Below are 57671 nucleotides of genomic sequence, written 5' to 3'. Positions count from 1 at the left end.
AAGCACAGGAGTTAAGTCAATCGAAACGTGCTCGTGGCAAAATCGTATTGGAAGTTTCGCTGTAAACACTATCAAGTAGAGAGGATATAAAATGGCCATTAAACAAGCTTTTCGCAATAAGAACCTACTAGATATGAGCAATGCGTTTAGTTGGGGACTGAAACTAAGTGAATTCAGCGAAGTCTTCTTTGTGACAGGGCATGCTGACTGTAACCCGGACTTTATCACTCAACACCCTAAGGATCCTGTTGCTCAAACACGATTAATTTTAGACCAAATGAAGGCATTCTTAGAAGAAGCTGGCTTTAGTGTTAACGACATTGTCAGGACGGATTGGACATTTACCAACGAAGTAAACTCTGCACAATTCGAAGGCATTGCTCATGTTTGGGAAGAGTTTTTAGGTGATGTTGAAGTAAAACCAGCAACAGGCACGTTGCGCTATGTTCAACGTTTAGGGATGCCAGATATGATGGTTGAATATGAGATGATGTTAGCCCGATAACTGCCGAGCTTTCCAATCCTAAGATTCAACCGTCTTACCCAAACGATAAAGGCTTAACCAAATAACAGATAAGTTTGATTATCGACTGAGATACTTTTGACTTCAGTGTTGAACACGGACTCTAGCTGTTCAGGCGTAAGAACTTGTTCTGCACGACCTGATGCTTGAAGTACGCCTTTGTCGAGCAGCAACACTTGGTCGGCGTGTCTTAAGGTGCGGTTCAGATCGTGATTTGCCATGATAACGGCGATGCCCTTCTCTGCCACTCGTTCGATGAGCTTGTATAACAAGGCTTCTTGAGCAATATCCAACGGAGCTGCGGGTTCATCGAGGATCAGCAGCTTTGCGTAAGGATTAAGCGTCGGCCAAATTTGTAGGCACATTCCCGCCAAACGAACGCGTTGCCATTCACCACCAGACAAGGTTTGAATGGAACGATGAAGTTTGTCTGCAATGTCTAGCATCTGGCTGATTTCGTCCAAAGCTGCGTTGATTTCAGCATCAAGGCCATGCGATGAACTTGGCAATGACAACGCAAGGTATTGGAACACTTCCAAGTTGAAGGCTGGCCTTGCGCTTTGGCACAGATAAGCACGGTGTAATGATAAATCTTGTAGCGACAACACTGACAAGTCTTGCCCATCGAGCTTGATATCGCCTTTATAGCTATCACCAATACCAGATATCGCTTCGAGTAAGGTACTTTTACCGCTGCCATTCGGGCCGATAACGTGGGTCACCTGCCCTTGCGTGAGCTCAAATGATATTGGTAATAAACGAGCGCCGACGCTCAGGCTCTTAATTTGAATCATGATTTTTAATTAACATCCAAATGAAGATAGGCGCACCGATACTGGTGGTCATCACACCCAAAGGCAATTCTGCAGAATCGAGTAATGTACGCGCGCAAATATCAGCAAACACCAACAATGCAGCGCCAGCAACGGCAGACAAAGGAAGAAGGTATCGGTTGTCGGTACCAATTGCTAAACGCAACAAGTGGGGCACAACCAAGCCAACAAAGCTGATCACGCCGCCCAATGCCACCGCGCAGCCGACTAAAATAGACACAGCGAAGATTAGACGCCAACGTAATCTCGGAACATTCACGCCTAACTGTGCAGCATGAGTCTCGCCAATCATTAACTTATCTAGCTTACTACCTTGCAGGCACAACCAAATAATCACGGGGATCATCACTAACGTGAGCGAGTGTTGATACCAAGTCACGCCACCCAAGCTGCCCATCAGCCAATACATCAGTAAGCGTAGGCTTAAGTCGTCACTAAAATAGAACGCCCATGTAACCATCGCGCCAGAAAGAATGCCTAATGCGACACCCACCAGCAGTAATTTAGCCGTGGTGAGTCGCATCGTTTTTACCATGCTCACCAGTATCACGGTGAAACAAAGCGAGCCTAAAACGGCGGCAATCATGAACAGTTCAGGTGTGGGAGCAAACGGTAAGAAGAACAGTACGATAACCATCGCCAAACTTGCGCCACCAGAAATGCCGAGCACACCTGGCTCTGCTAATACGTTACCCAATAAGACTTGTAAGCTTGCGCCAGATACAGCTAACCCAGCCCCGATCGCAATCGCTGCTAATAATCGAGGTAAGCGTAAATCAATCAGTAGTTTTTGTTCTAACGTGGACAAGGTGCCCAGAGGGGAAATGAAAAGATCGCCAACCATCAGGTAAATCGCACTCAGCGCGACAAGCAGTACTGCCATCAGATAAATGGCTCGGGTCCATTTGCGCTGTTTTTGGTGAAGAAGTTGTTGGAAATCCATATCAAGCTACTTTGAAATTGTTCGCGTAACCTTACCTGTATCCCTAAATAAACTCAAGGCTCACACCGTAATGTGAACCTTGATATTTCAACCAGTTGAGCGGTTGTTTTCGTCGCTTTAACCCAGCTCGGTATTAATCGTACACAAGCTGACCGTGGTCGAATCGTGTTTCAACTTCGCACACCATTAAGGCCGCTCGTTGACCGATAGCAACGTTACGATTTGGGAATACCACCGCTTCGTTTTCATTCTTCGCCATCAATGGCTTATCGCCATCATGACCAAACACTTCACCGTGCTTGAACGCCGTAAAGTTCTCAACGTCATCAGAGAACATGAAATCAAAGTCATCATGCAAACGAACAATGGTTCGGCTTACGCGATATGTAATGGTTTTCTTTGGTAAATGCTCTGGTTCTATTTCAGCAATCAGATTGCGCATTGCCAAATCGAAAGCCGTTAACCTATCAAGCTGGTTCTCACCAATTCTTGCTACCTGCCCTAGCTCCATTGTCAGTGCTTGGGCTTCGAAGTTTTCAGCGCTGTACCAACTGAAGGTGCTGGTTGGCGCATTCGATAGCAGCACAGCTTCAACGTGAGCGCTGTTGATGAAATCGAACAAAGCTTTACTGCGAACTTCGTGGCGAACCTTAGGGCTTACGGCGAAAGAGTAATGCTTAGACAAACGGATCGCACAGTGCAAATCTAAGTGCCAACGAGTGGCAGGTACCGTTTCCTTGTAAAACTCAGTAACCAAGTACTTAAGGTTCTTCGCGATATCCACTTCTCGATTGCTTTCGTGCTGTTTTTCATCAAACAGACGGTTCATATTCACATCAAGAAAACGAGTATGCGCGTTGGTTGCTTCTGGGTGAGCAATGATGAATAAACATCTTGCTGTCACGACTTGGAAGCCTGTTTCAATGTCCTCAATGAGCTTATCAATCAGCTCCATTGGTGAAGTTTCGTCGCCGTGAACACCTGTTGAAAAGATGATGTTCTTGGTTTCAGAATTATACTCTGCGGGAATCACTTCCAATACACCGCGTTGATGAAGCTTAATTTGAACACCGTTACTAAGTACGGTCTGTCCTGCAACCACTTCTTGCTCAAGATCTAGGCTGTCAAAAAGAAATGATTGGCGAAAGAGGGTCTTCGTCATGCGTTACTCCTTAATTGCACGGCCGTATGTTAATAAATTGTACATAGAAATTGTGTTGCTAGGATCGCACTTATCAATAGAAACTCCGTTATCACTCACAAATACTACCCATATATTTTTATATTACCTGCTGACTTTACTAACCGACTTCTGTTCCAAATAACTTTCTCTATTTAAAGCAACTTTTGGCTGTCTCAGCTTTTCTCAAGTCATGTCAGCAAGATAAGAGCCACGTAAGCTAACACAGCTCTTACCTGCCATGAACAGATTGAGATCAATTAATCTTCCTGATCGAGCAATCTTTCAAATTCATCGATTTGGACTTTGACCATGTCGATGCTTTGTTGCCAAAAGTCAGCTTGAGTCAGGTCCATTCCTAAGTGCTTTTGAACGACTTCTTCCGCCATCATGCTGCCCGTATCACGAAGCAACGACACGTAATCGCCGTAGAATTGCTCACCTTTCGCATCTCGCTGCGCGTACACACCTTTGCTGAACAAGTACCCGAATAGGTATGGGTAGTTGTAGAAGCTCACTTGAGAAATGCTGAAGTGCAGTTTGCTCGCCCAGAAATAAGGGTCGGCTTCTGTCATTGCATCGCCGTACCACTCTTTCCAAGTTGTTTCCATCAAGTCACACAGCTGCTGAGCCGTGAGCTCGCCTTTTTCACGCTGCTCGTAGAAGGCTTTCTCAAACTCAAAACGAACGGGAATGTTCACCATTAATGCCAAAGAAGAAGAAAGCTCTTCCCACAGCATTTCAAGTTTTTCATTGCGTGTTTGTGCTTGTTGTAACAAGTGGTCACGAACGATGTTCTCAGCAAAGATAGAAGCAGTTTCTGCCAGCGTCATGGGGTAGCGTGTCTGACATAATGGCATATCTTTCATCACCCAATTGTGAAAAGCATGGCCGAGTTCATGCGCTAAGGTCATTAGGTTTGAGCGGCTACCACCCCAAGTCATGAAAACGAGCGGCGTACGTGTAGCAGCAAATTTAGTGCAGTAAGCCCCTAAACGCTTGTTGGCAGCAGGTGCTGCATCAATCCAACCATTCTCAACCATCAAACCCACAAACTCAGCCATCTCTGGATTGACTTGATCAAAAGCAGTTTTGATCACTTCGATCGCTTCATCAAATGGGTAAACCTTAGATTCAGCGTCGCCAAGTGGTGGCATTGCTGCTAAATGATTCCAAGGCTTCATTTCATCGAGACCGTGAACTCTTGCCATTAACAGGCCGGCTTTCTGTCCAACGTTACGATTAGCTTTTGCCACCGACATCATGGTGTCTAATGTTTCTGGCACAATGCGGCTGCCGTGTAGGCTTGGATCAAGGAAATGTACGTCGCTAATCTTCGAGCGCTTTTTGTTTTCCGTCAGTCGCCAACCCGCCAATGCATTGAGAATCGAAGCAAAAGACTCTTGATGCGTTTTCATTGCGCCTTGAACCGCGCGCCATGCCGGTTCTTGTTTGTCGAATTCACTGCCATACAGTAAGCTAACCACTTGGGAGAAACCGAGAGCTTCTTCTTCACCTTGAACCTTTAAAGACAACTTCAAAGAACCCGTTAGGTTGTCGTATAAACGCCCCCACGCGTCACGGCCATCAACCTTCATTGCTGCTAATAGCTGCTCTTCAGCCACACTAAGTCTGCTGCTCGATAATTTTCGTGAACTTTCAATCGCAAAACGTTGGCCAGCTACATCCATACTTTCATGCTCTAGAACGGCATCAATAAATTCTGGTTCAGCGTGAATCAATGTGTCTTCATACGGGCTAAACGCTTGAGACATTTCAGAGTTCAACTTCGCGACACGGCCAAGCAATGCTTTGGCTTCTGTATGTGTTGCATCTACCGATGCGTGGCAGTTGGCAAAAGTATTGATGGTGCTCAGTAACGTGCCAGCCGCTTCTGAAGTCTGAATGGCGTTTTGCATCGCTAGAATGACATGGCGAATTTCAACATGCTGATACAACAGCTCAATACACTGTTGAATGAGTTCAATATCCTGTTCGATTTTTGCATCATCTAGATCGCGATAAGCAATACTGAGATCCCAACTTGGTGTGGTCATGACTAAATTCCTTTCACGTAGGTAACGGCTAAAACCACCGTCTTACACTTTTAATATATTTAAAAATTGGTATAACTGTGTATTTTTGAATGCTTACAGAACAGGCAGCCCTATCGCTTTGACGCAGATAAAGCTCTGTGCAAACTGAGTGACTTGAATATGGGTAATTGAGGCATTCTCGATCGATAATTTCGAGTACAAACTTGGATTTTTCCAATTAATATCAAGGCAGTGCGCGAGCAGTACTCGAATCACACCACCATGAGTAACCAATAATAAATTATCACTTGGATCGCTAAAAAGTTGCGCCCAAGCTTGAGTTACTCTGTCGTGGAAGCTCTGTAAGCTTTCTGCGCCTGTTAATCGATGATTAGCAGGGTCTTGCCAAAAGGTTTCTAACATTCCCCACTTGTCTTCAAGCTCATCAAATGGGACACCATCAACTTCACCGAAGTTCATTTCTTGAAAGCCTGATGTCGTCAACAGAGGTACAGACATGCGCTGTGCATACAGGTTTGCTAGATCACTGCATCGTCTTAATGGCGAGGTAACCACACCATCAAAAGAGACATCGTGCTGCACCAAGGCTTCACAAATCTGCTGTTGAAGGTTTGGGTTAACCAATACGTCAGATACACCGTTCAGAGCCGTTTTACCTTCTACCTTTCCATGCCTCAGCAAGTAGATATTTTTGGTTGTTCCATTGTCCATGTGTGTACCTAAACTTAGGAATGAGTCTAATAATTCGACGGTTTCAAGATCAATGGCAACCCTGCGGTGACCAGTGTGACTCGTTCGACAACCCGAGCTAATGCTTGGTTCATTCGCCCCGCATTATCAACAAACAAGCGCGACACTTTTCCTAGCGGAACTACACCAAGTCCAACTTCGTTAGACACGATGATAATTTGCGCCGGACTTTGCTCGACGCTTTGCACTAAAGCCTCAATCACAGTCTCTACTTGTTCATTGGTTGCATCATCGCCCAATTCAAAGATGAGGTTGTTAAGCCATAGTGTTAAGCAATCAATCAGCACCACATCACCTTGATTAAATGCCTGCAGTTTAGTGGCTAATTCAATCGGTACCTCATGTTCAACCCAATGCTGACCTCGACGTTGTTGATGGTGCGCTATTCGTTCTCGCATTTCATCGTCAAGGTAAGTGGCTGTTGCAATGTAATGCAAACGCCTATTTGAACATGCAGCCAGGGCACTTAACGCTTGTTGCTCTGCATAACTCGACTTGCCAGAACGAGCTCCACCCAATACCAAATGGCTGTTTCGCTGACTTGCTTGAATAGTTTGATTCGTATTTTTCATAGGAAACCGTTATAGAAAGCCATTGTAAAATGCAGTTATGAATACAAGGTAATTCAGCAACTCCATTAACTGTTGAGCAGCCCCCAAGCAGTCGCCAGTAAAGCCGCCAATTCGAGCCGTTAACCACTTTTTGAAACCTGTTCTGAACAGATACGCGACGACAGATAAAATCAAAGCGAATTCAAGACCAAACCACAGGCTAGGCAGCACGCCTACAAGCAATAAGAAGACAAGTTCGCCTTTGGTTTGTTTGTTGGCCAAAGGCTTACTTTTACTGGTATCTAAATCGCTCACGTAAGGCATGTCATAAATCAGTGATGCGGCAATCGCTCGGCTAAAGGTGTAACTTGTGACGATCACCATAAACAGCTCGGTCATGCTGACAAGTTCATTCAATAGAACCCACTTTCCAAACAGAGCCATGATGAGAGCAGATGCGCCGTATGTACCAATACGACTGTCTTTCATAATGGTCAATCGACGTTCTAACGTCATGCCGCCGCCAATGCCATCCGCCATATCGGTTAAACCATCTTCATGGAACGCGCCGGTTAACATCAGGCTAAAAACCATCATTAAAAATATAGCGACGCCACTTGGCAGTACAGCATCAAGCAGCACAAATACACCACCACATAACACGCCAAGTAAGATACCGACCGTTGAAAAGTAACGACCAGAACGATTCATACGCTCTTCTGAATAGGGCGTGTTCTTCGGCATAGGTAAACGAGAAAAGAAGCCCATTGCCAAGGAAAACAGTTCCCATTGATAAGCAACGCGATCTTTCAAAGATCTTTCCGGCAAATCACTCATTAAACAGTGACTCCAGCACTCTCGAAGCTCGCCATATTGTTGTAAAACTCCACAGCCGCTCGGATGATTGGCATAGCTAGTGCAGCGCCTGTGCCCTCGCCTAGCCTCAATCCAAGATCGAGCAGTGGTTCAGCGTCTAGTAACTCTAATAAGATTTTGTGGCCGGACTCTTCAGAGCGGTGGGCAAATATCATATAGTCACGGCAGTTCGGTTCAATTAAGGTCGCGACATACGCAGCGGCTGATACGATAAAACCATCAACCAATACTGGCGTTCTATTTTGATAAGCACCAAGGAAACCACCGACCATTTGAACGATTTCGTAGCCACCAACTTGTGCTAGTACCTCTTTGGTATCTTTAAGATCTGTAAGCTCTTTAACTTCTGTAAGCCCTAAACCTTTGCAACGCGCAACACCTTGCTCAACCACAGCCACTTTTCGCGCAAGTTGTTCATTGTTGATACCTGTACCTAATCCAACACATTCAACCGCACTCCGGTTTGCTAGCGCACTTAAAATCGCTGAAGCACTGCTGGTGTTGCCGATACCCATTTCACCAAACATGATGATATTCGAACCGTTCAAAATGGTTTTAGATACAAGCTGGGCGCCGAGTTCTATGCCTCGTTCCACCGTTTCTAAACTCATTGCGGCTTCGTTGGCAAAGTTATTGGTTCGTGTACCCAAACGCTGGGAGATCAGCATAGGGCTCTCAGATTCGACTGGCAACAATATCCCCGTGTCGATTACCGTGATATCGATGTTATTCACCGCACAGAAGCAATTGATCGCCGCTCCACCGCTTAAGAAGTTCAACACCATCTGTTGCGTGACGGCACTTGGAGCAATACTCACGCCTTCATCAGCAATACCATGATCGCCTGCAAAAATGATGATGCTCGGCTTATTCAATTCGATGTGTTCAACCGCAGACTCTTGACCCTGACTTTGAATTAGAGCCAGTTGATGAGCAACCTTTTCCAGTAAACCAAGAGCGCCTAACGGCTTAGTTTTTTGATCAATGCGATGTTGGATGAACTGTGAGTATTTTGTATTTAGCATAAGATTAATGGCACTTAGATTGAGGTACGAGGTTTAGCGAACTTATTCGGCTGAAGCTAAATAGATAACTCTTACTTAGGACGAGCGACAGAGAACACATTGGCTAGCGTGGCGTATTCACCGCCACCCAATCGAGATAAAGGATCAAGTGCGAGCGCATCAATCTTCAAGCGATCGCTCTCGTTATCAATCACATCTTCGGAGATATACACCTGTTCAACTTGGGAAAATATAAGGCTTTGCGGTACTTCACCGACTTCTTTAACTTCATATAATGTACAACCAAAAGCCACGGCGCACTGCTTAACTCTTGGTAAAGAAAAGCCTTCAAATTCAACCAGCTCGATATTATTCGCAGTTACTTCAGAATCACCGTGTTCAAGGGTAGCTGCTGTCGCTGTCATTGTTTCTGCAGAACTTGAAGAAGCAATGTGAATCACAAGCTTACCCGTTTCTAGGGCGTTACGAGTGGTATCTTTGATTTCGCCCGATGGCTTCTTCCCAACCGACAACATCAATAGCGGCGGATTGCTGGAAACAGGCGTGAAATAAGAGAAAGGCGCTAGGTTGTACTCTTGGTCAGAAGATTCCGTCAATACCCATGCAATAGGCCTTGGCACAACAGTTTGTGTCATCAGATGATAAATCTGAGTAGGAGCGAGAGTATCAAGCTTGAGGTTCATAGCACGTCCTTGGTCTATGTGAATTACGACTCAGTTTACGTGTTAAGCAACCCGGTATCTATGGTTATGTAACAGAAACGCAGAGAGTGTTCTTAATTTAAACAGTTCAGCCTCTTTTCTAAACAAAACAATCACAAAACATAAAATTCATACCAACTAACCGCAAATCTCAATCACTTACCTTTGGCACTGTTATGTCTGATACAAACAGCTTGCATGAATCATAATACCTCTATTAATAAGCACTCTATAAATAAGCTCGAAATTAATAAAAGCTCACACCGTAACTCCCAGCAGTTTTTTGGTTTTTTATTTCTAAAATCTGGTTTACTTATTGAGTAACCTTTAAAAACTATCTTTAAATTTTATTCGCTTAAAATTAAAACACTGTTTATATTAAACAAGCACTTGCAAGCAGGTTAAGGATAGCTATGAGCATTTCTGGAGACAAAACATCGGTCGTTGTAGCTGGCGCTACAGGGCTAATCGGCCGTCATGTGATGAGCTTGCTCATCGATGAACCCGCGGTTGACTATATCTATGCCTTATCCCGAAGAGCATTAGATTCACAGTATAACTCCGACAAACTTCACACACTCATTCACCGTGATCTGCAAGTCACGAGTTGGGACGATACCAAAGCAACGCCTAATCTCGGGGTTATCTGCTTAGGTACAACCAAGAAAAAAGCAGGTTCAAAAGAAGCACTACGCAAAGTCGATGTTGAACTTGTCAGCCAAGTAGCCCAATCCATGAAGCTTCTCGGCGTCCAACGAGTTGCAGTGGTGTCAAGTTACGGCGCGTCGCAAGATTCTTATTCACATTATCTTCGCTGCAAAGGGCAAATGGAGCAAAACCTAAAACGTATCGGTTTCAAACAACTTTTTATAGCGCGCCCGGGGCCACTGATTGGTGATAGAGATGAACCAAGGGCCGATGAAAAAATCCTACAAAGTGTCTTTCCTATGCTGTCGCCATTTATGTTTGGCAAATTCAAGAACCTTCGCCCGATTCAATCAAAAGATGTAGCACAAACCATGTTGTTCCGATTATTCGATAATAACTTCCAAAATGTCGAAATTTATTCTTCAAGTGATATGCTCAATTTATTAGCAAAATATCGCTAAAAAGCTCATCTATTAATCACAATGTTGGATATCCATGCTCCTTAATGTGTGGATATTACTTATTGTTCTAATAAATTACTTTTCCTTATTTTACGTTTTGTTACAGAACGTTATCTTACCCTGCAGTATTCGCGCTAATACCTTAGCGCTCTATTAATTTGAAGTTATTCATAAGGAATTTAAATGTCATTCCCAGCTATCGCTGCCCTAGCGATATTCATTGGTATTCTCTTCTTTCTATATGGACAGCAGAAAAAAGAAAACACTCTTTCTCGACTTGTTTTACTCGGCTTAGTTTTTGGTAGTGTATTCGGCCTAGGCCTACAGCTGTTATTTGGTGAAGGTAACCCTATCATCAAAGAGACGTTAGACTGGGTAAATATTGTTGGTCGTGGCTACGTTGGCCTACTAAAAATGGTGATTATGCCGTTAGTGTTGGTATCAATGATTGCCGCTGTTGTGAAGCTTGAAAAAGGCGGTTCACTCGGTAAAATTTCTAGCATCACAATCTCAGTATTGTTAGCAACAACTGCGATTTCTGCAATAGTTGGTATCGCAGTGACTCAAGCATTTGGGCTTTCAGCGGAAGGCTTGACTGAAGGTGCTCGTGAAACAGCACGTATCGCAACACTAGAAAGTCGCATTGGCAGTGTAGCTGATCTGACGATTCCACAAATGCTGGTTAGTTTCATTCCAACAAATCCATTTGCAGACTTAACGGGCGCTCGCTCTACTTCTATTATCGCGGTAGTTATCTTTGGTGTACTAACCGGTATTGCAGCACGTAAAGTGATGGCAGAAAAAGAAGAGCTAGAATCACCAATTCGTACATTTGTTGAAGCTGCTCAGTCTGTCGTTATGCGTTTAGTTAAAATGATCATGGCGCTAACGCCTTACGGTATCGCAGCACTAATGGCTAAGGTTGTTGCAACGTCTAGCGCGTCTGACATTCTAAGCTTACTAGGCTTCATCGTAGCGTCTTACGTAGCGATCCTATTGATGTTCGTGGTTCACGGCGTGCTAGTTTCTTTTGTTGGTGTCAACCCGAAAGAGTACTTCCAAAAAATTTGGCCTGTACTGACTTTTGCTTTCACATCGCGTAGCTCTGCTGCATCAATCCCACTGAACGTAGAAGCTCAAATTACTAAGCTAAACGTACCACCAGCGATTGCAAACCTATCTGCGTCTTTTGGTGCAACGATTGGTCAGAATGGTTGTGCGGGCATCTACCCAGCAATGCTAGCAGTCATGGTTGCGCCAACAGTCGGCATCAACCCAATGGATATCAACTTCATTCTGTCTCTGGTTGCGATTATCACAGTAAGCTCATTCGGTATTGCAGGTGTAGGTGGCGGTGCTACTTTCGCGGCACTTATCGTGCTGCCAGCGATGGGCCTTCCGGTAACTATCGCAGCATTGCTTATCTCTATCGAGCCACTTATCGATATGGCACGTACGGCACTTAACGTTTCAGGCGCAATGACGGCAGGTACCATTACAAGTCGTCTATTGGGTAAGAAAGACAAAAAGCAGGATTTAGAACAAGCGAGCGCTTAATAAATAACTGCCTAATTCTCCACTCTGAAATAAAATAAAGAGACCGATGTTCGTACATCGGTTTTTTTACCCCTACAGCTTAGGAAGCATAATTTCCTACCTGTTCACTAAACAGCCCATCAACGAAAATATCAGACTTACCTTGAAACGAATTACCCTTGAAACGAATTTGCGAACAGTGCTCAAGTGGTTACGAACAACAAAGGTTTCTTCTGGTTGATTAATACCAACAAAAAATGCAGCGACAACCCAAGGTTGTTCGCTGCATTTTACTATACTTTCTTCTTTACTATAGCGGCTCTTGACGAGAGCTATGTAAAAGAACTACCACATTAGATCATCAGGGATAACGAAGTCTTTATACGGGTCATCTTCATCCACTTCATCAGAGCTTGCGGTTTGAGTATCAACAATAGATTCTTCATCACGCATCGCAATCTTGTTCGCTACCGATGTGGGAATCACAACATAACTTTCGCCTTGACGAGCAATACTCAGGATACCTTTACTTAGTTGCTTTTGAGTCAGCTCTTCTACGTATAAGTATTTGACCAAAGTACCGTCAGTGAAATTGTATTTAATATCACCATCTTTTTGTTCGATCTTGTTCATCTCAATCAGTTGCTTTACCTGAGCTTTAATCTCTTTGCTCAGTTGCTGTTCTTTCAACTGTTGGTTTAACTCTTTGTCTTTCGTTTGCTGCGCCAGTTTCGTTTCTTCTGCTGCCGCTTTTGCTTCACGAGCTTGAACGCGAGATTTTTTAGAACCTTTCTTCGCCTTCTTTAATTTTTTCTCATTTACCAAGCCAGCTTTAAGCATCTGTTCTTGGAGTGTTAACTTTGCCATGACTTTCCCAGTTAAGGATTAAAAACGGCACTATCATACCTGTTTTTATGGTTTCTGTTTACTGAACAATAGCAAAATATACGCCTATCACTCACACACTTCTATATCGCAGTCCAAACCGCATTATACACGCTCCGTCTAGATCAAGACCGCCGCTCATTGATCATACAAATATCATACGGTAAGAAACGAACCATAGACACATATCTACATCTGATTACCATACTCAATTTCAATCAATAAAATTAACAAACAGAAGTTTGGCATATCTCTCATATTTGAACAAACGCCTAGAGTTATCACTCCAATGTCATAAGTTTTTACTACGTTATTCTAAACATCAATCAGTAAGGATAACGTAACACATGAAAACTCAATGGACTTGGTTAGCTGCACTAGTGGCATCAACATCAATCGCCTCGACGTCCGCAATGGCAGATACAGATGTGTACCTCACCAACAACACCAATCAAATCATGACCATTCAAGCTCGTCACAGTGGTACAGACTTACTTGAACTCGGTAGCGAGTGGCAGCAGCATGTCGAACAAATAGGGCCTTGGGAGACCAAAAAATTGATCAGTTTCAATCGTTGGACTGGCGTAAAATCTGGGGAAACGTATGAGTTTGACACTGTGGTTTCAAATTCCATTGGAGAAACAGTCACACTGAATCAAACCATGGAGGGGCATTGGTATAACTCATCATTACAACATGGTTTGAGTGCGGCCGACATTGGTTTAGCACTGCACGATGACCGCGACATTCACCGTCGTTCGACCGATGCTTTTTACGAAAACACAGAACTGGCGCTCAAAGCTGACTCAACCGCTCGCTACGATGATATTTACTACACCATCACCCCACAGAAATTGGACGAACAGCCAGAGCCAGACGCCAACACGCTGAAAGTCATGACCTACAATATTTGGGCCCTACCCGCTATCGCTTCTCACATTGGTGACCGTTACGATCTCATCCCTCAATATGTTAAAGGCTACGACGTGTTGGCGCTTCAAGAAGTCTTTGCCAACGGACGAGGCGAGTTTTTGCGTGAACTCACGAAAGAGTATCCTTACCAAACCAAAATGCTCGACAAAGATGGTATCAACATCTACGACGGTGGCGTGATCATCGTTAGCCGCTATCCAATTGTTAATGAAGCACAATACGTTTTCCCGGATTGCACGGGAACGGATTGTTTCGCGGATAAAGGCGTGAATTACGCTGAGATCATTAAGAACGGTCAGGCTTACCATGTGTTCGGCACTCATACTGCTTCGTTCGATACGGACACGGCTCGTGATTACCGACAGCGCCAGTTTAGGCAGATGCGAGAGCTTGCACAGTCACTGGAGATACCAACATCAGAAACGGTGATTTACAGCGGTGATTTCAACGTGAACAAGCTTAAGTTCCCAGGTGACTACCAACAGATGTTCGCTAACCTGCAAGCCGTTGAGCCAGAATATTCAGGTTATACCGCTTCAACCTTTGATCCTCGCATTAATAACTTTGCTGGCGAGCCTATGTCTGGTGGGGAGAATGTTGAATACTTGGATTACGTGGTATTGAGTTCAGAGTACGGACAAAAAGCTCACAACAATAACCGCGTTGATATTCCTCGCTCGACCAGCAGTGAATTATGGAAGCACTACAACCTTTCAGATCACTTCCCTGTTAGTGCTGTCATCAAGTAACGCGGTGAACAGATAATGCATCGAGTTATATTAATCCTAATGCTCGTCGTTGTGACGAGCATTGTTGGCTATTCATGGTCATCAAAATCGACTGAAACGCCGCTCTCTTCTTCCCAACACACAGAAGCAAAACAGCACGTTTCTAAAACGACTGATGACAATCGTCCCATATCCAATACAGCAGGCCGTTCGAACAATTCAGCTTCGCGAGGTACACAAATCCAAGCGAAAAAACCACACGAAAAAGCGGATGCAGAGAACTTAACTGAACTTGAAGGTAAGGCGCTGGTGAATCAACTCGATGAATTTTGGATACTTTGCCAACAAGCAGATAACTGCACTGAACAACTCGCCCAGTTGAAATTTGACTTACCAGAAAAATGGCTGAAGTTATTGAGCGACTACCCACAACTTTCTGCCGACTGGCAAGTAGCAGAAAGCGCGATTCCACTCGAATCCATCGACTCTCTGGAAGAGCGTGTTGAGCTGTTTAAGCAGTCTGCAGAACAGGTTTGGGGAGAGCTAGCCCACCAGATATTTACTGATCAATTTACGCATTTGGACTTTACGCTCAGTGCAAGCACACTTAAGGAAGTTGAAGCGACTGATTTTGTGTTGCACTACCAAGAGCTGATCGCTGAATGGGAGAATGAAACAGAAACATTAAACGTAGAGACTCCGTCTCAAAAATACGAACTTGCGGTCTCCTTGCTACCGAACAGCTACAGCTCTAGCGAGTTAGCGACTATCAAGTCAAAACTTCAAGAGACATATTTGGATGAAGCACAAGCCGACAATATTGCCGTGCGCGAACAGCAAATGACGCAACAACACCAGGCTGTGAGGGCTTATAACGAGCAGCTTGATCAGCTCAAAGCGACCTTAGACTCTCAACGCTCATCAAATTATGCAACTTGGACTCAACAAGAATGGGACAGTTACTATCAACAGCAAGTCACCAATTTCCGGGAGCAGTTTTTTAGCAAGTAACGCTTTAACTTAAGCCGTCACGAAACTGCGTGGGCGTTTTGTGCAGCCAGCCTTTAAACGCCCTTCTGAAGTTTGCAGGATCACTATAACCGAGTCTTTCACCGATATCGTCGATGTTCATGGTTGTACCGAGCAGTAGTTCTTTGGCTAACTCAACTCGGATTTCGGTAAGTAATGCTTGATAGTTGGAATTGTGAGAGACCAGTTCTCGTCTGAGTGTGCGAGAGCTGCAACCAAACTCTACCGCGAGTTGCTCTATAGTCGGGAAGTTACCTGCTGTTTGATAGAAGATCGTTTTGATCTGACTCGTCAGCAAATGCTTTGAATCGAGAGTTTCTACTATCGACTGACAAGAAGCGAGGTAACGTTTGAGCGTTGTGGTATCACGCGTGGCTAATGTTTTTGATAGAACCGAAGCGCCAAAGCGCAGTTCGCAAAAATTGTCTCTAAAAACCACCGGACATTGAAAACGCTCTTCATAAAGCTTGGCGTAACTTGGCTGGTCATAAGGGAAAGAGAGTGTTTGAATGGCTAATTGGTCTCCCGTTAACTCCTTGAACAACGAAACAATAGAACTAAGGAAATACTCGTTACAGAATGGAAGTAACTCTCCTACCTCCAAGGTGTTTTCAATTTGAATTACCGCATATTCAGTATCAACAATCAGCTTAACCGAGAATATAGGCCCATTTAATCGCAGGTATTTAAAGCCAGACTTAATAGCTTCGCCTACGTTGTGACTGGTCGACAATGCATAGCCCAACACACCAAAACGGCTCAAGCTGGCATGTTCTCCCAACCATAAACCCAGACCATCATGTGGAAAGCTTTGGTTAGCCACACTGAAGATGGACAGTTTATCCGCGTAAGTCAGCTTCCCATTTGGGTTTTGCCAATCTAGGCTTTCTAACCCAGCACTAGCAAGCAGCGTGTCAATGTCGGCGCCTCTTTGCGCTAGTGTATTCAGCAACAACGCGACATCCAATGTGCCTAATTGGTGGCGATGCTCCGTTGGCATGTATTCAGCGATAGTTTCCAATTGTCCCTCCTTATAAGAGCGTGCGCATGACTAATGTGCCGTGGCAAAGTCGTGATTCACCGCAATTTTTGTCCGAATTTGACCTCCAAATTCTACGTTACTCGTCGCACAATACTGTTAATTGTTAAATTTATGTGAACCACCGCAATGATAAAAACGAATCCAGCCCCACACAGGTTGATTGATTTTAATGGTCAGCCGACAATTGGACATTTTGATGGTATCCCTAAACAACTGAATATCGATAACTTTGACTACCGAAATACAATGGATGCAAAAGCAACCCCTTGGCAGAAGCACTTCCATTACAAGCAATTTCAATTTGTAAGCATTGTTACCGAGACACACATCATCGGTGTTGCTATTGCAGATATTCGCTACTTGGGCTCGGCATTTTGTTATCTGTACGACATCGAAAATAACCACCTAGAAGAGTGCTCTTGGTTAAGGCCGTTAGGGTTTGATAAACAGGTGGCTACTTCGCCATTTGACGGTACAACGTCCATTGCAAACCAACGCATCACCTTTGATATTGCAGGAGGACAATGGAAAGTTAGCTTGAGTACCAAGCACATCAAGGCCGAGATCACTTTAGAACCTGAGACGAATAGCTTACCCATAGCGATGTGTAGCCCAACGGGTTACTCGGGTTGGACCTACACCCAAAAGCATAACGCGTTAAAAGTAATAGGCAGCCTTGAGATTAACCAACAACCTATTTCCCTAGAGCAAGCTCGTGCTGGCTATGATTTCTCTGCGGGATACATGAGGCGCGAAACCAGTTGGCGGTGGGCCAGCATCAACACACAATCCAATAATGCCGACATCGGCCTCAACCTCGCGGCAGGTGTCAATGAAACTGGGGGATGCGAAAATGTATTGTGGGTGAATGGAACCAGACATCTTCTTAACTCAGTACAGTTTACGTTCAATCGCCAAGATGCGGATTTACCTTGGCAGATAACATCACAAGATGGACGCATTAACCTAACCTTTACACCCCTTAATAACCGCAGCGAAAAGCTCAACTTATGGCTGCTCAAAAGTAACTTCCGTCAGTTTATCGGTCACTTTTCTGGCTCAATTAAAGACAACGACGGTATAGCCCATGAGCTCGACAGTGTAATCGGCCTAACGGAAGATCACTTTGCTCGCTGGTAGAAGCAACACTCCAGCTCTGATTCTCAAACACGAGTATACGAATAGGAACCAGAAATGAATTTCGACGCATTGATCAATCACCCGGAATGGCTACTGTTAGTATTAGCACCTCTATTCGGAATCTGTATGCTGGCCGAGTATTTTATTGGTCAGAAGCAAGGCCAATTACCAGACAATTCAAGTTACAAGCTATCGGAAGTCATGTGTAACTTCACGCTAGCAGGCATGCATCAGCTATCCGATTTATTAACCGGGTTGCTGATCATTCAACTTTATCTTTGGCTATTTGGTTGGCGCTTAATGGATATTGAAATGGGTGTGTCGAGTTTCATTGTATTAATGGTTCTGCAGGACTTTTTTTACTACTGGTTTCACAGAGCAAGCCATCGAGTTCGCTGGATGTGGGCTGCACACGTCGCGCATCACAGTTCAGAACGCATGAATTTCAGTACCGCATTTCGTCAGAGTTTAATGTATCCAATCGCGGGTATGTGGTTATTTTGGGTACCACTAGTCATCATAGGTTTTGCTCCTAAATGGGTGGTGTTTGTGGTGTTGCTTAACCTTGGACTGCAGTTCTTTGTTCATACCCAGTGGATACGAAGCTTAGGCCCAATGGAACACCTCTTCAACACGCCTTCACATCACCGGGTTCATCACGGCAGAAACCCGCAATACATCGATAAGAACTATGCTGGCGTTCTTATTATCTGGGACAAATTATTTGGTACGTTTGAGCCGGAAGTTGAAACGGTTCGTTACGGCGTCACCAAACCGATAGAGAGTTTCAACCCCATAACGGTGACCTTTCAAGAATGGAAAGCCATATTCAAAGATTTGAGGAACCGAGAGTTAACCATGAAACAGAAAGTCAAATTGATACTCTCCCCTCCGTCGGATTAAACGAACAATAGACAGATTGTATTGACTAAGAAACGGTCTCAACGGAATTCAAAAGCATACCCACGCGACTCGATTGAAGAGTAAAGCACCGTTTTCCGGCAATTTATTTGTGATCTGGGTTGCACGCGTACCACATCCTGTCAGATACTGAGTAAAACTAACCTTTAGCCACAGTAAACGGCCCCCGCTTGCTGTTCAGGAAATTCAATGAGTTCAGATAATCAGCCAACCTACTTCTTTTTCGATTACGAGACATGGGGCGTGAGCCCGGCAAAAGACCGTCCAAGTCAGTTTGCGGGGGTTCGTACCGACCAAGATTTCAATGTTATCGGAGAGCCTTTGGTTATCTATTGCCAGCCTCCTGCTGATTATCTGCCTGCACCTGAGGCCGCATTGATCACTGGTATCACGCCACAAAAAGCAATGACTCAAGGCCTACCTGAACCTGAGTTTATCGCTAAGATTCATGCCGAACTTGCTAAGCCAAACACCACAAGCCTTGGCTACAACAGCATCCGATTCGATGACGAAGTAACGAGATACACCTGTTACCGTAACTTCATTGATCCGTATGCATGGAGTTGGCAAAACGGTAACTCACGCTGGGATCTACTCGACGTGATGCGCGCCGTACATGCACTTCGCCCTGAAGGTATTGTTTGGCCAGAGAATGACGAAGGCTTCCCAAGTTTCAAACTGGAACACCTCTCTGTGGCAAATGGCATTGAACACGAAAACGCGCACGATGCGATGGCCGATGTTATCGCGACTATCGAATTAGCGAAAAAGCTAAAAGCCGCACAACCTAAGATGTTTGATTACCTCTACAATATGCGCCACAAGCGTAAATTGAACGAGTTAGTCGACATCGTAAACATGACACCTCTAATGCACGTATCAGGCATGTTCGGCCGTGATTGTAATTACACCAGCTGGATTGTGCCTATGGCTTGGCACCCAACCAACCAAAATGCCGTTATCGTGGTGGATTTAGCAAAAGATCCAACACCTTTACTTGACCTAGATTCAGAAGCTTTACGTGACAGGCTCTATACTAAGCGCACTGAACTTGCTGAAGACGAGTTACCGGTACCAATCAAATTGGTTCATTTAAACAAGTGCCCTATTCTTGCGCCAGCAAAAACGCTGACCGCAGAAAACGCGGAAACTATTGGTATCGACCGTCAGCAATGTTTGAAAAACTTGGCACTGTTACGCGAACATCCAGAAATCCGTGAAAAATTGATTGGTTTGTACTCACACGAGAGAGAGTACGAGAAGAGTGACGATGTCGACACTCACCTTTACGATGGTTTCTTCTCACCAGCCGATAAAACAGCGATGAACATCATTCGTGAAACAGACCCAAACAACTTGGCGGCTTTAGATATTACTTTTAGTGACGAACGAATTAAGCCTTTGTTGTTCCGTTATCGCGCTCGCCACTTTCCATGGACGCTCGACGAATCTGAACAATTGAAATGGGCGAACCATTGTCGTGAGCTCTATGAGAGCCGCTTAGAAGAGTACATGCTGAATCTAGAAAATCTCGCGCACGAACATGAAAGTGACGAGAAGAAAATGGCGATCTTAAAGGCGGTTTATCAGTACGTTGAAAAGTTAGCTAGCTAATTCCATTATCAAGAGACATTACACTTTGAAAGAAAGATTGATCCAACTGGTTTACTGCTTAATCTCCTTCACCTTAATCATTGGTGCTCTCACAGCAGGTAACGCATTACAGCAATTTTTGGAAACCTCCATTCCCGGTAGTATTTTTGGCATGTTGATTCTGTTTTCCGCCATGGTGATTGGTATTGTCCCTCCGCACTGGGTACAGCCCGGTGCCAGCTTGATTATTCGTTTGATGATCTTGTTGTTCGTTCCAATCAGTGTTGGGTTAATGGATCACTTCGAATTGCTTATCGCCAATGCACTGCCAATCATGGCCAGTGCCGTTGGTGGAACGCTCATCGTCTTGGTTTCGTTATCCTGGTTCTTAGACCGCTTACTTTCGAGAGGTAAATAGTCATGTGGATTCTACTGACTATTGTGGTATTTCTGTTTGCTCGTTGGGTAAGCCAAAAAGTGAACTCTCCGCTGTGTAATCCTTTGTTAATCAGCATTGGCATCATTATCCCAGTTCTAATGTTCTTCAAAGTACCCTTTGAAGCCTATTACGCCGACAACACTTGGATTACTTACATGCTTCAACCTGCGGTTGTTGCACTTGCTTACCCTTTGTATGAACAGTTACCTCAAATCAGAGCTAACTGGCGTATTATTACCTTTGCCTGCACATTAGGCAGTGTGATGTCGATGACTACAACCGCATTAATTGCTGTAGCTTTCAAAGCGGATTTGAGCTTGATTGCGAGTTTATTGGGTAAATCAGTCACTACACCTATCGCGATGGAAGTATCGAGCCATTTAGGTGGTGAAGCAGCCATTGCGGCAATTTTGGTCTTGATTGTCGGCCTATTCGGGGCGATTTTTGCTTACCCTATTTACAACCTGATTGGCATTAAGAGCCCAGTTGCCAGAGGTTTAACCATGGGTACGGTTTCTCACGCGTTGGGCACCGCGACTTGTGCAGAAAAGAACCAAGAAGATGCCGCATTCAGTTCATTGGCATTGGTACTTTGCGGGGTTATCACTTCAATCATTGCCCCTAGCGTGTTTTCCGTCGTGGTTTGGCTCTATTCTTAACTAGCCAGATGACAAGATACGAGTAATAAGCCTCCACCAAACAACACTTGCAAGCTCTTTTAATCGCTTACAAGTGTTTTCAAGACCAAATCAGCCCAAGCAGTACTCTGTTTATTTCAGAGTCTGTTTGGGCTTCTTATTTTGGACAATAAATGCGATATCACGTGTTGTTTTCAATCTTGCAATCGATTTCATTTGTGACCTCACTCTAATTATGCAAGGTAATGTAACAATGGAATTGGAATGGTGACAATAGTCACAGAAATATCCTGAACATTGCATAAAATTAAAGTCTAAGGTCAAATAAGGATTCAACATGAACAGTCGTATTACCCTGGCGCTGGAAAGTGCTCCCTCTTCAATTCAAGTACTTTTAAGCGACATCGTATTAGCAGACAACTTTGACGCAACATTCTCTCCAGAACAATTTGCCAGCCTACTACAAGCAAGTGGATTAGCGGATGACGAACTGCGTATTGCGTTGCTTCCTTTTGCTGCAGCCTATGCTTACGTACCGCTCTCGAACTTCTATGTTGGTGCAATCGTGCGTGGTTTGTCTGGTACTTTGTATTTTGGTGCAAACCTTGAAATTGCCGGAGCTCAACTTGGCCAAACCGTACACGCTGAGCAATCTGCGATCAGCCATGCTTGGATGAAAGGTGAAGAAGGTATCTCGGATATCACAATCAACTTCAGCCCTTGTGGACACTGCCGCCAATTCATGAATGAACTGACGACAGCAAAAGAGCTCAAAGTTCAGCTTCCACAACGTGATGAAATGTCACTACAAGAATACCTGCCAGATTCATTCGGCCCAGCAGATCTAGGCATCACAACGGGATTAATGGCTAAACTGAATCATGAATATCAGTCGGATGAAACGACCCCGCTTGTCGTCCGTGCCTTAGAAGCGTTAAACCGCAGCCACGCACCTTACACGAAGAACCTAAGTGGTGTTTCACTACAACTGACAACGGGTGAGATGTTCACCGGTACTTACGCAGAAAACGCGGCATTCAACCCAAGTCTACCGCCGCTACAAGTCGCCTTGGTTCAACTTAAGATGGCTGGCTTCGATTTCGAACAAATTGAAAACGCTGCCTTAGTTGAGATTGCTGATGGTAGCATCAGTCACCTAGCCGATACTCAGTCTACGTTAGAAGCAATTAACCCCGATATTCCAGTGACTTACTTAGCAATCTAAGTACATCTGGTTAACAATATTTTAAATAAGCAGCCCTACTTTTCGGAGCTGCTTTTTTTATGCCTGTAATGAACGGAACAACAAAAGCAAACGTTTGCTTTTATCATGCAAATCAGTATGATCACCCCGTTTTCAATCAATCGTTCATAAGGTCGGAAGGAATTTCTATGTTTGGTACTGCTACTCGTGAAAATGCTACTCGTGTACTTCTATTAGGTTCAGGTGAACTCGGCAAAGAAGTTGCTATCGAGTGCCAACGTTTAGGTTTGGAAGTTATTGCATGTGACCGTTACGCTGATGCACCCGCAATGCAAATTGCACATCGTAGCCATGTATTAGACATGTTAGATGGCGATGCACTGCAAGCAGTCATTGAACTCGAAAAACCAGATTATGTGGTTCCAGAAATAGAAGCTATTGCCACCAGCAAATTGGTAGAGCTTGAAGCACAAGGCTTGAATGTTGTTCCAACGGCTAATGCGACGAAACTGACAATGAACCGAGAAGGTATCCGTCGTCTTGCAGCTGAAGAGCTAAAACTGAGCACTTCACCTTACCGCTTTGCAGACACCTTCGAAGACTTCGCCGCTGCTGTTGAATTCGTGGGTATGCCTTGCGTTGTTAAGCCTGTAATGAGTTCTTCAGGCAAAGGCCAAAGCGTTATCAAAACTGAAGAAGACATCCAGAAATCTTGGGACTACGCACAAGAAGGTGGTCGTACTGGCGCGGGTCGTGTGATTGTTGAAGGCTTCATCGACTTTGATTACGAGATCACTCTGTTAACCGTTCGCGCTGTTGATGGTGTTCACTTCTGTGCGCCTATCGGTCACCGCCAAGAAGACGGTGATTACCGCGAATCATGGCAACCACAAGTGATGTCAGACAATGCCTTGAAAGCGGCACAATACACAGCAGAACAAGTGGTTAACGCACTAGGCGGTCACGGTATCTTCGGTGTTGAACTGTTCGTTAAAGGCGATCACGTTATCTTCAACGAAGTATCCCCTCGCCCACACGATACTGGCTTAGTGACATTAATGTCTCAAGATTCATCTGAATTCGCACTGCACGTACGCGCATTTACTGGTATGCCGATCAAATCAATCACACAATACGGCCCGTGTGCATCAGCGGTTATCCTAGGGCAAGGCACTTCAACCAACATTCGCTTTGAAGGCCTTGTAGAAGCACTAGACGCACCACAAACGCAAGTTCGTTTGTTTGGTAAGCCTGACATTGATGGTCGTCGTCGTCTTGGTGTGGCGTTAACTCGTCGTAACAGCACAGAAGCAGCAATCCAAGATGCCATTGAAAGCGCAGCTAAAGTAAAAGTGATTTATTAACCTGCTATTCAATTCTGAACAATCACGAGTTCAAATCTAAACAATAAAAAAGATGGGCTGGTTTAGCCCATCTTTTTGTTAGTGTTATCTTTTTACTTAACTGAGTAATCTGAGAGCTTAAGCTTCAGACTCAATTAAATACACTTCTTCACAGAAACGCGACAAGCCTTTCTTAGCAATCTTAGGATGTTCATCGTCTGCAATATCTTGATTCAACAATGTGATTTTGTATCCCGCGAACAACTGATCGATTTCTAGTTTAGGTACGCTAAACGGAGGCCCTGCCATCTCGTTTTGATCGTAGTCCAATGTCACCAACAACATCTTGCCACCTGGCTTTAACAGATGCTTCAAACGTTCCACATATTGCACGCGCATCTCAGCAGGCAAAGCCACCAAAGAAGCACGGTCATAAATAATGTCGACAGGCTGAATTGGCGCTGTGAAGTAATCACCCGTGTAAACACTCAGTTCGTCGAACTGGTAGAGCTCATGCTGGCCATTAATTTGAGTCACAGTCGGTGTGTAAAAGTGCTCTGAGAAAAATGCGCGAACCGCAATCTGGCTTAATTCAACCCCTTGAACCTCTTCATGCTTAGACGCTAACCAGATCAGATCTTCGCTTTTACCACAAAGTGGAACAAACACACTCTTCTCGTAATTAGGGTTAGTTTTTTCCCAAAATTCAATCAGAAGTGGATTTACATCTTCAAGGTGGAAACCAATTTGGTTGGCTGCCCATTTATTGTGCCAAAATTCAGGATTATTCATCTTTCGTTCATGTTAAACAGTCATACTGCAAGGGTACAGTATAGAGAAGTAAGAGCAACCTTCGCTTGGTTTAAAATTGCCAGTTAGACTCGCTAAAAATTAAACACTGACTGAGTTCAACATTCTTAAACAAAAGGGGCAAATGCTTGAATTATTTGTCTATATGTTCACATTTTAAAGCAATATTAAACGTTAGAGTTGGTTTCTACCTCAACTAGCCCCATTTAATATATAGTGAGTTTAGTTAGGCTGTTTTCACTCTTATGCGTTACTGGTTACCCCTTTAGACTATCCGTTTTTGTAACCTTGTATTTTGGAGTTTGAATGAGTGTATTTCTCCGTACGACGGCCCTAATGCTTCTAGTATTGAGCCGAGCGCCTGCATTCGCAGCAGCACCTGTTTCAACGAGTTCAACTGATCAATCGCGCACACCTGCGCAAAACCAAGTTTCATCTAACGTATTCCGCCATAGCCTAAGTGGCCTATACGGCATTAAAGCATTCGACTCACGTCCGACTCAGCCTTACACTGACTTCGACATTCTTTACAGCAAAGCTCACCAAGCACAAGCTGAGCTAGAAACGATCTGTAAAAGTACTGCCCTACTTACTAATTCAGAAGCCCTATTCGCAGGCGTTAAATCTCAATCTCGCGCCCAAGAAAAGATTGACCTTGAGCTTGATGGCGATGTAACAAGAATTACCGACCTAGCTCGTGCAACGATCATTGCAAACGACGTAGAGAGTTTGGTTGAAGTGTACGAATCACTAAGCCGTGAAGCGGACGTAGTGAAATTGAAAAACAAGTTTAAGTCTCCTGCTGATTCTGGCTACCGTGACCTTAACCTGTTAGTTCGTTTGCCTAAAACCAACATCATTGCTGAAGTTCAGCTTCACTTAAAAGCAATTGCTGATGTGAAAAGCGGCCCTGAGCATGAACTATATGAAATCATCCAAGGTATTGAGCGTCACGCGATTGCAGAAAAACGCCCGATCAATGACATCGAAGCTGCACAAATCAATAGCTTAAGACGCCAGTCTCTAGAGCTTTACCAACAAGCATGGCAACCGTATATCACAACTCACATCAAAGCGGCATAACGCGTCTACAACTGTAATCGAATAGATACTAATAAGGGCTGAAGTCACAGCCCTTTATTTTTCTTTGTTCTAGATACAAAAAGACCACGCTTGGCGTGGTCTATTGCTTGGCTACTTTTCGATTTTAATATTCTCGACTCGGGCCTTTAGTTTTTGTCCCGGTCTAAAAGTAACAACACGTCGAGCAGAAATTGGAATGTCTTCACCAGTTTTCGGGTTACGACCTGGTCGCTCGTTTTTTTCGCGAAGATCAAAGTTACCAAAACCTGACAGTTTTATCTGTTCGCCATTTTCAAGTGCTTTACGAACTTCCTCGAAAAACACTTCAACCGTTTCCTTGGCATCCCGCTTGCTGTATCCGAGTGTTTCAAACAGGTTCTCAGCCAAATCGGCCTTCGTGAGTGCCATAAAACTTTCCTCAAAGCTATGTTATACATTGCTACCATCACCAGTAGCGCCAAAGCATTTACCCTATTCAATCAAAGAGATAAGGTCATTTACAAGGAAAGTGTATGCCAAGCTTCTGATTTTCGCCAACTTTTTTATTTGAACAATTGGTTTATTCTTTCTAATCAGCAAGATAACCCACTTCGAAACTCACACATATGGCTAAAAATGCTCTCCTCCCGACAATCACAGTAGAACTTAAACCTACCAAAAACAAAAACAACGGAATTTAATACTTTAGTTTTCTAAATGTTAATTTCTGAGACTTTTATCGTATATCTAATTAAATCAGCCACTTGATTTGATATCAAACTCAACAAAGCACAATAAATAACCACCTTTTAATATGAGATTAATATCACCTCAGTATTTTATTCGTTCAACAATCTAGAACTTTACAACCATTGCTTACGTATCAATATTGGTTATTCGATCGAAGGGGAAGTAAAGCATTAATTAGACGACTTAATCGGAATTACCCATCAATGTTCAAACTGAATTTTTGATTTTATGTCCTTTGCTTATGACTATTAAGTCACCAAGTTGTTCATCGCTTTTTGTCATAAAAACACTGACTATTATGCTCATTACAACGAGCGTAGTTCCCCGGGACTGTAAGGAAAAACACTTACCTTAAAACCCTGAAATGCTGAGTTTGCAAGGGGGCGCTAAATTATGCAACTCGGCCAATGACAGCTCATTTATTTTTTCTAAGTATATATCCGTCAGCGCTGGCGTTTTCCTGTATTCGAAGAGAACTTATTATGAGTAATAAATTTGAAAATAAACCATTACCTTCCTTTATCGAAGAACGCTTGAACTTTTATGTTCAAGACCTCATTACCCCAAACAAAAACCAAAGGCACTTGGTATTAGGGAAACGCCCCAAGTCGAACGCCGTGGTTATGCAGAGTAATGACTACCTATCACTATCGCATAACGTGAACATCCAAAAAGCACATAGGGATGCGATCTCAAAGCACGATGATAATGTAGTGATGTCTGCCATATTTTTGCAAGATGAACAATCTAAGCCAGCGTTTGAAACCGAACTCGCAGCCTATGTCGGGATGGAAACCTGTTTGCTGTCCCAATCTGGTTGGGCTGCGAATATTGGGCTGTTGCAAACTATCTGCCCACCTAATACTCCGGTGTATATCGATTTCTTTGCACACATGTCCCTATGGGAAGGAATTCGTGCTGCTGGAGCTCATGCTTACCCGTTTATGCACAACAACATGAATCACCTGCGTAAACAGATCCAACGTAATGGATCAGGCGTGATTGTGGTCGACTCTGTTTATAGCACCATTGGCACTATTGCCCCACTACGCGACATCTACGAAATGGCGCAAGAGTTTGACTGTGCTTTGGTCGTTGATGAGTCGCACTCGTTAGGTACTCATGGTAAAAATGGGGCGGGTTTGGTTCAATCTTTAGGGCTGACCAACAAAGTGGATTTTATTACCGTGAGTTTAGCCAAGACATTCGCTTATCGTGCCGGTGCCATTCTTGGTCCTAAACGGCTGTCAGAGACCCTTCCATTTGTCGCTTACCCCGCGATTTTCAGCTCTACCGTGCTGCCACAAGAAGTCATTCGCTTAGAAAAAACGTTAGAGGTAATCAAAAACTCTGATGATAAGCGAGACACCTTATTCAAACGAGTCAAAACGCTCACAACAGGCCTAAAACAAATAGGCTTTAACATTCGTAGCGAGTCACAAATCGTGGCCTTAGAATGCGGTAGCGAAAGAAACACGGAGCATGTGCGTGACTTTCTCGAAGAGCGGAATGTGTTTGGTGCTGTATTTTGTCGCCCTGCAACTGGAAAAAACAAGAACATCATCCGATTCTCAGTGAATGCTGACATGACTTCGCAAGATATAGACCACGTTCTCAGGGTATGCGATGAAGCATTTCATCACCCTGAGTTAGAGTTCATTTAATAATACCGTTCATGTAATCAATAAAGACGATTGAACGAAACGCACTCTACCATGTCGCAATATAAAAGAGCCCAGCATTTAACTGAGCTCTTTCTTGTCGCTTGTTATGTATGAAAAACAGCAAACACCCTTGTAACGATAAACTAAATCCAATGTGCAATTTTATCAAATAATCGGTTCTTGTCCGCCGGCTTAACAATAAAATCAGACATGCCTGAAAGATCCATCTTCTCCAGAGTGACAGGAGAGCTATCCCCCGTATGCGCAATGATAGGCACAGAGGAGAACGCTTTGTTTGCACTTCGGATACGACGAGAGGCTTCAACACCATCCATAATTGGCATCTCGATGTCCATCAGAATTAAATCGATATGATCAGTATCCAAAGCATCCAGTGCCTGCTGACCATTTTCTTTCTGAATAACATCAAAGCCTTGTTTTTCCAACAGCATAGCGGTAAAACGACGTAAGGATTCATTGTCATCGACGACCATAATTGTACGCTTGTTAGTCGTGTTTAACGGTTTTACAGACGTGGAAGATATCGCATAACTAGACTCAAACAGTAGGCGATCAACTGTCGTTTGGGTATTCAAAAGCCACACTTGAGTTTCAACCCAAATAGGTTCAAAAGATACATTGTGGACACGTTTTAGCGGGGAATACTCATACAAATAGACAATTCGAGATTCCGTGAATGACAGTAAAGATTCCATTCTCTCCAGGCAATTCGCTTTTAAATCTAAGCTCTCTATATCAACAAAAATCAAATCGAACTCAAATTGATACTCTTTTCTGTTGAGTGTTGAGGCAACGTCTAGAACCGTTAATTCAAACCCCATAGTGCGAGCTAATTCCCTAACTTTAGCAGTGAGTATGTTTTGTTCGCTCACCATCAACACATTCTTTAATTTTGTCAGCTCACTCTTAATCTCTTTTACTGCGTTCGAAGTAAGCTGCGGGAAAGTCATTGTAAACTGTGTCCACTCATTTATTTCAGACTGGCATTTTATTTCGCCACCAAATGACTTCATGACCTTTTGGCAAAATGGCAAGCCCAAGCCATAGCTTCCCGATTTACCCGTCGTATAGAAGTCTTGGAATATGCGTCGAATAACATCACTTGAAATACCAGAACCGTTATCGGAAACCACTATTTGATTAGCGATATCATCACTTTTTATAGAAACATGAATATGGAACTCTTCTGGGCTACGGTGATGGAACGCATTTTTTAACAAATTGTACATCACATACTTCAATAAAGTATCACTGCCTAAGAAACTGAACTCCCCCTGTATGTCCAGAGATATTGCTTGTCTATCTGACGCACGTTTATAATTAAAACTATCTATCGCATCACCGACCACCGTTTTCGCCGAATGCTTTTTAAAGGTAGAACGGGATACACGGTTTTCATCAATTGAGGTCAACAACAGATCAATGGTTTCGTTGCCTGAATGAATGATATTCATCGCCTCATCACTCACTTCTCGTAGCTGTCTCACTTCTTCATCGCTCAGAACATATTGCCCCTTGTGATTACCAGCTTTTGGATTCGGCAATATAGACTGCATGACATCAATTGAGGTCAATAGGCCACTAAGAGGATTTCGCATCTCGTGCGCAATACCTGCACCAAACGACTTAGCCAAAGACACCTTCGCTTCATGCTCTAGCTGATTACGGAAATAGAATAAATTACCAAACAAGTAAATGAACAAAAAGATAGGCACGTGCGTCCAGTTCATTGTGAGTTCAAGATAAAAGCCCTGCGCCGCCCATGCACCTATTGTAGCAATGCTGATTCCAGCAAAGGTCTGCGCGAACATAACCCTCGTTACATGCACGAGTAAAATATGAAGGAATATGGCGGACATGAACGACATAACCCAAACATTGGACCAATTATTCATTAACAACATGAAGAAAAAGAAGCACGGTAGACAGAGTGTAATTGCCACTTGATAATAGACCGGAAGATATTTTCTCCACTCACACGGGATGTGATTACGATAAATGATCCCGAAGAACAATACAGAGCATAACAAGCGCAACGTTAAGTTTTCATAAGGTTGGGGGAACAGAAACTCCCAAACAATATAATAGATTGGGAAGCCGACAAAACCCATCCAACCAACGAGGGAAAGGTTTGGTTCTGCATACTGATAAACTTTACGAATAGCGTTCATACGAAATTCTTTGCACTCTGGGCCCTGACATTGACTAGTTGTATGGTTGTTTTTATATGGTTCTTATTGAGTATATTATACATCATTCATGATCAGTGAGGTTTCAATCATATAAGTAATAAAACTTTGTACTCGATTAAGCATATTTGGCTCGCAAATATACATGATTTACCCGTTAGGAACACTCACTGACAAAGAACTTAATATCGTCAATTGACACATATATAGCCCAAACACATACACGCTACGCGTCATGCCAACTCTTATGCAACAACTATTTCATGATTGGCACTATCATCTATAAACTCAACCGTCGTCGCTTCACTTTGATCAAATACAAAACCGCACGCTCAGGAAACAAAAAATGCCCCTAAATAGGAGCACTTATGTTACTTACTGTATCAATAAAATTTATTTTAATGCCACTGCATTTCGCCGCTAAGAACCTTAGCACCAAGCTCAAGATCACCTTCAGTTGTCGAAAACTGCGGGTAGGCCTTCTTCATATAACGACTGATATCACCGGATGTTGGGTTGTTTTTACTTTCCAGTGCCTTTTCAATGTCAGCCACGTAATCAATCGTAAATTGAACACCGTTAACGCCAGATGGCATCTTACCAAGGTAATGACCTGGAATTACAACCTCTGGTTCAAGTACCTTCATTCGTTCTAAAGATTGTGCCCATTGATGACGAATCTCTTTCGACTGCGTGTCTGCCATCCATACATGCACTCCGCTATATACCGAAACCCCACCAAACACCGTTTTCTCCGACGGCACCCATAGGTAAGCTTGATGCGTGTTTATTTCTTTCACTTCGATGGTTTCGCCTTCAATACTAATCGTTGTGTCGTTTAATACTGTCGGAACAATCACTTTAGAGGGGGAGTTTTCACCTAAGATTGGCCCCCAATATTCTAGTTTCGCATCTTTAGTTCGTTTGATATGCGCAACTACCGCCTCACTGGCAACAACATCAACACCTGGGAATGCATCCATCAAAGGCTCTAAACCAAAGTAAAAGTCTGGGTCACCACTGCTGATGTAAATCATCGACAATTCTTTACCCGTTGCTTCGATCTGTTCCACCAACTTCTGTCCATCTGCGACACTAAATTGAGCATCGAACAGAACCACTTCCTTTTCACCAGAGACAAGTACTGAGCTTGCTGGGAATATCGCATTTTCACCAGGGTTATAGTGAGTGATGTTTAAATCAGCAGCAGAAGCAAAACTCGATACTGCCGCTGTTGCTAAAAATAGTGCAGTTGTTGAAAAAACGTTTGATGACTTGTTCATTGCTTTATTCCGTAATTAAGAGCTGAAACTATATAGGCTCGTTGAATATGTAACACATCTTATTTGATTAAATTTAGATTAAATAGATATCAAATTAACTTTCACTGTTGCGATTTTCGGACATATACTATGATTAACTCGCTTTCTTTAGATGGTAAAAACAATGGATAAACTTGAGGCCATGAATGTCTTCGTCACAATAGTGGAGCGTGGCAGCTTAAGCGCGGCCGCAGAGCATCTTGAACTATCTCGAACCAAAGTGACACGCTATCTAGGAGAGCTAGAAGGTTGGATGGACACACGCTTGCTTCACAGAACCACTCGCAGCTTGAGCCTAACCAGCGCAGGAAAAGAGACGCTTGAAGTCGCAAGGGAGTTACTTGCCCTTGAGGCATCGTTAGCAGGTATCAGAAATCAAAACCGCCAGCACTTAAAAGGCCAACTGCGTCTTACCGCAAGTTATTCCATTGTCGATAGCTTCTTGATGGACGTAATCAGCCGCTTCATAGCGAATTGGCCAGAGGTAACAATTGATATTGTCTCTACCGATAAAACAGTCAATCTTGTTGAATCGCGTATCGATTTGGCGATTCGTATCACTAACGAACTTACCCCTAATATTGTTGCTAAACATCTAGGTGAATGTCGCTCGGTGATTTGCGCGTCGCCTCAATATCTAAAAGAGAACGGCACCCCAAAAAGTGCGCAAGATTTAGCGCACCACAACTGTTTGTCATTCAGTTACTTTGGTAAGACCGCATGGACGTTTAATGGCCCCAATGGACTCGAATCGGTGCCGATTAAAGGGAATATTAGTGCGAATACATCTGAGGTTCTGCTTTCTGCGACACGAAAAGGTAACGGTATCTGCTTGCTGCCCTTTCCTTCTGTAGAACACTTGATAAAAAATGGTTTGTTGGTTCCGCTGCTCTCTGAATGGAAACCTAAAACGCTCGGTGTACACGCGGTTTATGGGACGCGTAAACAAGTCACACCACTGCTAAGAGCCTTTATCGACCACCTATCTAACGAGATGGAACAGTCGACAAGCTGGTAGGTAACTGCCTTCATTAATAATACTGATATGGAATAAGTATTATTCATTTTACTTATGACACATTAATTCCTATCGTAGTTCACACCATTCAAACTAAGCAAAGATGATAATCGAAATAATGTTGACTCAAATAGGACAATAAAATATGACTGCCATTACTGATTTAGAGGTTCTGTTGAAATCCATGTCACCAGAATTGATTGAAGGGAACTACGTATTTTGCACTGTAAAAGGGGTGCAATCGGATTACTTTCAACTTAACCCGATAGCGACTTTTCGAGAAAAAGAGGGCTTAACTTTAGTTCTCGAAGAATCCGTAGCCACCAAATTCCAGCTAGATTTCGATGGTGTATTTAGCCTCATCACACTATCCGTACACTCTAGCCTCGAAGCTGTCGGATTAACCGCCGCTTTTGCTACTAAGCTTGGATCATATGGCATTAGCGCCAACGTTATTGCAGGCTACTATCACGACCATATTTTTGTGCAAAAAGATAAAGCTGAAACCGCGATGAAAGCGCTACAAGAATTCTCAGATTAAAAATAACGAAACCGTTAGGGGCTAAGTACAAAAAAAGCGACGTAATCTACGTCGCTTTGGGTTATTGCTCACCGCTCTCTAATTGATCAGGCATCAGCTAGCTAGCCAGTTAAGCAAGTTTAAATGTCGCTACTTTGTCACTTAAGCTAGCGGCTTGATTCTTAAGTTCATTCGACTCAGTTAAGCTATCTTGTGAGCCTACGACCAACTGATCGGTCACATCTTTAATAGACGTAATGTTTTGAGTGATTTCACCCGTCACATGAGTTTGCTCTTCAGCTGCAGTCGCGATTTGCGTCGCCATGTCACTAATTAAAGCGACGGCAGTGTTGATTTCTTCTAACGCATGAGAAGCTCTGTCGGCATCTTCCACAGAATGTAATGCCAGCTTAGAGCTGCTCTCCATAAGCTCAACAGCTTGACCCGTTGTACGCTGTAGAATATCAATCGTTGATTTGATTTCTTCTGTTGAAGAGTGTGTGCGCTGTGATAGAACACGTACTTCATCGGCAACCACCGCGAAACCACGCCCCTGCTCACCAGCACGAGCCGCTTCAATCGCAGCGTTCAAAGCAAGTAAATTCGTTTGCTCTGCAATGCCTTGGATTGTCGCTAATACGGTTGAAATCTCTTGAGCGTGCTTGTTTAGCGCACTAATCACATTACCCGCTTCGTTAACTTCATTTGCTAAATTATTGATTGAACCTTTAGTATCAACCACTAACGCGTGGCCATTATTGGTGCTTGTTGCTGAATCTTGTGCCGCTTTTGCGGTTTGCTCTGCATGCGATGCAATTTCTCGTGTTGCGCTGGCCATTTCGGTTACAGCCGTCGCCACCATAGTGATTTCTTGTTGCTGATGATTAAGCTCGCTCACCGAAAGGTTAGCTCGCTGTGCGCTTTGTTCTGATTGGCTATTCAGTTGTTCTGATTGACCACGAATATGCCCAATTAACTGCTGTAAGCTACCAACAAACGTATTGAAATTCTGTGCTAACTCGCCGACTTCATCTTGGTTCTCTACATGAATACGTTGAGTTAAGTCACCACTACCATTCGCAATTTGTGCCAAAGCGTTAGAAACATGATTAAGTGGACGGAATAGAATGGTACATAACAGGTTAAACAGCACCGTACATACAATCACTACAAATAACGTCACTAAAATTTGGCCAATAACAGCATCAAATAACGGTGCAACCAAAGAGTCATGATTAACAACGCTGACGGTAATCAGGCTCGTCCCGTCAATAGAACGCGCGTAAAGAACATAATCGCTTCCGTTCAACTCTATTGTTGTGTTTTTTCCGCTAGCTAGCGCTTTCTGGACATCAGAAAAATCCAATCCAAGTGAACTGATATTCTTATTCAATAGCTTAGTATCAGCGTGTGTGTAAACCGTGCCCTTATCAGTCGCGATAAACATGTAGCCTTCCCCAGGAAGGATCACTTTCTCTAAACTATTTAAAATATCGGTAATTTCAACATCTGCTCCTAGGACAACCTGATCGCCATGCAATTGCATCGCTTTACCTAACGATACAACGTTTGCACCAGTGGCAGCTGCAACCGTTGGGTTATCCATAAACACTTTGCTTGGATTCGCTACCGCATTGGTGTACCAACCCCATTGGCGAGGGTCATCATTACCTGCAGGAAGTACAACTCCGTTCGCGTTCTTTTGCGAACCATCAGGAAACGCTAAGAAGACATTATCAAAGGAGGCTGAGTCACGAACTTGTTTAAGGTGAGTAACCAAACTTTCTTGTTTGGACTCTTTCGACAGAGACGTCAACGCACGCTCTTTAGATAAAATCCAATCCGATACGTACTGGTTATAAGAAGCCGATGTCCCTTCTAAACGTTGCTCAACCTCAGTATCTAATCGTTGCAATGAAGCCCGGAAAGAAAGAGCTTCGACCAAAATCCCCCCCAGGATAATGGCCATGCTGGCAGAGATAGCCAATTTATTTTTAAGCGAGAGTTTCTTTAACATAGGAAACCTATAATTTGTAAGTAAAAACCGAGGCGAACAAATTCGTTGCCAAGACGGTTGCAAGCTGAATATATTTTACGCTTTAAAATAAATTAAAAAAACTAACCAACCAGCTGTATTACCAAGATCTGTGAGCTAGAAATTAGATCTAGATCAACTCACAAACCAGAACGACACACGCTAAAAATAGATGACAATGTTCAGATGATTAAATGCCAAGCCTTTTGCTTCATTGATAATAATCTACTCAACAAAAAAGGCTTTAAAGTAACGAGGCCTCTGATTAACATCCCCCTCCCTGAAGAATGATTCACATTAACGATATGAGTTGAGGTATCACTTAACAACAGCTATCGACTTTTAGCTAAAGTTTGATTGATAAACAATGCGGACAAAATGACCACCAACGCTAACCACGTTGTTGTTTGAACAGACTCATCCGCAAGTAGTACACCAATCAAAACACCCACTGCAGGTACAAGGTAGTTAGTCATCGAAGTGAATACCGCGCCAGCGTTTTTTATACTCATCATATAAAGATAATAAACAACACCTGCACACAGAACTCCTAGGTAAATCAATGAAAACATTGATGATGCTGACGGCTTAACAGTTGTGATTGGGGCTGTTAAAAATGCGATGAACAGTAGTTGAATACTCGCCATACAAAGTACATTTCGAGCAACAACCAGTGGATGCACATCTCGTACACGATTAAGCAAGAGAAGCGCAATAGCGAAACATACGGCTGCAACGATAATTGCAGCAGAACTCACTAAATTAATAGCGCCAGTATTCGATGACAGCTCTGGGGAAAACAAGATCAATAACCCACTAAACCCAACTATGACACTAACGGTGTTCCCTTTACTTATCGTCTCACCTTTAATAAACACAGGTGAAAGTAGTAAAGCGTAAAAAGGCAGTGTGCCCATCAATATAGCCGCGATTGAACTCGTTAGGTTTTGTTGAGCCCAAGGAACCAGAACAAAAGGAATAGCGGCTTCTAGCAACCCAATCAGAGCAAAAAGGCCCCATTGCTTACTCGCACTTTTAATTCCCATTATTTTGCATATAACAATAAGGGTCAGCGCCCCCAGTATTGCTCGAAGCGTCCCTACCCAAACAGGAGAAAAACCCTCAAGAGAAATTTCCTGAAAAACAAACTGTGAGCCCCAAATAAGTCCTATTGCGATTAACGTTAAGTAGTTTTTTAGCATGTTTATATTGCCTAGAAGATTAAATCTCATTGAAAGTACAAGGTTTAATATAATGAAAATTCAATGTTTTACATGACATTCTGTTGACCTATTGAGTTATGTTTTGAACGTTAGAGAGTGTAAAACTTCAAGCAAACTTTAAGTCAATAGGTATTTTAAAAATCACAACCAAGCAAATAAGTACTTATAAATTAGCAACTAATGATAAAATCAAGCCCTATTCCTAACACGCTAATTCATGAAGCAACGTAGCGTTCACCTTACCAATGCATTAATCTCATAAGCTGTTAAGTACTCAGAGTTTTCCTATGTCCCGAAGTCAACGTCTCTTCGACCTGCTCCAATTATTGCGTTGTCATAAATACCCAGTATCTGCCGATCACCTCGCTAAAGAGCTCAACGTGAGTACTCGCACCATTTATCGCGATATCGTGACACTACAAGCGCAGGGCGCTGAAGTTGATGGTGAAGCCGGAGTTGGTTATCAATTGAAACCCACCTTCACTCTCCCACCTATGATGTTCTCAATGGAAGAGTTGGAAGCGCTGCGGCTTGGCGCTGAATGGGTAGCCAAGCAAGCCAATGGGGAATTCAGTAACTCGGCTAGAAATGCCATCGCCAAGATTTCTGCCGTGCTACCTGCTGACCACCAGGCCAAACGCAGTGATGACATTGTGCGTGTTGCTTCAATCATTGAGGTTGCAGAGTTAGCCATCGAACTTTCAGATATCAAGTTAGCAATTAAGCAGCAGAACAAAGCTGAGATTCATTACATAGACGCAAAAGCTAATGTGAGTTTAAGAATCGTTTGGCCAATGTTGATTGGTTTATTCGAACAGCACTATGTTTTGGTCGCTTGGTGTGAAGCGCGAAATGCGTATCGTAATTTCAGGCTAGATAGAATGGCTGAATGGAAAATGCTTGAAGAAAAATATCAGCGTCCGCGTCATGACTTGATCAAAGATTGGCAGAAAATAGAAGGCATTGCAGATAAAGTGATTCGCTACTGACAAAAACTGTCACTGGTACACGCTATATTTCTCTCAACCCAATCGAACTCGATGCAAATCGAATTGACCAGCCTAGGAGCTATTATGTTTACCATTGATTCATTCGTTCTTTATGTCGCAGACATTCATCGCAGCATGGACTTTTACGCCAAAGCATTTGATTGCGAGCCAAAGCTTCTATCACCGACCTTTGCTGCCCTAGACTTTGCAGACAACGTTAAAATCACACTCAAACAGACTGACTTTCTAACACCAGCAAGTACCGTTAAGGGCGGCGGCACTGAGATCTCTATGCCTCTCGCTGACAAAGAGACATTGGGAAACCTCTATGAAACATGGGCAGAAAAAGGGATCCAGTTTGAGCAAGTGCCAGAAGAGTCCGTTTACGGCATCAACTTCCTTGCGGTTGACCCAGACGGACACCGTATCCGCGTCTTCACTTAAATTAATAGGAGCAAGCTGCACTTAGCCGCTTGCTCATCTCATCTCATCAAAAAAGCTTACTAGCCGAAATCTAACGTCAGCAATAATCGAGTCTCGTCAGATGAAGTAACGGGAGAACGATGCACAAGGCCCCCATTTTCATTGCCACTCCAACTCTCTCCTTTCAATAACGCCACATCACCATTCGCCATTTGCTGAATATCAGGTTCATGAGCGTATAGGCCTGAAGCCGAATCTGGCTGTCCGCAGCTACCACGACCAAGCTTCGAACGATCGACCACGTAATTTGGCAACCATTGAGTCGCGACACCATGATAGGTAGTCACTAAGCGGCAAGGTACTTGGTCAACATGGAAACGGGGGCACATCGCTTTATTCAGAACCGCTAGACGCAGCCCTACTTCTTCAAGATCGAACAAACAACAGAACATATCCACCAACTCCGACATGTTTTCTAACAGCGCTTTAGAAGCCGTTCCGTCGGTCGCGAATTCCAATTTCTCATAAGCGTTGTTGGGTGAAAGGCTAATAGACTTACTAAATTTTGGGTTAGACGCGATAAACTCACCGATGGCACCTGTTAAGTCAGCATCAAGTGTACGCTGCCAAATCGTAATATTAATATCGTTTTGATAGATATCTGCCAGTACCGTTGGCTGCTCAGAAACACTAAAGCATGGCTTGTGACTCTCCTGGTCCTTGATACTCACGGCGGAACTAATGTTAAGTGGCTGATTATTATTGGTCGCCAAAGGCTTCGTTAACACGGCATTCATTACGTCATCTCCTTGATACATGCTTATCGTCTTCCTCTTACCAATACGATCGTTAGTTACAGCAAGAGTTGTTTAAGTTATGTTATAACATAACCTAAAATACACAAGTAACTTAGCCGATCATGGTTCCAATAATATGGCAATACTCTACTTTCCTCAGGTAATTTGGTGGATGCTAAACTAAGCTTTTATCGACCTTTCTTTTCCAAAAGATGTGTTAAAGAAGTTCTTTAAGCGAACAGCTCGATAACGTTAAATCTATAAATTAATCAACATGGTGACAACTTATGAAAAAACGAATACCTACGCTCGGTCTTTTTTGCATTCTCATTTCTGCGCCATCTTTTTCAGAAACGGGCTACACGTTAGATCCGAAGTTATCGAACGTTACATTCGCGACCATTAAGAAGCAGTTTGTTGTCGAGCCCGCATCCATAAAACCTCTATCGGGCGGGCTTACAAAAGATGGTCAGTTTTCCATTTTATTAGATTTGAAGACCGTCAACACCGGAGTCTCGATTCGCGACCAGCGACTGAATGAGCTCTACTTTGAATCGATGACTTTCCCTGAAGTGGAGATTTCAGGAAAGGTTGACCCTTCAATGCTATCTGGCAACCCGAAAAATACGACCATCGAAACTGAAGTCACCTTACACGGCGTAACCAAAACCATCGACTTCCCGGTTATGGTTGTTCCGTCTGAAGGTTTTGTTATGGTCAATTCAACATCAACCATCATCGTCAATGGCGCTGATTTTGGGATATCGACTGAGAACCTAAACAAGCTTTCAGCAACTGTCGGCGGGCTAGCGATTTCTGACAAGGTTCCGCTAAACTTCAATCTACTCTTCGATAGATAATGGAATCGCACCTCCCCCTTTTAATTCACCACCGAATAGCATCCAACGATCTCATTCAGTTGGTCTCAGAAGGGGGGCTTTGGTGTTGCAGATGTTAGTCCGAACTCTAAACATTCACTTCGGTATTTGCTTGGAGTTTTATTGAATACTTTTTTAAAAGCATAGATATAAGTGGAATCAGAGGCGTAGCCCAATTCCATAGCAATATCCTGAATAGTTTTGTTTGTGCTTAACAATTTCAACGATAACACTAGCCTAATATTCTGACGCCACAATGAGAACGACATCGAGAACTCTTTTGAGCACAGTCTAGATAATGTTCGCTCTGATGCCCCTACCTTTTTAGCCCACTCTTTTAGTGTAAATGACAGGTCAGGTTGTTCTGTTAACTGAGTAAAAATAGAGAGAAGCCTTTTATCAGTAGGGATCAACAATGGTATTTCGTAGCTATCTGCTACAGAAACTTGATCCCTTAACACCATCAAAAGGTGCGTAATATTAGATTCTGGTTGTGATTGTTTTTTTGTGTCGAACAACAACAGTATTAACTCTTTTATGAATGAGCTTACGAGGCATGATTTAGGCTCTATTCCAAACTGTACAAACTTATCCGGATTAAGATAGATTGCCAAAAAATGCGTATCTGTTACCGCTACAGATTTATGAATTGTGTTGGCCGGTATGTACAACATTGCATTATGAGGCACTACTGCGCACTTTTCACCAATATTGGATTGCAATAACCCCTTCATTGGAAAAACGATTTGATGCCAAGCATGTAAATGGAGATCATCGATATAACCGGAAGGCATCTGAGTTTTTTTGGCTATGAATTGTTTGGCCGGAAATTGTTGTATCAGTTCATTGGCTTGCATTGTTGGCGACTTATCGACATTTAATGCCATATAGTATAAGACGCGCCAGATTTTTTTGATATAGCATTATATTTCTTTCATTAAACTAGAGAAACAAAGATGCATATACACTTCATTATCCATGAACATTTTGAGGCTCCGGGGGCATACGAGACTTGGGCCCAAACACATGGTTACGCGATTAGTTATTCTCGTGTATACCTCGGTGACTCCCTTCCAACTAGTATTGAGGACATTGACTTGTTAATTGTGATGGGAGGACCACAGAACCCACAAACCAGCCTAAAGCAGTGTCATTATTTCGATGCTGACGCAGAACAAGCTCTGATATCAAAAGCAATTAATGCCCGAAAATCAGTATTAGGGGTTTGCTTAGGCTCTCAATTGATAGGTGAGTCGTTAGGAGCCACGTATCAACAAAGTCCTGAACGTGAAATTGGTAAGTTTCCCATCACGTTGACACAAGAAGGACTAACTCATCCTTTATTCGCTCACTTTGATAAGGAACTCAAGGTTGGTCATTGGCACAACGACATGCCAGGGCTCACGCCTGTCGCTAAAGTTATCGCTTACAGTCAGGGCTGCCCAAGACAGATCGTCGCCTACAGTGATTTAGTGTTTGGTTTTCAATGCCATATGGAGTTAACCAAAGCTCTAGTTACAGATCTCATCGACAATGATGACCTGAGCAACTCCAAAGAGCACCGTTTTGTAGAAGATGCAGAAGTTCTATTAAACCATGACTATGATGAGATGAACCAAAAACTGATGACCTTTCTAGATAAGCTAACAGATTACTATCAGCTAAACCCACCGAGCGTTCAACTTTAGTCTAATGAACCATGACTCTTGGCATGCCTAATTAAAACAGTTGCTGAATACCTCCCCTACTGGTGGGCCGTATCTGAACCTAAGCATTCAAACACATGAGCTATTATGCCTGGCTAATGGACGCTTTAGATTCAGATTGGTATGACTAACAGCGTAATGATATTGATAGGAAATCATGTCAGTATTAAGCGTAATACAAAGCCTAAACTGGAAATCAAAGGCATACCAAAAACCTTAACCCGTTGCTAAAACACCTAACGTTGCCAAAGAGAACTTCTTTTCTATGCTGAATAAAAACATTGTGAATCAAGACAGTTTAGCCGGAATGGGTGCGACCCTGATAGGCAATGGAATCGGTAGGTTCGCATACATAGCCTTAATGCCAGCTTTGATCCAAAGCGGCTGGTTTAGCGAAAGTGATGCGTCTTATCTTGGTGTGGCAACGCTTTTGGGATACATATTAGGGGCTCCTGCTGCCAACATATTATTGCGTTACTTTAGCGCAGGTCAGTTGATTCGTGCAGCCATGTTAGTAAGCAGTTTTAGTTATCTTAGCTGTGCAATGCAGGATGCACCTTTATCATGGTTTTATGCTTGGCGCACTTTAGCTGGTGTAGCCGGTGCTATGTTAATGGTTGTCGCCCCACCGGTTATTGTTCGTAAATTCAGCTCCGATGTAAAAACTAGAGTCAGCGGCGTCATATTTTCGGGCATCGGTATCGGCGCGATGTTATCGGGTACATTAATCCCAATACTGATTTATTTCAGCCTAATATCTGCTTGGATCGGAATGGGAGTCATAGCACTAGTAACGACTATGCTCACTTGGAATGCATGGAAAACCCAGCTTAACTCTTCAAAAGCGCACTATATTGATGCGTCTTTCTCGCAACTTTCGAGACCTAAATTAGTGAGCGTATTGCTTATTCTAATCGCGTATACCTTCGACGCCGTTGGGTACCTTCCTCACACCCTGTTTTGGGTCGATTACATTGTACGAGAACTAAACATGTCGTTTACTAGTGGCGGCTTGTTCTGGGCAACCTTCGGGATAGGCGCAGCCATTGGCCCGCTGATTACCGGTATCCTAGGAGATAAGCTCGGCGTTAAAAACTCGCTCTGCATAGCATTTAGTTTAAAAGCACTAGGCGTAGCACTACCGCTATTAAGCTCCCACCCGGTTACCCTTGCTATTTCTTCATTATTGGTTGGTATTTTCACTCCAGGAACCGTAACACTGATATCGACTTACACATTGGAAACCGTGGGTTATGAACTGCACACAAAAGCATGGGCTGGGATGACCCTATCTTTTGCTATATCACAAGGAGTGATTGGCCTGTTAATGGCGTACTATTTGAACCACGCAGCGTCATACAATTTGCTGTTTGCGATTAGTGCGAGCGCTTTAGCGTTGTCTGTGGTTTGTATTTTGTCGACATCAACTCGCCCTACTTCTAAATCAAGGTTTCAATCGGTCAAGTAACTCATTAAATAAGGGACTATCATGCAACTTTACCTCAACGAAACGTCGCCTTTTTCACGCGTCGTAGTAGCAACGGCACTGCTATCACGCAGCTCACCACTATCATTTGTTTGGGTTGACCCATGGAATTCGCCAGAGAACCTAAAAAGAGTCAACCCGTTTTGTCTAATCCCTGCGTTAGAACTTGAAGACGGCACATCGCTCACCGAAAGTTTGTGTATTTGCCAGTACCTCATTGAAATCTATCAACCTCAAACACTACGCCAAGTGACGTTAAGTGATACCAATGAAATGCAACAGTTGGGAACAGCCAAGACATTAATGGAGATAGCGTTTCGAACCGCAGCGATCACTCGCTATTCAGACAACGATAATCCACTTATACAAAGAGGAAAAGAAGGCATTCTTGGTTCATTAAAGCAACTTGACCAAATGATAGAACAACACGGACTAGACGCTCACCTTACAAATAACCTCTCTACTCTGTACCTCCATGTTGCTCTAGATTATGTGAAATTCCGTCATGCTACATTGTTTGGTGAAGTTGATAGCCGCAACATAATCGATTTCATGCGACAGTCTCCCTTTGGGAGCATATTGTCTCAAATCAATATCGACGCTTTAGCTCAAAAGCCCACCTATGAACGATTACTTGTGGCCTGTAGCCATAAAATAACAGGTATTACTAACGTAGAGAAAAGCACAGTTAGAATGGGTTATACTTAGGCTGACATTAATATATTTCCATTAGTGTCACATGTCGTTACATAGCATGAAGCCTTAGTGCTTTACATCTAGGACTGGGTAAAGAACAATCCCAGAGAATAAATCCATAACATAATGTATTTAGAATTATGAGTAACACAGAAAACAAACAATCGAGCCCTCTATTCGAGATTCTTTTTAACGTATTTCTCCCTTCTTTCATCCTAATGAAGTTCAGTGGAGATGAACACCTTGGAACGGGTTTAGCATTACTTGTCGCGCTAGCCTTCCCTATCGCTTATGGTGGTATGGAGCTCATACGTAACAAAAAATTTAACTTCATCGCGGCCCTTGGCTTTGTTAGCGTACTATTAACGGGCGGCATCGGTTTCTTCGAGCTGGACACTCGTTGGTTAGCGTTAAAAGAAGCCCTGATCCCAGGGCTAATAGGTTTAGCGGTTCTTGGATCGACGTTTACTCGATACCCATTTATCCAAAAAGTCATCTTCACGCCTGCGTTACTAAACACTCCTCTGATTGAAGAGCGCTTAAGGCAGTTCGGCAACCAAGCGCAGTTTTACCGTTGTCTGATGACATCAAATTACCTGTTCGCCAGCACTTTCGCATTCTCTTCTGCGATGAACTATTTTCTAGCAACTTGGATTGTAACAAGCCCAACAGGAACACCAGCCTTTAATGAAGAGCTTGGTAAGTTGACACTTTACAGTTACCCAGCGATTGCCATACCAAGCCTTTTAATGATGCTTGGTATTTTCTATTACATCTGGCGCCAAGTTCGCTCCATGACGTCGCTAGAAACAGAACAAATTTTTGTTACTAAATAGTCTAGACACTATTTTCTCACTGTATGACCCAAAGCCCAGCTTATCGCTGGGCTTTCAGTCTCTGTCGCCTCGTTAGGCTGCGGCTTACGATTGGACTTATGAACCAAACGATAAGTTTGAGGTCACATTTCTCGAATAAACTTAGATAACCAAACTTTAAGCGACTACTAATTAAAGGGTTGCAATTAATCGAACTGAAAAGGGTTTTATCATCAATCTTGTTGATTACTTTACAAAACCCTACTCAAGCGTTAACACCATTTCAGTCCCTATTGCTAAGATAGAACAAGCTCGGTGTAAGAATAAGCACCTGCCGTACTCAATAAGGAATATAGAATATGAACAAATCTCAATTAGTTGAACACATCGCTACTTCTGCTGATATCTCAAAAGAGCAAGCGGGTTCAGCGTTAAGTGCTCTCGTTGAAGGTATCTCTGGTACACTAGCTAAAGGTGATGACGTAGCGATACTAGGATTTGGTAGCTTTAAAGTTAACACCCGTGCCGCCCGTACTGGCCGCAACCCACGCACAGGAGAAGAAATTCAAATATCCGCCTCAAAAGCGCCAGCCTTTAAAGCAGGAAAAGCACTAAAAGAGGCGTGTAACCTTTAACGAAGCAAAAAAACAAGGAAATTTACGATGACTACGCCAAAGGAAAAAGCGAAAACCAGTCGCAGTAAGAAAGCAGGCAAGTCAACCAAAGCACCCGCTGAAACGCCTAAAGTCCGTCAACGCATTGAAGTGCTTCTTGAAGAGCGTGAATTAGCCAAACTGTTAGCGTTATAGTTTATTCTACTTTTAATGCCACTGCAGTCTTGCAGTGGCATTATTCGTTAGGAAACAATGCTTATTAACTGGCTAAATGATGCTTATTAAAATCGGGCTACCCCTTTTCTTAACTCATTCAAACTGAACACACTTTGCTCATATTGCTTTTTACTGTCTTCCATTAGAGTGTGCGAAGCTTCTGCTTTACTGTGAATAGAAAGAATATTCTGGTTAATCTCTTCTGATACATTGACTTGCTCTTCAATAGCTACGGCTATCTGATTATTCCTATCAACCACTCCCTGTACTTTTTCACTCAATGAAGTGAGACTTTCTAGGGTTGATTGAATCGTACTTTGAGTGCGCTTCGCTTTTTCAGTACCATTGTTAACGGCAATGACTGACTGGCCACTTCCCGCACATAACTTTTCAATAACAGCTTGGATCTCTGTTGTTGCTTCTTGCGTTTTTTGAGCAAGTACTCTTACCTCATCCGCCACTACCGAGAACCCTCTTCCTGAATCGCCCGCACGTGCGGCTTCTATCGCGGCATTAAGTGCTAACAGATTGGTTTGGTTTGCAATCGCGTTAATCATCTCTATGACGGAACTAATTTGCTGCGTCTCCCTTTCTACAGAAAGTGATATTGTCGATATGTTATCCAATTCATTAGTGAGGTCGACAAAATTTTCTTCGACTTGGTTTAACTCTTTCTGACAAGATAAAAGCTCTTGCTGCGTACTAAAAGTGGAGTCCAACGTACCTTGCGCATTTTGAGAGATTTCACTTGAAGCCGCCTGCATTTCGTTGATAGCAGTAGCTGCCATATCAATTTCTGTCTTTTGGTTTTCCAGATTGTCAGACACAGTAGCGTTCGATTCTGCCGTTTTATTCGCCTGCTTGAGGGTCATTTCGCATGAGTCACTCACCGAAATCCGTATTCTACCCAGTAATGCTTTTGTATATTGCTTCCGCGCTTTCATTCCCAAAGCAATTTCAGATAAATCATCCACTTTACCGAAATAAATATGCTCCATCAGAGGGTTGTTAAATTCCTCTTTTGCTATTTTACAAATACTTTCTAAACGGCGCGTCAAAATATAAATTGAGATTGCCCCCGCCAAAAATAACATGAAGAAACTTTGCAGTACCGTTATGACTTGATTAAGGTGAAGCGCATAAACACCTCCCATTAACCATATCGAAATGAAAGTTTGACGCTGCCAAAGCCTTGTTTTAGGTAATATAAGCTTAAGCGGTGTTTTTCCCTTATTCAAAGTACTATATGCTTTAGCTGCTCGTGCAACATATTCTCTTTTTGGTTTAAACCGAACAGACTGATACTCAACAATCTCATTGTCTTCTTTTAAAGGAGAAGCAAAAGCATCAACCCAATAATAACCGCCACCTTTTCGTTGGTTTTTTACCATACCCATCCAGTTATTTCCTGACTGAATGTGCCCCCACAAGTCCTTAAATGCGGCTTTAGGCATATCACTGTGGCGAACTACATTGTGATACTCACCTATTAGCTCTCCTTCCTTATAGCCTGCAACTTCATTAAAATGGGGGCTTGCATACTTGATTTTGCTAGAAGGGTCCGTCACTGAAATTAAATTATACGAATCGGGGTAATCATACTCTTGCTCTGCCATAAATATTCCCTATTTAAACGAGATAACAGCCAATTTATTGTGCGACCCGTCCATGTCACACTGTGCTAAAATAGAGCGCGATTCACCACCTCACCCTATCAAAAACCACTAGCCATTGATTTGATATGATTTTTCATTGAGTAAAGTAGATATCAGATCAGCCCAAAGGTTACTCAACAAATCCAAACGGCATACTCACTCATATCAATTCAATCTATTTCATATCAATATGAAATAAGGTTAGCTTATGAAAAATAAAACGGGATTGCTCAACATCACATTTCACAAGGTCATAGCGTATCGCCCCAAATATTTCGCTATCTTCAACTTTTATCACTAAAAACTAACAAGATTGTACAATTAAAGTCTAATATAAACTTGAAATAAAAATATCATCTTAAAATGGCTTAACAGATCCCAAAGGTAACCACTTTACCGAGAATAAAGGCACTGTTTTTATCTCGCTAATAATAAGCAAATATACTGGCGTAAAGGTTTTGGTTCTTTTGGCACTCTTATTTATTTCTTAAGCTAACTCCACCTTGCAGTACAACCCACTTCCAAAAACGAAACTTTAGCTTACTGGTTTTCAACTGATATCGCGTTGACGGTTACGTTTGAGAAGCGCATGCTTTTATTTCCGAGCAGGGCCGTTCTTGGTGGCATTAATAACTTAACCCGCCGATAGCTGGTTCTGTGTAACGCATCTAATGAAATGGCAGGTCACATGAATAAAGTTATTATGTTAGTGATGGGGCTGCTTTTCACCAGTCGATTGTTTGCTAGTATCGTGCCTCACGTTAGCCAACTTGAGCATGATGCGCCGATTCTCCTTCGCTCAGCATTGATTGTGGGTGTTGCCGCTTATGTTGTTTGGACAGCGTTCAAATACTTCAAGAAAAACAAAGCCTCTGGTTCAGACCAGCAGTAACGAAACACCACCAAAAATCCTTGGCGTATGTAGCAGATGTCAATTACTTGTCCGAAAAGTATTCGACTAAGATTTCACGTCACTTCCAAGACTCCCGAATTTGCAGCAGTGCGCGGGTTATCTCTTCTTCATACGGGTTATTTTCTGTGATGATGAAACCGTAGTTGGACTTTTATAGCTGATAAAGCAACACCGCTATACCAAGCTTAAGTTTGATAGCTAGAAACTGACATAAACTGGCTCTGTGCTGACGAACACAGCCTCCCATTCTGAGTGATTTTACTCTCTAAGAAGTGAATGTTGCGTCTGATTTTGACCCAATGTGCGCGAACTTCTAGCTCCTGTCCAATCGCTATTGGGTGATGAAAGCGAGACGCTAAACTCACCGTCATCGCCTTGATATCATTCTGAAATAGACAATGTAGCATCGCGCTGTCATGCAGTGTGGTGACAATGCCGCCCTGCATCATGCCATCGTAGCCCTCAGCTTTATCTGTTGGTACAATCTTGGCCTTGGTTTTATATTTAGCTACTGCCTCATGCTTAGTTAAAGTCTCATGCTCGCTAACAGCTTCAAAGCAAATTGGGCTGTCTGAAAAAAAGTTTTGGCTGCATACTTGGCAACGCCGATGGTTGTGAGGAATGAAAACCTTCATACTTACTCTTATTCCTTTTTACCCTTAGATTCCTAGAGATTGATATGGCTCGACCAAAAAAACATCGCCAGTTATGTACCCGTGCGGCTTACTCTTGTTTCAAGCCCAATGGTGTTCCTATGGATGAGCTTCATAAGGAAGAACTGCTGTTAGAAGAATTGGAAGCCTTGCGCTTAGCGGATCAAGAAGGTCTGAGCCAACTTGAAGCCGCCGAGCAAATGCAAGTGTCTCGCCAAACGTTCGGCAACATCATTAAACGTGCACGAGCGAAAGTCGCCAAATGCATCGTCAACGGCCATGCATTAGTCATTCAAAGCTCATAATCCGAAGCTTTAACTTTGTTTATCTCGAGGCTCTCAAATAATATCAATGTGATGGCTCAGTAATCTGATACAGCTTTCGGCTTGGTCCTTCACACACATCTTTGCAATTGCATTCGCGCTCAATATCTAACTGCGCCAATCCTCCACAACTGCCTTTGATTGGCTTGCGCGAAAAAATGACACCTATCGCCATCAATGTAACGACTCCTACAAATCCCAATAGCGTCAACAAAAAAGTCATTTTCGGAACCCTCGAATAGCGCCTAACTGATTAGGGTGTGCCATTGGAATCGAAGCTTGTTTTTTGTGCCTTTTCTCGCCACACGTTTTATTGCTACACCCGCTATTTCTCGACTCACGACCATAATCGAGATCAGTCACTTCCCGTAGATTGTCGAAATCCAAAGCCCCGACTTCTGCCTTACCTCTCGATGCCAAGACTCGAATATCGTTATTGAACAAGTGCGCCAGCATCTTCTTACCAATATAACGAACCACCACAGATTTCACATCGTAAGAACGGAGAACCGAAATCCATTGCTTCTTTTTATTGCAAGAGGTGTCGGAGTCAATCAAAGGAACAATCTGTTTTATCTGTCGTTGTTCATCGACAATCGCGATCTGTGGGGAACGGGCAAAATGGTTGCCGACATGAAGGTCGCGACAAGGTACTGCGTATAACATAGTAACTTCCTGTTATTGATGATCAGGAGTTCAGCATACGCCCCATTATTAGCATATGCCAATAACTATTGTGTGAAAAATTAGATTGCATACCTAGCGTCGTGTGTTTATCTCAACGAGTAATCCACTACGGTATTATTGATTTACAAAATAGAATCAAAACCGCTAAAGAAAAGCACCGAGAAACGATACAATGCTCGAGTTGCGAGAGCACGGCGTAGAATTCCCATTCACAGAAAGCCCATTCACAAAGAGCACTAAAGTAGCCACACATGTCTAAAGAATCCGGTTTCACCACAGAATACACCCTCGATAAGACGTTTTTCGCAGAGTGTTATGATCAAACTAGCCTTCCAACTCAATTTCCAAAAGCCTATTTAAAGGGAATATTGTTTCTTGTTTTTGGTGTGGTTCTATTAGAGTTTGAGCTACTACCGAACGGTTACGTTGGCTGGTTTTTTATTGTTTTGAGTGTGATTGAAGCGTTCAGTGTGTATTGCAAGAGAACCTGGTGGTTATGGCGACAAAGAATAAGCTCTGGTGCTGGCAGCAAAGTCGTGTTTCAAGGTGATGCTAACGGAGTGAGTTACAAAAACCATAAAACCACGAATACTATCGCGTGGAATCAAATCGACGAACTTCAACAAACTGATTTAGGGTTCATCCTTCATATCGGTAAACAGCGCCAGTATGTCAGCAAGTCTTGTTTAAGCGAAGAAGCAATCGCGTTCATGATTGAGCAGCACGAAGCATCAAAGTAAGCCAGTCTTTTTTGCTTAGCTCCCCTTCTAACGCCCTCTAATTTAGGTTTATCAATATATGTGTAAATCAAGATTTGCTTGACGCTGTAGGTGTTCAATGAATATTGGCACCTTTTTCGCTATGTGTTTTCTAGAAGCATAAAAGGCATACAACACTAAGTCTTCAGGTTTGTATTCAAGTTCCGTAACTTCCAGATAGCCAGCATCTATTTCCTCGCGACAGAATTCGGCAGGGAGTATCGCAAACCCCAATCCAGCCAATGCGCCAGCTTTAGCAAGCTGCCCACTGTTGACCTTAAATGCAGATTGCACCCTTTGCGTGATAAGTTCACCTGTTAAGGATTTGAAAACCCAAGGAGTCCCTTTCAATGCGGTAAAACTGTTAATGCAAGGTATGTGTTTCAAATCGGTAATCTTGAAAGGTCTAAGGGATTTTTTCAGAAGTTTAGGGGCCACTACAACAGCACTTGGCCATCGCTTGATCTCCTTGGCTATCCAATTATTGTCTTCGAGCTTCCCTCGGTGAAAACTCAGAATAACGTCAAAGCCGTCCACAAAGTCTTCTTTAGGGCTGATGTTCGTATCACAACACAATGAAATGGAAGGGTGCTGGGTACAAAAAGAAACGACGGCTTGGGCTAACTCCGGTGAATCTGGCATGAGTACATTGAGCTGCCCCATCACCTCACGAGAATGTTGTGTGACCTCTTCAAGCGCATCATTGAGCTTGTCCAACAATGGCTGAGTTCGCAGGTAGAGGTGGTCTCCTGCTTCTGTTGAAGCAATTCGGCGCGTCGTTCTATCAAAAAGTCGAGCATTTAGCTGCTCTTCTAACAACGCGATATGACGACTGACATTTGAGGTCGGCAAACACAGAAACTCCGCAGCTCTCTTAAAGCTATTATTCTCATAAACACAGTGAAAACTCTTAAGCCATTGTTGGTCAATCTTTTCAAGCATTACATCACCCCCTCCTATCTCTCTAGCCCCATTAATCCCATTAAATTGGATTATAAAGCCAATATTAGACACTTTATTACCAATAACAGGCTAATACAATACTAATCACTAGAGCGATTAGAATAAGGTCTCACCATGAGCTGGTTAGAAAAACTGTTAGATAAAAAGAAGTTAATAAGTACACGTAAGACATCAATTCCCGAAGGGGTATGGACCAAATGCCCATCCTGTGATCAGGTCCTTTACCGCATTGCCCTTAAGGAGAACCTAGAGGTGTGCCCTAAATGTGAGCACCACATGCGAATGACAGCACGTCTTCGTTTGGATACATTTTTAGATAAAGGCGAAAGAACTGAGTTAGGCAAACAACATGAGCCGAAAGATTTACTCAATTTTAAAGACAATAAACGCTACACCGAGCGCCTTGCCTTAACCCAAAAAAGTACAGGCGAAAAAGATGCATTAGTCGCAATGCAAGGAGAGTTGCTCGGAATGCCTGTTGTGGCGTGCGCTTTCGAATTTTCTTTTATGGCTGGATCTATGGGATCGGTTGTCGGTGCTCGATTTGTGGACGCCGTCAATCAAGCAATTGCATCAAACTGTGCACTGGTTTGCTTTTCCGCATGTGGTGGTGCCCGTATGCAGGAGTCGCTCATGGCGTTAATGCAAATGGCAAAAACCAGTGCTGCGTTAAAGCGACTATCAGATGCAAAGCTCCCTTATATATCGGTATTAACCGATCAAACCTTTGGCGGTGTCTCGGCCAGTTTAGCAATGCTTGGTGACATAAATATTGGTGAACCCAAAGCGCGAATCGGGTTTGCAGGACGAAGAGTGATTGAACAAACAGTACGAGAAAAATTACCTGACGATTTTCAACAAAGTGAGTTCTTACTAGAACATGGCGCTTTAGATATGATTGTTGATAGACGTGATATGCGTAAACGTGCCGCCAGACTCATCGCGATGATGACCAACACTCAGATTCAAGTTGATCATTAAAAACCTTCCCCTCTAGCTCCCCCTCAAATGACGAACAACAATCTCTTTAGATTAACGACCGAGGGGGAGAACATTCTTTATCACTGAACAGACCCGTACCCAGTTACATTCCATTGGATTGCTTAATTTGCACTAGCTTCTTATGGTTAAAATGCCTATTGTACAAACCATAAAATTATAAAGACTCGCGGCCTTTGCCACAGAGACTCTCCATTTAAAACGAAAAGACTTACTATGAATTTTGATATCAATACACTGAAACACCACCAACTGGTCGAAGATGGTCAATTAGAAGGGTGTTACATTCATCAGCCAGTGCAAGGCAGTCAACCAGATGACAAAGCCGTTTTAGAAGAGCGCCAAGCGCTGGAAAGCCAAGGATATAAGGTGGTTCAGGTTAAAGCGAAAGGCGGAACAACAACGTTTGCCGAGGCTATGCAAGAGCTTGCGAAAAAGACAGGCCACCAGCCTAAATAGTAAGCGACTTGGTAAACCAATATGGTCCCTAGGTTCTATATCGAGAAAGCACCCTACCGACTATTGAGTCAGCAGGGTGCTTTTTTATTTACGGCCTTTTAACTGACTGATCTTGCAAACTTTCCTTACTGACCTAAGTTACTGAGTAAGCTGACTGAACTTCGGCAAGCTCTTCACAAACCTTTGGTGCACATCCATATAGGTTTGCATATAGATTTCATCGATACTGTCACCACTAGGGAAGCTCGATGAGAAGTCGGCATGCTTACGGTCAATCGACAATTTAGCGGCCTCGACAATATGAGCAATGAACATTCGAGGGTCTTCCAAACCGATAGAGATACGCATTGTGGTCGGTTTGATGCCAGCTTCATTGAGTGCCTCATCGCTGAGTTCTGAGTGCGTAGTCAGTGCCGGACACAGCGCCACGGTATTGGTTTGCCCCAAACTCACTTGCATGCCGATTGCGGGCTCAAGCATGTCGAAGAACTGTTTGAACCCATCTCGATTGATTGGCGCACGATCGCCGTTACCTTCCATATCGATAGTAAACAGCGCAGCTGGTAGCCCCAAGTACATGTTGTTCTGGCAGTGTTCATAGTTATCGCTGTCTGGCAAAGCAGGACATGAGACATTGATATCAGGGTGTGCATCAAAGATCTTCGCGAGAGTCAGGGTGTTGATGGTTTTTTGCACCACACGCATCTCATAAGTCTTCATGCCATTGAGCACTTCAAACGCTTTGTCTGCGTCTAAGAACGCGCCTTTGATGTAATACACATTCCAAAACAGCGTTTCGTTCCATGGGATTTTGGCCTCGTCACCGTTAGGTTTGGTGAAAATCACCTCCTCTCCTTTTGGCACAAACATAGTCTCATTGCGACCAATCACAACCCCAGCAGTTGTGATGCCAGAACCCGCCAGTTCTTTTGTGTAAGAGTGAATGACATAATCGGGCCTTTCCATCACATCATCACGTTTCAGTACTGGATGTAATAAAGGCGTGCCCACTGTCGAGTCAACAATCACATCCCAGCCACGAGAGTGACCAGCTTTGCTGATACTAGCAACATCCAACACGTATCCATGCGGGTTACACGGTGACTCTAGGTAGACGTAGATTTTCTTGCCCGCAGCGAGGCGATCTGCGTATTTATCGGCAAGCTCATCAAGTCGCGTCGCAAACTCATCACCGGAGTAACCATCCACCCACTCTACCGCGACATTCAAATTAGAAGGCTTGCCAAACCAATCTTCCAACAACTGGTAAGAACCGCCGTAGATATTACGTGAAGCCAAGACAATGTCTTCATGCCCGAGCAAGTGGCTCAACAACCCATCAATGGCCGCCATCCCTGAGTTGAAGTTCCAAGCTAGATACTCGTTCGCTCTAGAACCAGCCTCAATATCAACCATATGATTAGCCAGTGAGATCGATGTCGGGTTAAGCAGTCGAGAATAGATATCGTGCAGCGGCTCTTTACCGTTGAAGGCGTCTTCAATCCATTCTGTACACGCAAACAAATAGGTCGCGGTGCGCGTAATAACAGGGCTTGCAGAAAAGATAGCAGCAACATTATCGAAGATAGGATACGCACCTTTAGAGGCAAAATTACCATTGTTGGTGGCAATAGACTGGTAAGTGGCACGCATTGGGTTTTGCAGGTTATCGAGGATCTTCGCGATCTGGAATGACAAGAAACGTTTAGCGTTAAACCAAGCGATTCGGTCACTTTTGTCGAGTTCTGAAAGTCCATCAACAGTCAGCGCCCAAAGGTCGTGTGTCTTGGTATTGGCTTGGTACAGCGTTGTAGCCAGTTCAATCAGCGTGATGCCGTAATCACTGTTTGGGTCGATACCAAAATGCTTGGCTTGCTCAATGGCAAGTGCTTCTGCTTGTTCGTGTTTGGTGGTTTTTCGCAGCGGGCTAAGTTGAGTTGAAGTATTCATAGTTCCTAAGTCATTCCATGCTTGTTATTTCTCCTTTAATTTTAGTTTTGGGCAGATGTTAAAAATTGCTATTTGCGAAGTAAGACATACACTTTGAGCAATAATATTGCCAAATAAAATTCAATATTGATGGGATATGCCAATGGATGAGATCGACAAGAAAATACTGGCTGAACTGCAAAGCAACGCCCGCCTGACTAATCAAGAATTGGCCGATCGCGTGGCACTGTCGCCCTCTCCTTGTTTGCGTCGAGTTCGAGCATTAGAGAAACAAGGGATTATTCGCGGCTATCACGCCAGTGTCGACCAAGAAGCGTGCGGGTTGCCTGTGAATGTGTTTGTGTTGGTGAAGCTTGAAAAGCCGACAGAAGAAAACATGCGAGACTTTGAACAGCACATTGAAGTGATTGATGAAGTATTAGAGTGCTTTTTAATGACAGGCAATCACGACTACCTATTGCATGTGGTCAGTGAATCGCTCAAAAGCTACGAGCAGTTCATCCGTAAGCAATTAACTCGCCTGCCTAATATTGCGTCTATTGAATCCAGCTTCGCCTTTGGTCAGGTAAAAACAAAGACCAAGTTGCCAGTGAGGTAAATTCCGCTAGGGCTGAGCATTGTGTAAAGCTATTTTATGAAATACGATAGATATGTAGCGTATCTTGGAATTTCATATCGTGGCTAATACTGTTCGTGACATCAATCAGCAATTTTGGAGTAGCAAACGTGTTCCACACCTGACAATTCGAACCACATATAACAGTACTCAAGGTTACAAAGCCCATAGCCACTCGGAGTTATCAGTTGGGATCATTAAGTCAGGATCGACTTGTTTATCTATGAATGGGGAACATGTCATCCTCAATGAAGATGATATCATTCTGATTGAACCGAGTAAGGTTCACGCTTGCAATCCAGTTGACGGCAAGCCTCGTAGTTACCACATGCTTTATGTCGATAAAGCATGGTGTTGTGAAATGCTTTCAACTTTATATGGATATGAGGTCACTCAATTTATTTGTGACCAAAACCTGTTTACATACAGTGGAACAGAGAAGAGTCTGACAGACTTAATTTGCGAACTGCTAGAGCAGGAATCTCAAGAACTTGTTTTGGAAGTCAATCGTGAAGTGTTAAATCTACTGAGTTTTTTTTGCTCACCATTGACCGTTCGAGAAAATGATGACGAGTTTGCCTATAAGGTAAGAAATTTACTGTTAGAGAATATAGCTAACCCACCATCACTAAATGTTATTTCTCAACAGCTTAAACGACCTAAAGAGTCATTAATCAGAAGTTTCAAACGTCGCTTTGGTATAACTCCCAAATCATTTTTAAATAATACCCGCGTTGAAAAAGCCAAGCTCTTATTGAAATGCGGCATGAATATAGTTGATGTCGCCACAGAAGTTGGTTACTCAGATCAAAGTCAATTACATCGTGCTTTTGTTAACTATACTGCTTCTACACCACGGCAATACCAGCGGGTAACGTCAATTTTCGACAATAATTCCTAGACGAAAAAATCTATAGTTCGATAATAATTTAACTATAGGTAATTATTAATGTTGTTTACTACCCTTTTCCCTGTGGCATTTCCTGCTTTGGCAATAGCCCATTTCGTCGCACTATTAAGCCCTGGTCAAGATTTTTTCCTGATCGTAGCTCATTCAATCCGACATAAACTGCAAGGAAGCCAGTTTATTTGTCTTGGAGTTGCGATGGGAAATGCAGTCTATATCATGATAGCAATACTTGGATGGACGAGTATTCGTGATAATCCAGTGATCTTTTCGGTGGTTGAAGTTTTAGGTGCTATTTACCTACTGTGGATTGGTACAAGGCTACTTAAAAGTAAAAGAAATGAGACTCTCCTTGAAGCAGAGCAAGAAAAAGTCCCTTCTGCAATAAAACAACTATTACTCGGCCTAAATTCAGCACTACTTAACCCTAAGAACGCTTTATTCTATATGAGTCTCATGACGGTCATTCTAGGAAGTGAAGTTACACTAGTTCAGCAAATGTCTTCTGGTGTATGGATGTTTCTTGCTGTTCTTCTTTGGAATTTATTGATTGCTGTGGCAATTGGACAACCTCGTATACAACAATATCTGAAGCGCAGCATACACCTAGTGGAAAGAGGTGCGGGTGTTGTTCTTATCTTTTTCGGCGTAGTACTATTCGTAGACTATCTGCCTGCTTAAAACACAGCATTTTTCGTAAACATATCAGCGTGAATTGTTGACAATGAAATACCCATTTCAACGCAAATCGACCACCGCTAACAGCGGTGGTATTCGATGTTAGGGATGTTAACAGTTATCTGGTGCGTAACAACAGTCCAATCCTCATAACTCAGAAATGTCCATCTTCGCGCAAGCAGAAATAACGAGTTCAGACCAGCCCCATTCCTTGTTAGAGGTGCCAATTAACCAACCTAAACCTTCGAATAATTTTCAGTTCATTCGGGTAATGAAGGTTTGCTCGTCATCGACAAAAGCCACATAGTCGCCGTGGTAGATAAACACCCGACCACGCCCTTCAACGATACACGCCAGCTGTGGGTTCAAATCTTCTTCAAGATCTTTACTTTGATACGTACCGGTATCGGTGATCACACCGCGGAGTGTCGGTAAAAATCCATAGCTGCGCTTGGCTTGATCAATCAGGCTCAATTCACTGGCGGTAGAAAAGTAAGATGGAATTGGACCAGCATCTTCGATAAACATCGGTTTTAGTTCTTCAAAAGCTGTAATCACCAGCCAGTCGATGCCGTTAACGTGATGGATAAACATTGTTTATAAATACCTAGTTTCTCGATAATTCAGATGCGGGGATTCTATCATTATCAAGTACAGAACGTGGGAGAAATTAAGGATCTACAAATAGTCAGATACACACTATCTACAAAGCCTAATACTTGTCGACTTACTCTACGACTAATGTCTAACTGTCTGAGACTGTTTGTTTTTTTTGGTTTGGTATAAGGTACTAGCAACTAAATGTTAATGAGTTTTTAATTATAAGTTGACACATTGTTTGCGCTTCTGCGTGAGTCAATAACGTTTGTTGGAATAACACATCTAGATGTGTGAGCA

The 57671-nt window shown here is 43.1% G+C and carries 60 protein-coding genes (1 of these 60 cut by a window edge); 34 read left to right on the top strand and 26 right to left on the bottom strand.

Going from position 1 to position 57671, the window contains the following annotated elements; translation table 11 throughout:
* Positions 1–65, top strand: partial view of an NADP-dependent oxidoreductase gene (locus OCV24_RS06710; protein ID WP_150878515.1) — the 3' end only. 871 nt of this gene lie to the left of the window's left edge; 65 of the gene's 936 nt are visible here — the last part of the coding sequence; its start codon lies beyond the left edge, outside the window; its stop codon occupies positions 63–65.
* Positions 66–91: 26 nt separating this feature from the next.
* Positions 92–505 carry a RidA family protein gene (locus OCV24_RS06705; protein ID WP_150878513.1) on the top strand — a complete coding sequence of 138 codons (414 nt, stop codon included), beginning with the start codon at positions 92–94 and terminating at the stop codon, positions 503–505.
* 53 nt (positions 506–558) lie between these two features.
* Here the strand turns inward: OCV24_RS06705 and btuD are convergent, their stop codons facing one another.
* From btuD to OCV24_RS06660, 9 genes are all read right to left on the bottom strand, one after another.
* A complete protein-coding gene (gene btuD, locus OCV24_RS06700) occupies positions 559–1317 on the bottom strand; it encodes a vitamin B12 ABC transporter ATP-binding protein BtuD (RefSeq protein ID WP_102506907.1) in 759 nt (252 codons plus the stop codon).
* Positions 1304–2299, bottom strand: coding sequence for a vitamin B12 ABC transporter permease BtuC (btuC, locus tag OCV24_RS06695; RefSeq protein ID WP_077680472.1), 996 nt, complete (start codon positions 2297–2299; stop codon positions 1304–1306). Before btuC ends, btuD begins: the two co-directional genes overlap by 14 nt.
* A 133-nt stretch (positions 2300–2432) precedes the next feature.
* The gene (locus OCV24_RS06690) at positions 2433–3461 is read right to left on the bottom strand and encodes a succinylglutamate desuccinylase (RefSeq protein WP_102506906.1); all 1029 of its coding nucleotides are present in this window, start codon (positions 3459–3461) and stop codon (positions 2433–2435) included.
* Positions 3462–3739: 278 nt separating this feature from the next.
* Positions 3740–5536, bottom strand: coding sequence for a M3 family oligoendopeptidase (locus OCV24_RS06685; RefSeq protein ID WP_102506905.1), 1797 nt, complete (start codon positions 5534–5536; stop codon positions 3740–3742).
* Positions 5537–5629: 93 nt separating this feature from the next.
* Entirely contained in the window at positions 5630–6247 is a 618-nt protein-coding gene (cobC, locus tag OCV24_RS06680) for an alpha-ribazole phosphatase family protein (protein WP_102506904.1), read from the bottom strand.
* 26 nt (positions 6248–6273) lie between these two features.
* Positions 6274–6858, bottom strand: a complete 585-nt coding sequence (gene cobU, locus OCV24_RS06675; protein ID WP_150878511.1) for a bifunctional adenosylcobinamide kinase/adenosylcobinamide-phosphate guanylyltransferase — start codon at positions 6856–6858, stop codon at positions 6274–6276.
* Between the two features lie 9 nt (positions 6859–6867).
* Positions 6868–7674 (bottom strand): adenosylcobinamide-GDP ribazoletransferase, encoded by an 807-nt coding sequence (locus OCV24_RS06670; protein ID WP_102506903.1) that lies wholly within the window; start codon positions 7672–7674, stop codon positions 6868–6870.
* On the bottom strand, positions 7674–8738 hold the full coding sequence (gene cobT, locus OCV24_RS06665) for a nicotinate-nucleotide--dimethylbenzimidazole phosphoribosyltransferase (RefSeq protein WP_150878509.1): 1065 nt from the start codon (positions 8736–8738) through the stop codon (positions 7674–7676). The genes OCV24_RS06670 and cobT overlap by 1 nt, the downstream gene beginning before the upstream one ends.
* Positions 8739–8809: 71 nt before the next feature.
* A complete protein-coding gene (locus tag OCV24_RS06660) occupies positions 8810–9421 on the bottom strand; it encodes a flavin reductase family protein (RefSeq protein ID WP_077680476.1) in 612 nt (203 codons plus the stop codon).
* 431 nt (positions 9422–9852) lie between these two features.
* On the opposite strand from OCV24_RS06660, the gene OCV24_RS06655 reads away from it, so the two are divergent.
* Both OCV24_RS06655 and OCV24_RS06650 read left to right on the top strand, forming a co-directional pair.
* Positions 9853–10548 carry an NAD-dependent epimerase/dehydratase family protein gene (locus OCV24_RS06655; protein WP_102506901.1) on the top strand — a complete coding sequence of 232 codons (696 nt, stop codon included), beginning with the start codon at positions 9853–9855 and terminating at the stop codon, positions 10546–10548.
* Positions 10549–10731: 183 nt separating this feature from the next.
* Entirely contained in the window at positions 10732–12105 is a 1374-nt protein-coding gene (locus tag OCV24_RS06650; protein WP_150878507.1) for an L-cystine transporter, read from the top strand.
* 324 nt (positions 12106–12429) lie between these two features.
* Here the strand turns inward: OCV24_RS06650 and OCV24_RS06645 are convergent, their stop codons facing one another.
* Entirely contained in the window at positions 12430–12951 is a 522-nt protein-coding gene (locus tag OCV24_RS06645; RefSeq protein WP_077680477.1) for a DUF2058 domain-containing protein, read from the bottom strand.
* A gap of 365 nt (positions 12952–13316) precedes the next feature.
* Between OCV24_RS06645 and OCV24_RS06640 the strand changes: the two genes are divergently transcribed.
* Together OCV24_RS06640 and OCV24_RS06635 are read left to right on the top strand one after the other, a co-directional pair.
* Complete coding sequence (locus OCV24_RS06640; protein WP_150878505.1) at positions 13317–14651, top strand: sphingomyelin phosphodiesterase; 1335 nt, start codon at positions 13317–13319, stop codon at positions 14649–14651.
* Between the two features lie 39 nt (positions 14652–14690).
* Entirely contained in the window at positions 14691–15641 is a 951-nt protein-coding gene (locus OCV24_RS06635; protein ID WP_150878602.1) for a chromosome partitioning protein ParA, read from the top strand.
* A gap of 4 nt (positions 15642–15645) precedes the next feature.
* Here OCV24_RS06635 and OCV24_RS06630 read toward each other — a convergent pair whose 3' ends face one another.
* Positions 15646–16680, bottom strand: a complete 1035-nt coding sequence (locus tag OCV24_RS06630; RefSeq protein ID WP_136979702.1) for an AraC family transcriptional regulator — start codon at positions 16678–16680, stop codon at positions 15646–15648.
* Between the two features lie 147 nt (positions 16681–16827).
* On the opposite strand from OCV24_RS06630, the gene OCV24_RS06625 reads away from it, so the two are divergent.
* The 7 genes from OCV24_RS06625 (at position 16828) to purT (ending at position 24000) form a co-directional block, all read left to right on the top strand.
* Positions 16828–17841 carry a DUF2804 domain-containing protein gene (locus OCV24_RS06625; protein ID WP_150878503.1) on the top strand — a complete coding sequence of 338 codons (1014 nt, stop codon included), beginning with the start codon at positions 16828–16830 and terminating at the stop codon, positions 17839–17841.
* A 54-nt stretch (positions 17842–17895) separates the two neighbouring features.
* Positions 17896–18744 (top strand): sterol desaturase family protein, encoded by an 849-nt coding sequence (locus OCV24_RS06620; protein ID WP_150878501.1) that lies wholly within the window; start codon positions 17896–17898, stop codon positions 18742–18744.
* 207 nt (positions 18745–18951) lie between these two features.
* The gene (gene sbcB, locus OCV24_RS06615; RefSeq protein ID WP_150878499.1) at positions 18952–20376 is read left to right on the top strand and encodes an exodeoxyribonuclease I; all 1425 of its coding nucleotides are present in this window, start codon (positions 18952–18954) and stop codon (positions 20374–20376) included.
* A 25-nt stretch (positions 20377–20401) separates the two neighbouring features.
* Positions 20402–20773, top strand: coding sequence for a CidA/LrgA family protein (locus OCV24_RS06610; RefSeq protein WP_017057447.1), 372 nt, complete (start codon positions 20402–20404; stop codon positions 20771–20773).
* A 2-nt stretch (positions 20774–20775) separates the two neighbouring features.
* Complete coding sequence (locus tag OCV24_RS06605; protein ID WP_046224077.1) at positions 20776–21453, top strand: LrgB family protein; 678 nt, start codon at positions 20776–20778, stop codon at positions 21451–21453.
* 316 nt (positions 21454–21769) lie between these two features.
* The gene (gene cdd, locus OCV24_RS06600; protein WP_150878497.1) at positions 21770–22657 is read left to right on the top strand and encodes a cytidine deaminase; all 888 of its coding nucleotides are present in this window, start codon (positions 21770–21772) and stop codon (positions 22655–22657) included.
* Between the two features lie 167 nt (positions 22658–22824).
* On the top strand, positions 22825–24000 hold the full coding sequence (gene purT, locus OCV24_RS06595; protein ID WP_137008070.1) for a formate-dependent phosphoribosylglycinamide formyltransferase: 1176 nt from the start codon (positions 22825–22827) through the stop codon (positions 23998–24000).
* 117 nt (positions 24001–24117) lie between these two features.
* On the opposite strand, the gene OCV24_RS06590 is transcribed toward purT, so the two are convergent.
* The gene (locus OCV24_RS06590) at positions 24118–24771 is read right to left on the bottom strand and encodes a thiopurine S-methyltransferase (RefSeq protein ID WP_136979692.1); all 654 of its coding nucleotides are present in this window, start codon (positions 24769–24771) and stop codon (positions 24118–24120) included.
* Positions 24772–25095: 324 nt separating this feature from the next.
* Between OCV24_RS06590 and OCV24_RS06585 the strand changes: the two genes are divergently transcribed.
* Complete coding sequence (locus OCV24_RS06585; protein ID WP_077680486.1) at positions 25096–25872, top strand: RelA/SpoT domain-containing protein; 777 nt, start codon at positions 25096–25098, stop codon at positions 25870–25872.
* A 111-nt stretch (positions 25873–25983) separates the two neighbouring features.
* On the opposite strand, the gene ihfA is transcribed toward OCV24_RS06585, so the two are convergent.
* Positions 25984–26280, bottom strand: a complete 297-nt coding sequence (gene ihfA / locus OCV24_RS06580; protein ID WP_150878495.1) for an integration host factor subunit alpha — start codon at positions 26278–26280, stop codon at positions 25984–25986.
* An 803-nt stretch (positions 26281–27083) separates the two neighbouring features.
* On the opposite strand from ihfA, the gene cqsA reads away from it, so the two are divergent.
* On the top strand, positions 27084–28265 hold the full coding sequence (gene cqsA, locus OCV24_RS06575; RefSeq protein WP_150878493.1) for an alpha-hydroxyketone-type quorum-sensing autoinducer synthase: 1182 nt from the start codon (positions 27084–27086) through the stop codon (positions 28263–28265).
* Positions 28266–28408: 143 nt separating this feature from the next.
* Here the strand turns inward: cqsA and OCV24_RS06570 are convergent, their stop codons facing one another.
* Both OCV24_RS06570 and OCV24_RS06565 read right to left on the bottom strand, forming a co-directional pair.
* On the bottom strand, positions 28409–30457 hold the full coding sequence (locus OCV24_RS06570; protein ID WP_150878491.1) for a hybrid sensor histidine kinase/response regulator: 2049 nt from the start codon (positions 30455–30457) through the stop codon (positions 28409–28411).
* A 416-nt stretch (positions 30458–30873) separates the two neighbouring features.
* A complete protein-coding gene (locus OCV24_RS06565) occupies positions 30874–31758 on the bottom strand; it encodes a Vmh family MBL fold metallo-hydrolase (protein WP_150878489.1) in 885 nt (294 codons plus the stop codon).
* Between the two features lie 163 nt (positions 31759–31921).
* Between OCV24_RS06565 and OCV24_RS06560 the strand changes: the two genes are divergently transcribed.
* Together OCV24_RS06560 and OCV24_RS06555 are read left to right on the top strand one after the other, a co-directional pair.
* On the top strand, positions 31922–32815 hold the full coding sequence (locus tag OCV24_RS06560; RefSeq protein WP_017057457.1) for a LysR family transcriptional regulator: 894 nt from the start codon (positions 31922–31924) through the stop codon (positions 32813–32815).
* A gap of 145 nt (positions 32816–32960) precedes the next feature.
* A complete protein-coding gene (locus tag OCV24_RS06555) occupies positions 32961–33356 on the top strand; it encodes an ACT domain-containing protein (RefSeq protein ID WP_017057458.1) in 396 nt (131 codons plus the stop codon).
* A 109-nt stretch (positions 33357–33465) separates the two neighbouring features.
* Here the strand turns inward: OCV24_RS06555 and OCV24_RS06550 are convergent, their stop codons facing one another.
* Entirely contained in the window at positions 33466–35352 is a 1887-nt protein-coding gene (locus OCV24_RS06550; RefSeq protein ID WP_046224068.1) for a methyl-accepting chemotaxis protein, read from the bottom strand.
* A gap of 350 nt (positions 35353–35702) precedes the next feature.
* On the bottom strand, positions 35703–36572 hold the full coding sequence (locus tag OCV24_RS06545) for a DMT family transporter (protein WP_077680493.1): 870 nt from the start codon (positions 36570–36572) through the stop codon (positions 35703–35705).
* Between the two features lie 308 nt (positions 36573–36880).
* On the opposite strand from OCV24_RS06545, the gene OCV24_RS06540 reads away from it, so the two are divergent.
* On the top strand, positions 36881–37582 hold the full coding sequence (locus OCV24_RS06540; protein WP_150878487.1) for a helix-turn-helix transcriptional regulator: 702 nt from the start codon (positions 36881–36883) through the stop codon (positions 37580–37582).
* A gap of 84 nt (positions 37583–37666) precedes the next feature.
* A complete protein-coding gene (locus OCV24_RS06535) occupies positions 37667–38026 on the top strand; it encodes a VOC family protein (RefSeq protein WP_150878485.1) in 360 nt (119 codons plus the stop codon).
* 59 nt (positions 38027–38085) lie between these two features.
* On the opposite strand, the gene OCV24_RS06530 is transcribed toward OCV24_RS06535, so the two are convergent.
* Entirely contained in the window at positions 38086–38802 is a 717-nt protein-coding gene (locus tag OCV24_RS06530; protein ID WP_150878600.1) for a DUF1826 domain-containing protein, read from the bottom strand.
* A gap of 287 nt (positions 38803–39089) precedes the next feature.
* Between OCV24_RS06530 and OCV24_RS06525 the strand changes: the two genes are divergently transcribed.
* Positions 39090–39662 carry a YceI family protein gene (locus tag OCV24_RS06525; RefSeq protein WP_150878483.1) on the top strand — a complete coding sequence of 191 codons (573 nt, stop codon included), beginning with the start codon at positions 39090–39092 and terminating at the stop codon, positions 39660–39662.
* A 65-nt stretch (positions 39663–39727) separates the two neighbouring features.
* Here OCV24_RS06525 and OCV24_RS06520 read toward each other — a convergent pair whose 3' ends face one another.
* Positions 39728–40537, bottom strand: a complete 810-nt coding sequence (locus tag OCV24_RS06520; RefSeq protein ID WP_077680549.1) for a helix-turn-helix transcriptional regulator — start codon at positions 40535–40537, stop codon at positions 39728–39730.
* Between the two features lie 99 nt (positions 40538–40636).
* On the opposite strand from OCV24_RS06520, the gene OCV24_RS06515 reads away from it, so the two are divergent.
* From OCV24_RS06515 to OCV24_RS06490, 6 genes are all read left to right on the top strand, one after another.
* Positions 40637–41368: a type 1 glutamine amidotransferase gene (locus OCV24_RS06515; RefSeq protein ID WP_017057467.1), complete on the top strand. Its 732-nt coding sequence runs from the start codon at positions 40637–40639 to the stop codon at positions 41366–41368.
* A gap of 283 nt (positions 41369–41651) precedes the next feature.
* Positions 41652–42854, top strand: a complete 1203-nt coding sequence (locus OCV24_RS06510; RefSeq protein WP_077680497.1) for a YbfB/YjiJ family MFS transporter — start codon at positions 41652–41654, stop codon at positions 42852–42854.
* A gap of 21 nt (positions 42855–42875) precedes the next feature.
* Positions 42876–43580, top strand: a complete 705-nt coding sequence (locus OCV24_RS06505) for a glutathione S-transferase N-terminal domain-containing protein (protein ID WP_150878482.1) — start codon at positions 42876–42878, stop codon at positions 43578–43580.
* A gap of 128 nt (positions 43581–43708) precedes the next feature.
* Entirely contained in the window at positions 43709–44404 is a 696-nt protein-coding gene (locus tag OCV24_RS06500; RefSeq protein WP_017057470.1) for a VC0807 family protein, read from the top strand.
* Between the two features lie 338 nt (positions 44405–44742).
* Positions 44743–45018, top strand: a complete 276-nt coding sequence (locus tag OCV24_RS06495) for an HU family DNA-binding protein (protein WP_017057471.1) — start codon at positions 44743–44745, stop codon at positions 45016–45018.
* Between the two features lie 27 nt (positions 45019–45045).
* On the top strand, positions 45046–45192 hold the full coding sequence (locus OCV24_RS06490; RefSeq protein WP_017057472.1) for a hypothetical protein: 147 nt from the start codon (positions 45046–45048) through the stop codon (positions 45190–45192).
* A gap of 86 nt (positions 45193–45278) precedes the next feature.
* Here the strand turns inward: OCV24_RS06490 and OCV24_RS06485 are convergent, their stop codons facing one another.
* Entirely contained in the window at positions 45279–46829 is a 1551-nt protein-coding gene (locus OCV24_RS06485; protein ID WP_102506884.1) for a methyl-accepting chemotaxis protein, read from the bottom strand.
* A 727-nt stretch (positions 46830–47556) separates the two neighbouring features.
* Here OCV24_RS06485 and OCV24_RS06480 point away from each other — a divergent pair.
* A complete protein-coding gene (locus OCV24_RS06480) occupies positions 47557–47760 on the top strand; it encodes a hypothetical protein (protein ID WP_017057474.1) in 204 nt (67 codons plus the stop codon).
* A gap of 206 nt (positions 47761–47966) precedes the next feature.
* Here OCV24_RS06480 and OCV24_RS06470 read toward each other — a convergent pair whose 3' ends face one another.
* Positions 47967–48416, bottom strand: coding sequence for a PaaI family thioesterase (locus OCV24_RS06470; protein WP_150878480.1), 450 nt, complete (start codon positions 48414–48416; stop codon positions 47967–47969).
* Positions 48417–48460: 44 nt separating this feature from the next.
* Here OCV24_RS06470 and OCV24_RS06465 point away from each other — a divergent pair, with 44 nt between their 5' ends.
* Positions 48461–48739 carry a DUF134 domain-containing protein gene (locus tag OCV24_RS06465; protein ID WP_017057476.1) on the top strand — a complete coding sequence of 93 codons (279 nt, stop codon included), beginning with the start codon at positions 48461–48463 and terminating at the stop codon, positions 48737–48739.
* Between the two features lie 43 nt (positions 48740–48782).
* Here OCV24_RS06465 and nqrM read toward each other — a convergent pair whose 3' ends face one another.
* Positions 48783–48980, bottom strand: a complete 198-nt coding sequence (gene nqrM, locus OCV24_RS06460) for a (Na+)-NQR maturation NqrM (protein WP_136979665.1) — start codon at positions 48978–48980, stop codon at positions 48783–48785.
* Positions 48977–49423, bottom strand: coding sequence for a NifB/NifX family molybdenum-iron cluster-binding protein (locus OCV24_RS06455; protein WP_150878478.1), 447 nt, complete (start codon positions 49421–49423; stop codon positions 48977–48979). The genes nqrM and OCV24_RS06455 overlap by 4 nt, the downstream gene beginning before the upstream one ends.
* A gap of 272 nt (positions 49424–49695) precedes the next feature.
* On the opposite strand from OCV24_RS06455, the gene OCV24_RS06450 reads away from it, so the two are divergent.
* The gene (locus OCV24_RS06450) at positions 49696–50184 is read left to right on the top strand and encodes a YcxB family protein (protein ID WP_102506882.1); all 489 of its coding nucleotides are present in this window, start codon (positions 49696–49698) and stop codon (positions 50182–50184) included.
* Between the two features lie 51 nt (positions 50185–50235).
* Here OCV24_RS06450 and OCV24_RS06445 read toward each other — a convergent pair whose 3' ends face one another.
* On the bottom strand, positions 50236–51144 hold the full coding sequence (locus OCV24_RS06445; RefSeq protein WP_150878476.1) for a LysR family transcriptional regulator: 909 nt from the start codon (positions 51142–51144) through the stop codon (positions 50236–50238).
* A 135-nt stretch (positions 51145–51279) separates the two neighbouring features.
* Here OCV24_RS06445 and accD point away from each other — a divergent pair, with 135 nt between their 5' ends.
* Both accD and OCV24_RS06435 read left to right on the top strand, forming a co-directional pair.
* Positions 51280–52146, top strand: coding sequence for an acetyl-CoA carboxylase, carboxyltransferase subunit beta (gene accD / locus OCV24_RS06440; RefSeq protein ID WP_029627145.1), 867 nt, complete (start codon positions 51280–51282; stop codon positions 52144–52146).
* A 234-nt stretch (positions 52147–52380) separates the two neighbouring features.
* Complete coding sequence (locus OCV24_RS06435; RefSeq protein WP_102506880.1) at positions 52381–52623, top strand: hypothetical protein; 243 nt, start codon at positions 52381–52383, stop codon at positions 52621–52623.
* 138 nt (positions 52624–52761) lie between these two features.
* Here OCV24_RS06435 and OCV24_RS06430 read toward each other — a convergent pair whose 3' ends face one another.
* Complete coding sequence (locus OCV24_RS06430; protein ID WP_150878474.1) at positions 52762–54573, bottom strand: PLP-dependent transferase; 1812 nt, start codon at positions 54571–54573, stop codon at positions 52762–52764.
* A gap of 142 nt (positions 54574–54715) precedes the next feature.
* Here OCV24_RS06430 and OCV24_RS06425 point away from each other — a divergent pair, with 142 nt between their 5' ends.
* From OCV24_RS06425 to OCV24_RS06415, 3 genes are all read left to right on the top strand, one after another.
* Positions 54716–55171: an Lrp/AsnC family transcriptional regulator gene (locus OCV24_RS06425; protein WP_012604166.1), complete on the top strand. Its 456-nt coding sequence runs from the start codon at positions 54716–54718 to the stop codon at positions 55169–55171.
* Between the two features lie 79 nt (positions 55172–55250).
* A complete protein-coding gene (locus OCV24_RS06420; protein ID WP_046224053.1) occupies positions 55251–56090 on the top strand; it encodes a helix-turn-helix domain-containing protein in 840 nt (279 codons plus the stop codon).
* Positions 56091–56138: 48 nt separating this feature from the next.
* A complete protein-coding gene (locus OCV24_RS06415; protein ID WP_017057487.1) occupies positions 56139–56777 on the top strand; it encodes a LysE family translocator in 639 nt (212 codons plus the stop codon).
* A 252-nt stretch (positions 56778–57029) separates the two neighbouring features.
* Here the strand turns inward: OCV24_RS06415 and OCV24_RS06410 are convergent, their stop codons facing one another.
* Positions 57030–57368, bottom strand: a complete 339-nt coding sequence (locus tag OCV24_RS06410) for a cytosolic protein (protein WP_077680503.1) — start codon at positions 57366–57368, stop codon at positions 57030–57032.
* Positions 57369–57671: the final 303 nt, after the last annotated feature.

Source organism: Vibrio kanaloae, from assembly GCF_024347535.1.
Classification (GTDB): domain Bacteria; phylum Pseudomonadota; class Gammaproteobacteria; order Enterobacterales; family Vibrionaceae; genus Vibrio; species Vibrio kanaloae.
The sequence above is the reverse complement of the archived record's forward strand: the minus strand, read 5'-3'. Positions and strand labels throughout refer to the sequence as shown.

Coding starts and splice junctions, on each gene's coding strand:
- OCV24_RS06705 (WP_150878513.1), top strand. CDS start 92: ATGGCCATTAAACAAGCTTTTCGCAATAAGAACCTACTAGATATGAGC.
- btuD (WP_102506907.1), bottom strand. CDS start 1,317: ATGATTCAAATTAAGAGCCTGAGCGTCGGCGCTCGTTTATTACCAATA.
- btuC (WP_077680472.1), bottom strand. CDS start 2,299: ATGGATTTCCAACAACTTCTTCACCAAAAACAGCGCAAATGGACCCGA.
- OCV24_RS06690 (WP_102506906.1), bottom strand. CDS start 3,461: ATGACGAAGACCCTCTTTCGCCAATCATTTCTTTTTGACAGCCTAGAT.
- OCV24_RS06685 (WP_102506905.1), bottom strand. CDS start 5,536: ATGACCACACCAAGTTGGGATCTCAGTATTGCTTATCGCGATCTAGAT.
- cobC (WP_102506904.1), bottom strand. CDS start 6,247: ATGGACAATGGAACAACCAAAAATATCTACTTGCTGAGGCATGGAAAG.
- cobU (WP_150878511.1), bottom strand. CDS start 6,858: ATGAAAAATACGAATCAAACTATTCAAGCAAGTCAGCGAAACAGCCAT.
- OCV24_RS06670 (WP_102506903.1), bottom strand. CDS start 7,674: ATGAGTGATTTGCCGGAAAGATCTTTGAAAGATCGCGTTGCTTATCAA.
- cobT (WP_150878509.1), bottom strand. CDS start 8,738: ATGCTAAATACAAAATACTCACAGTTCATCCAACATCGCATTGATCAA.
- OCV24_RS06660 (WP_077680476.1), bottom strand. CDS start 9,421: ATGAACCTCAAGCTTGATACTCTCGCTCCTACTCAGATTTATCATCTG.
- OCV24_RS06655 (WP_102506901.1), top strand. CDS start 9,853: ATGAGCATTTCTGGAGACAAAACATCGGTCGTTGTAGCTGGCGCTACA.
- OCV24_RS06650 (WP_150878507.1), top strand. CDS start 10,732: ATGTCATTCCCAGCTATCGCTGCCCTAGCGATATTCATTGGTATTCTC.
- OCV24_RS06645 (WP_077680477.1), bottom strand. CDS start 12,951: ATGGCAAAGTTAACACTCCAAGAACAGATGCTTAAAGCTGGCTTGGTA.
- OCV24_RS06640 (WP_150878505.1), top strand. CDS start 13,317: ATGAAAACTCAATGGACTTGGTTAGCTGCACTAGTGGCATCAACATCA.
- OCV24_RS06635 (WP_150878602.1), top strand. CDS start 14,691: ATGCTCGTCGTTGTGACGAGCATTGTTGGCTATTCATGGTCATCAAAA.
- OCV24_RS06625 (WP_150878503.1), top strand. CDS start 16,828: ATGATAAAAACGAATCCAGCCCCACACAGGTTGATTGATTTTAATGGT.
- OCV24_RS06620 (WP_150878501.1), top strand. CDS start 17,896: ATGAATTTCGACGCATTGATCAATCACCCGGAATGGCTACTGTTAGTA.
- sbcB (WP_150878499.1), top strand. CDS start 18,952: ATGAGTTCAGATAATCAGCCAACCTACTTCTTTTTCGATTACGAGACA.
- OCV24_RS06605 (WP_046224077.1), top strand. CDS start 20,776: ATGTGGATTCTACTGACTATTGTGGTATTTCTGTTTGCTCGTTGGGTA.
- cdd (WP_150878497.1), top strand. CDS start 21,770: ATGAACAGTCGTATTACCCTGGCGCTGGAAAGTGCTCCCTCTTCAATT.
- purT (WP_137008070.1), top strand. CDS start 22,825: ATGTTTGGTACTGCTACTCGTGAAAATGCTACTCGTGTACTTCTATTA.
- OCV24_RS06590 (WP_136979692.1), bottom strand. CDS start 24,771: ATGAATAATCCTGAATTTTGGCACAATAAATGGGCAGCCAACCAAATT.
- OCV24_RS06585 (WP_077680486.1), top strand. CDS start 25,096: ATGAGTGTATTTCTCCGTACGACGGCCCTAATGCTTCTAGTATTGAGC.
- ihfA (WP_150878495.1), bottom strand. CDS start 26,280: ATGGCACTCACGAAGGCCGATTTGGCTGAGAACCTGTTTGAAACACTC.
- cqsA (WP_150878493.1), top strand. CDS start 27,084: ATGAGTAATAAATTTGAAAATAAACCATTACCTTCCTTTATCGAAGAA.
- OCV24_RS06570 (WP_150878491.1), bottom strand. CDS start 30,457: ATGAACGCTATTCGTAAAGTTTATCAGTATGCAGAACCAAACCTTTCC.
- OCV24_RS06565 (WP_150878489.1), bottom strand. CDS start 31,758: ATGAACAAGTCATCAAACGTTTTTTCAACAACTGCACTATTTTTAGCA.
- OCV24_RS06560 (WP_017057457.1), top strand. CDS start 31,922: ATGGATAAACTTGAGGCCATGAATGTCTTCGTCACAATAGTGGAGCGT.
- OCV24_RS06555 (WP_017057458.1), top strand. CDS start 32,961: ATGACTGCCATTACTGATTTAGAGGTTCTGTTGAAATCCATGTCACCA.
- OCV24_RS06550 (WP_046224068.1), bottom strand. CDS start 35,352: ATGTTAAAGAAACTCTCGCTTAAAAATAAATTGGCTATCTCTGCCAGC.
- OCV24_RS06545 (WP_077680493.1), bottom strand. CDS start 36,572: ATGCTAAAAAACTACTTAACGTTAATCGCAATAGGACTTATTTGGGGC.
- OCV24_RS06540 (WP_150878487.1), top strand. CDS start 36,881: ATGTCCCGAAGTCAACGTCTCTTCGACCTGCTCCAATTATTGCGTTGT.
- OCV24_RS06535 (WP_150878485.1), top strand. CDS start 37,667: ATGTTTACCATTGATTCATTCGTTCTTTATGTCGCAGACATTCATCGC.
- OCV24_RS06530 (WP_150878600.1), bottom strand. CDS start 38,802: ATGAATGCCGTGTTAACGAAGCCTTTGGCGACCAATAATAATCAGCCA.
- OCV24_RS06525 (WP_150878483.1), top strand. CDS start 39,090: ATGAAAAAACGAATACCTACGCTCGGTCTTTTTTGCATTCTCATTTCT.
- OCV24_RS06520 (WP_077680549.1), bottom strand. CDS start 40,537: ATGCAAGCCAATGAACTGATACAACAATTTCCGGCCAAACAATTCATA.
- OCV24_RS06515 (WP_017057467.1), top strand. CDS start 40,637: ATGCATATACACTTCATTATCCATGAACATTTTGAGGCTCCGGGGGCA.
- OCV24_RS06510 (WP_077680497.1), top strand. CDS start 41,652: ATGCTGAATAAAAACATTGTGAATCAAGACAGTTTAGCCGGAATGGGT.
- OCV24_RS06505 (WP_150878482.1), top strand. CDS start 42,876: ATGCAACTTTACCTCAACGAAACGTCGCCTTTTTCACGCGTCGTAGTA.
- OCV24_RS06500 (WP_017057470.1), top strand. CDS start 43,709: ATGAGTAACACAGAAAACAAACAATCGAGCCCTCTATTCGAGATTCTT.
- OCV24_RS06495 (WP_017057471.1), top strand. CDS start 44,743: ATGAACAAATCTCAATTAGTTGAACACATCGCTACTTCTGCTGATATC.
- OCV24_RS06490 (WP_017057472.1), top strand. CDS start 45,046: ATGACTACGCCAAAGGAAAAAGCGAAAACCAGTCGCAGTAAGAAAGCA.
- OCV24_RS06485 (WP_102506884.1), bottom strand. CDS start 46,829: ATGGCAGAGCAAGAGTATGATTACCCCGATTCGTATAATTTAATTTCA.
- OCV24_RS06480 (WP_017057474.1), top strand. CDS start 47,557: ATGAATAAAGTTATTATGTTAGTGATGGGGCTGCTTTTCACCAGTCGA.
- OCV24_RS06470 (WP_150878480.1), bottom strand. CDS start 48,416: ATGAAGGTTTTCATTCCTCACAACCATCGGCGTTGCCAAGTATGCAGC.
- OCV24_RS06465 (WP_017057476.1), top strand. CDS start 48,461: ATGGCTCGACCAAAAAAACATCGCCAGTTATGTACCCGTGCGGCTTAC.
- nqrM (WP_136979665.1), bottom strand. CDS start 48,980: ATGACTTTTTTGTTGACGCTATTGGGATTTGTAGGAGTCGTTACATTG.
- OCV24_RS06455 (WP_150878478.1), bottom strand. CDS start 49,423: ATGTTATACGCAGTACCTTGTCGCGACCTTCATGTCGGCAACCATTTT.
- OCV24_RS06450 (WP_102506882.1), top strand. CDS start 49,696: ATGTCTAAAGAATCCGGTTTCACCACAGAATACACCCTCGATAAGACG.
- OCV24_RS06445 (WP_150878476.1), bottom strand. CDS start 51,144: ATGCTTGAAAAGATTGACCAACAATGGCTTAAGAGTTTTCACTGTGTT.
- accD (WP_029627145.1), top strand. CDS start 51,280: ATGAGCTGGTTAGAAAAACTGTTAGATAAAAAGAAGTTAATAAGTACA.
- OCV24_RS06435 (WP_102506880.1), top strand. CDS start 52,381: ATGAATTTTGATATCAATACACTGAAACACCACCAACTGGTCGAAGAT.
- OCV24_RS06430 (WP_150878474.1), bottom strand. CDS start 54,573: ATGAATACTTCAACTCAACTTAGCCCGCTGCGAAAAACCACCAAACAC.
- OCV24_RS06425 (WP_012604166.1), top strand. CDS start 54,716: ATGGATGAGATCGACAAGAAAATACTGGCTGAACTGCAAAGCAACGCC.
- OCV24_RS06415 (WP_017057487.1), top strand. CDS start 56,139: ATGTTGTTTACTACCCTTTTCCCTGTGGCATTTCCTGCTTTGGCAATA.
- OCV24_RS06410 (WP_077680503.1), bottom strand. CDS start 57,368: ATGTTTATCCATCACGTTAACGGCATCGACTGGCTGGTGATTACAGCT.